Genomic DNA, 57,671 nt, shown 5'->3' with positions numbered 1-57,671 from the left:
AGCCAAGCTTTAGCAGTCCCGCTTTATTGGCTTGTTAGCTGAATAGCCTACTGTAACCACAAAACTACCAGCAACAAACAATGTTAAATACGTTTGTACGGAAAGTGCAACAACATCCACCACTACCCGACAAACTTGAATTTGAGCCGTTGGCACTTTGCTAGTTTGAATAACGAATTTAGCAAAGGCGAAAACTCTTTGGCAAAAAATGCTGAGCAATCTATGGCTGCTAAACTAGCCAAACTCAAGAACGGCAGCAAGTGCAAAATTGGCGTTTTACACCAAGGCCACCACAAATAATTTTTACTCGAATAGTGGTGGCAAAGCTAACGCCCCAATAAAGGGCTGATAATGCTTGGCTATACTTGTAGAGCGAAGCGGAACCGAGCCAAGCTTTAACAGTCCCGTTTTATTAGCTTGTTAGTTGCCTGTACTCGAGGTTAAGTACAAATAACCAATGTACACAGCAGCTATTACATACCCTAAACAAAGTATGCTGTTTATACCCCAAATACTATACCAAAACTTGCCATTGAAATAAGTCTTTTCACGTAACTTAGAGTTAATTAAAGCAATAGATGACGGTATTAAAAGTAGAGCAGAAAAACCAAATGCTGGAGCTACTATAAACATTAACGCCAACCCCACAGCACTTGCTGATGAAGCACTACTATCTGGAGTAATCGGAGATAAAAGTACATACAAAGATATGACTGCAAAAACTGCCGAAATTAAACCTAAAAATTGAATTGTACGCATATCTTCCTTGGTAACTAACGCTCGCTTAACGGGCAAATAATAGTTTAGCTAAAATTAGGAGCGAAGCGACGAGAGCTAAGCTTTATTTGTCCCGTTGAAGCGCTTGTTAGCTTGAGAAACTCATAGTGTGAACACTAGCACAAGGAACAACATCATTAGATAAACATTGCGATAGAACAGGTTTTATCTCTTCAAAACGAGGAGTTTTTACGTCACTTTTACTCCTCATACATCGACCATAATAATAACCTTCTACTAAGTCTATGTTTTCATCATTATTAGCTAAAACCTCTACTTCTTTTACTGTCTCCCAAGTTAAAAAACGACCAGGGTCTATCATGTTTTTTATAAAGCCAGTTTTAACATCTCCATACGTTAATCGCACTGCATTAGCGTGTCGGAAACAATATTCACTATGCTCTTTATTGTCTGAAAATTGTGCCTTTGTTAGTCCTGTATATTGCGTATTTGTATTCTCCTCTTTGGGAGTTGAAACACAACCAACGATAGACAATACAACAACACTTAAAACCACTTTTCTCACAAAACCTCCTTAAAAAGCTAACGCCCCAATAAGGGGCTGATAAATGCTTGGCTATACTTGTGAAGCGAAGCGGAACCGAGCCAAGCTTTAGCAGTCCCGCTTTATTGGCTTGTTATATGCCAATTTACACATAGACACCAATTAGGACAATACTGCATATTATAACGAAAAAACCAGTGCAAATAATGCGTCCTTCGTACTCCTCAGCCTGTCGACCTCTTGGATAATTACCTAATGTTACTATTAATAAGAATATGCGACCGACCCAATAAATAAGAAACTCGCATAGTGCTTCCAAGAGGATAAAGCGGATAAACCTGAGAATGGGTTTAAGTAATCCGTCAGCTATTTCTTCCACTAAAGCTTCCTTGGCATATAACGCCCTGTTAAGGGGCTGATAAATGTTTGGCTAAAATTGTGAAGCGAAGCGGAACCGAGCCAAACTTTAGCAGTCCCACTTGAACAGCTTGTTATGCCCTTTTTCTGGTAACTAAAGACCATATTAGAAAAGCCATTACGCCAAAAAAGAGTAACACTCCTATTAATTTAGTTTTACCGATAAATTCGTTCTTCGTATAGATTGAATTACCTTCCAATGATAATTGGATAACTTCTGACTTTAGATCTGTGCTAATGAAATAAATAAAAGAGACCTTTTTACCCATTAATTTATTAGGCTCAGTATCACAGTCTGTCCAGTAAACAAACTCTTTCATTACATAGAACTTAGTTTGACTACCTACGATAATAAAATAAGGATCTGCGTACTTACCAACTGGGCAATTCAACTGTTCAATAGTTTTTGCGAAAACAGTTTTTGTTTCGCCTTTAATAGGGTTACTGTACATCACTTTGAGCGAGAGCGCCCCCAATAAAACTATAATTACAACCTTAAAAACAGCAACCAGTCTTTTCATATTCTTATGGGCATAACGCCCGCTTAACGGGCTAATAATTAGCTTAGCTAAAATTTAGGAGCGCAGCGACGAGAGCTAAGCTTTATTTGTCCCGTTGAAGCGCTTGTTATATGCAGCTTACTTTACGTTAAACACTACACCATTTTGAAGGCACCGTTAATTGAGCACCCTACTTTGAACTTTTGAGCTACTCACCAAAACTAGCCAAAATTAATAGCTTTGCCACCTTTTATTTCTGCTGAAATGCAAAACCACCAGTAAGAAATAAACTATCTGAAAATACAAAAAACGGCAAAGCTTATTAGTATTACGCCAAGCCCAGAATAGCGAAAAACAAAAATAAACCATGTCTTACGCTAAGATTATTTTAATTGGCATATAACGCCCGCTTAACGGGCAAATAATTAGCTTAGCTAAAATTAGGAGCGCAGCGACGGGAGCTAAGCTTTATTTGTCCCGTTGAAGCGCTTGTTATGTTTGAAACTAACTTGAGAGCTTAATTATTTTAATCGCAAATTTGTCGAGAGCTTTATTAGGGGCAAAAGACAAAACAACCCCCAAAACAAAAAATAAAGCACTAAAAATGACTGCAATAAGCTTGTCACTAAAATCTTTGGTTGGTACTCCATTAATTTCAATTATTGCATTTGGATCTAATGCAGCTTGTATAAAGAAAAAAACTAAAATACTTCCAATAATAATTAACGTGCCACCAGCTAACCGGCTTAACCCAACCACGATATCTACTTTTTTCTTTAACTCTTGATTCATATTCAATTCAAACATAACGCCCTGTTAAGGGGCTGATAAAGGTTTGGCTAAAATGTGTAGCGAAGCGAAACCGAGCCAAACTTTAGCAGTCCCGCTTGAACAACTTGTTATATTTACTGGACTAGAGTAGTTTTATTTTGTTTCCAACAATAAACTTATATTTGTCTCTTGCGTTAACTAGGTAAAAGCAATATGTATCCAAATTCGGCTTACCATCAGACTTTAAACGTCTAGGCTGAGATAATGTGCTCATTATTGGGCAACCATTTAATGTTGAACCATTGCCTAGTTTGAATTTATTTCCATTAATTGAACGAGCAACGAGAGTTGTGGTTTTACCTTCAAGAATTGCTTCTAAAATAAACTCAATATCCATACTTACTCGTAAATATAACGCCCCAATAAGGGGCTGATAATGCTTGGCTATACTTGTGGAGCGAAGCGGAACCGAGCCAAGCTTTAGAAGTCCCGCTTAATTGGCTTGTTAGGTGTTTTACCACGACTCTTTTAGAATTTGAAGCATAACTAACTGAGTTAACTTGTTAAATTTGTTGTTTTTATTAGTATGGCAAAATTTAATTACTAATTGTTGGCCAGAACTGCTTATTTTGTCCCAGTTTGCCGGAAACACACTAATTAATTGATATGAGCCATTAACTTTATTATCTATGCAGTATTTTATCAGCGTAATAAAGGCGTTAACCCACTCATCAGTAAATTCGTGACCTTGAATGAATTTGAAATCTAAAGCAAAAACTTCATCTTCAATTGCATCTTCATCACCACTAAATAGCGCGTCTAAAATTTTTTGAAAGTTATCTTCATCCGAGACATTGAGTAGGCCAATTAGTTCAACTTTAGTTTGATATTCACGCTCATCCATGAGAAACACCTAACGCCCTGTTAAGGGGCTGATAATGTTTGGCTAAAATGTGTAGCGAAGCGAAACCGAGCCAAACTTTAGCAGTCCCACTTGAACAGCTTGTTAAATGGCTTCTAGAACCATGATTCCCACTTTTCAGATCCAGTTGGGTGAACACTAATTCCGTTATTTAAACCTGTAATAAAAATTTCTTGATGATCTTCACTCAGACCTGACTCGGCATAATTTAGGATTTGAACATTCCCTATAAGTTTGAATGGATGCTTTTGATACATTTGATAAGCCTGTAATGGCTCCGACATACCTTTTGACCATATTTTGTAAAAGAAGACATCCTGTTTAGAGCCATCCTCTAAGGTCACTAACCCATCTTGGCTATAAGACCATGCTTCAACATCGTTACTCAACTCAGTTAATTTCTTTTCTGCTTTTGCAATTGCTAACTCTTGCGTGTCAGCTTCAAATTCAAGACTCTTTCTTTCACCTTTGTTCTCTGTAATTACAAACGGAACAAGCAATTCGTTAGCCTCTATAGAAGCACCAATAGCTGCACTATGAGCCATTATAAAACCTAGTAATTGGCCTACTAACTCGTGGTTCAAATTATTACTCCTGCCATTTAACGCCCTGTTAAGGGGCTGATAAATGTTTGGCTAAAATGTGTAGCGAAGCGAAACCGAGCCAAACTTTAGCAGTCCCACTTGAACAGCTTGTTATATGCCATTTACTACTCTGCTTTTGTACCACCGATACCTAGTTCTGATACCTGTGATTTATCAATTATTCTTAGAAAAACCATTGTGTATGCAGCTAAGTAACATGAACTAAAATACCCGAATATAGTAAATATAATCAATGCAACTAATAACGTCAGAAGTTGACTAATATCATTAACAGTTTGGTTTACGTCAATTCCTAAGAGTGCACAAAATGGATAAATTAGCAGCATACCTAAAAAGCAACCCATGACTGAAACAGTTAATACAATTAACTTAGGATATTTTAATTTACGACTTTCCATGTGCATACCATAGGCATATAACGCCCTGTTAAGGGGCTGATAAATGTTTGGCTATAATTGTGAGCGAAGCGAAACCGAGCCAAACTTTAACAGTCCCACTTAAACAGCTTGTTATATTGCACTATTTACTAGACGTTCAGCAATAAAGTCTGTGCCGCCAAAAGATTTATTTAACCAATTAGTATGATTATATAAATGCTTACCTGATTTAGAAACCAAATGCACACCTTGAACGATAACAGCATGAAACCCCGTACTATCTACTGCTAAGTGTGAACTATCTAATTCTGGTAATTCATCGCAAACAAATACAATATAAGCTCCAACCTCTTTAAAAATCCAGAGCGCAGCCGTTTGATTCCTAATTAATTTACGAGCGTTTGCAATTTGAGTTTTAATATCTAAGTTTGAATCAAAGTTTAAGGTTGCTAAAACATACCTAGCTAAGCCTGACTTTTTATAAAGGCATAAACTCAAATCATTATTGATAGGCATTGATTCAGAGTAAATTTCAGGATGAAATGATCTTTCAATGTTTTGTATGATATTCACTCAACCTCCCTGTGCAATATAACGCCCCAATAAGCGGCGGATAATAGTTGGCTATAATTGTGAACGAAGTGAACGCAGCCAACTGTTATGCGTCCGACTTGATTAGCTTGTTAGCTTACTATTTGACTAAAAACCGTCACTTTCCCATGTTTTGTTTTTAAAGCCATACTCTAAATGAAATTTATATAAGCCTATTAGAAAAAACAGCACATAACTACCAGGAATAAGAATGCCGTAAATAACTAATAGACGTTCTGCAAGCACTGATAAACCAACATCTTTGTATGCTTGCCAAAAACTAACACAGCAGCCCAAAGTTACAACCACAGTAATATAAACTGTGAAATATAAGCTTAAACGGTTTGCAAAAGATACATATTCTCTATATTTGCTCATAGACTCTAGAGTAAGCTAACGCCCGCTTAACGGGCAAATAATTAGCTTAGCTAAAATTAGGAGCGCAGCGACGAGAGCTAAGCTTTATTTGTCCCGTTGAAGCGCTTGTTATATGCAGCTTACTTGACGTTAAACACTACACCATTTTGAAGGCACCGTTAATTGAGCACCCTACTTTGAACTTTTGAGCTACCCAACAAAACTAGCCAAAATTAATAGCTTTGCCACCCTTTATTTCTGCTGAAACATAAAACTACCAGCAAATAACAAACTATCTGAAAATACAAAAAACGGCAAAGCTTATTAGTACTGCACCAAAACCAGAATAGCGAGAAACAAAAATAAACTATGTCTTACGCTAAGATTATTTTAATTGGCATATAACGCCCTGTTAAGAGGCTGATAAATGTTTGGCTAAACTTGTGAAGCGAAGCGAAACCGAGCCAAACTTTAGCAGTCCCACTTGAACAGCTTGTTATGTGTTTACAACAAAATACGCTAAATAAGTTACCACAACTAAACCTAAAACAAATATCGGTGAACCATACCAAGGTATTGAATCAGTTTTATCCAGTTGAAACACTTTTGAGGCCAAATACTTAATCAAAGGTAAAACAATAAAAATCGTTACTACTAGAACCTCCGCCCCAAACGGCTCACTTATAATATTTATAAGCCAAATTCCAAAGAGCAGAAGTAACAACCCTATTAGCCAAAATTTCCTTAGTAATTCGATTAGTCGACTCATCTAATACACATAACGCCCCAATAAGGGGCTGATAAATGCTTGGCTATACTTGTGGAGCGAAGCGAAACCGAGCCAAGCTTTAGCAGTCCCACTTTATTGGCTTGTTAGGCATTTTTATTCAAAATGTACTTGTAAAAAAAGCCTAAAGTCAAAGTTAGAGGAATCATTACAGGTAATATAAACATCCCCCAGTATATTAGATAAAAAGACACAGCTCCAGCAGCCGCAGATGGAAATAATAGTTCAGGTAAAAAGAAAATCAGTGGTGCAACGAAAGATAAAATCAAAGTTAACAGTGGTAGATAAGAAGTAAATCTTCCTCGTAACTTTACTTTATTGGTGCTTGTTAATATCAAGTCGATTAAAGAAACAAAAATTGATGGTATAAAAATACAATACAAACAAATTGCAACAAGTATTTCTCGCTCATTATCGCCTAAGAAAACTAAACTAGTAAGATAAGTGGCGAATAAAAGCACTAAGTTCGCTAATAAAATCTTTCCTTGATTTGAATTTTTCATATGATGCCTAACGCCCGCTTAATGGGCAAATAATTAGCTTAGCTAAAATTTAGGAGCGCAGCGACGGGAGCTAAGCTTTATTTGTCCCGTTGAAGCACTTGTTAACTGATAGCTTAATGTAACCATAAAACTAATAGCAACAACCAAAGTTAAATGCGTTTACCTGACGTGGAATAACACCTCGCCACGGTAACACCTAAACGCTGATTTGAGCCTTTTACACAATATTAGTTTGAATAACCAAACCAGCAAAGGCGAAAACACATAAGCAATAACTGCCCAAATTATCGGTTGACACCAAAACAATAAAAACAATTTAACTTGAATTAGTGGTGACAGTTAACGCCCTGTTAAGGGGCTGATAAATGTTTGGCTATACTTGTGGAGCGAAGCGGAACCGAGCCAAACTTTAGCAGTCCCACTTGAACAGCTTGTTAGCTGTTTATGCACACTCACAGTCGTAAACATACTGTAATTGCCCGTTTACCATGATACCCAATGAGAACGTATCGAACATATTCCTTGCCGTATCAATGGGTATATCTAAGTAATTATCTATACCTTGGTAGCTGAAAGCTATTACTACTTTTCCCATTAACCCTAAACTTGTAACTGACTCAGTTCCGACTATAGTTGCACTATCACCATTGACGCCATCCCAGCCGTGAATATTAGGGTTGAAAAGTAATTCTTTTGAACCACAACTTTCACACTGTAAATAGAACGGTGGATAAAAAGACGTTACTTCCTTTTTAAAAAAGAAGCCTTTCTTCTCAATTTGAATATTACCTAAGATGCTATGGTTTTGACCACCGCAAGTACACACAACGCTCTTGCATATAGAGAACTCCCCATTTATTAATGCCTCGTCAACTTCAAGTTGAAAACCGTCGAAGCAACTTGGTGGTTGAGACCTTAATACTTCCAATGTACTCACAAACTCTCCTAAACAGCTAACGCCTGCTTAATGGGCAAATAATAGCTTAGCTAAAATTAGGAGCGCAGCGACGAGAGCTAAGCTTTATTTGTCCCGTTGAAGCACTTGTTATATGCAGCTTACTTTACGTTAAACACTGCACCATTTTGAAGGCACCGTTAATTGAGCACCCCACTTTGAACTTTTGAGCTACCCACCCAAACTAGCCAAAATTAATAGCTTTGCCACCTTTTATTTCTGCTGAAATACAAAACCACCAACAAGAAATAAACTATCTAAAAAGACAGAAAACGGCAAAGCTTATTAGTATTGCGCCAAGCCCCGAATAGCGAAAAAAAACAAACCATGTCTTACGCTAAAATGATTTTAATTGGCATATAACGCTCCAATAAGCGGACAATAAAAGCTTGGCTATAATTGTGAGCGCAGCGAAACAAGCCAAGCTTTATTGTTCCGCCTTGATTGCTTTGTTATAAGCACGTCAACTCGTTGAAGTCATTAGCTACTTTATCAAGCTCACCAGTTTCGTGCGACCAAATATAAATAGAATCTGTATAGCTATTACTTTGTTTAAGTAAGACAAGTTGATCACCGCATCCGTTACCAGCTATGGCAAGTGCGTTGTCAGGAAAGTTACCGAAATCTTCACATGATTTAGTTTCAGCGATAATGTGATTACAAGTACAAGCAATGCGCTTTCTATCCGACTTATCGAAAATAGGATATTGTTCCCAAACATCACCAGCAACTTCAATTTCACCGCCATTACTTTTTATCATCGAAGTTTTGTAATTTTGAGGAAGGAGTGCTTCCAATTCAGCCTCAACCTGAAGTATGAATTTTTCATCTAGGTTGAATGTCACAATTAACTCCTTTAGTGCTTATAACAGCTTATTAGATGTCATAATGACGTGTTTCCACACCACTTAATAACGCCAATAAGTAACATAATTTACTAGCACTTTAACGATATTTCTCTTAGCAATCAATAAACTAATTTTTAAACCATGACGTCTTTGCACCTAAAATACGTCAAACTGACACCTTTCGTATTAAAACACGTCAAAACACCGAATCTGTATAAAAAATCAGTATCAAATCGAGGCTATTAACTTTTATTTCTGAGCAACTGCTTGCTAAAGTTCGAGCAGTTGTTAAAGTGCAGTCAATTTCTAAACCACGTCCCTATTCATGAAAGCTAAATTTCCTATCGCGAAGCAACATATTATCGTACCTATAATCGTTTTTATTACGGCGCTACTCGCTTTCGTGTTTGATCATCAGCTCAGCGATTTGCTGGTTTATAACCGTCAAGCAATCGCAGAAAGTCAATTTTGGCGCTTATTTACCGGCCATTTTTTCCATACTAATGACATGCACTTTTTACTTAATAGCGCAGCACTAGTATTGTTGTGGGCACTGCACGGGCACCACTATTCAGTGAAAAACCAAGTGTTTCTGTATGTTTTTGCTGCACTAACCACGAGTGTTGGTATTTGGTTTAGTTCGCCAGAATTAAACCAATATGTCGGTTTATCGGGCATTTTACACGGTGTATTTGTCTGGGGCGCGCTACAAGACATCAAAAGTGGTGACAAACTCGGCTGGTTACTCGTCATTGGCGCCTTTGCTAAGGTAATTTATGAACAAGTTTACGGAGCAAGCAGTGACATCGTTAACCTGATAGACGCAAGCGTTGCGGTTGACGCTCATTTATGGGGGGCAATTGCGGGTCTATTGGTTGCGTTAGCGGGCCAGCGGATAAAAAGCCAAGCTCAATAACAAAAAAACGGCCAGCAATTGCTGGCCGTTTTTATCAACTTAAACTTAATGCAGAATGTTATAAAGTTTCTTCAAACAGTTTATAAATTCTGCGGTATTCGTTTAACCAAGAACTTGGTTGCACAAAACCGTGCGGCTCTACTGGGTAAATTGCCGTTTCAAAGTCTTGCTTTTCAAGTTCGATTAAGCGCTGAACTAAACGCACCGTGTCTTGAAAAAACACGTTATCGTCAATCATAGGCGCATTTATGAGCAGCGGCTTGTTCAACCCTTCAGCAAAATAAATCGGTGAACTGCGCTCGTACGCTATGGCGTCATCTTCAGGTGTATTCAAAATATTTGAGGTATAACCGTGATTGTAATACGCCCAATCTGATACTAAACGCAGCGCCGAGCCAGACTGAAACACCTCTGGTTCTTTAAACAATGCCATCAAGGTTAGAAAGCCACCGTATGAACCGCCATAAGTGCCAATGCGCTTGGCGTCAACGTTGGCGTTTTCCACTAACCAGTTAACGCCGTCGAGCATATCTTGTACTTCAGGTTCACCCATATGACGATAAATTGCGGTGCGCCAATCTCGGCCATAGCCTTTTGATGCCCGATAATCCATATCAATCACCACATAACCCTGCTGAACAAGCATGCTGTGGAACATATATTCGCGGAAGTAACCAGACCAGCCTAAGTGTGAATTTTGTAAATAACCGGCACCATGGCTAAACATTACCGCGCGATTCTTTTTATCACTGGCATCAAAGTTTTTCGGTAAATAGACTTTTGAATAAATCGGCTCGCTTTGATGGCTCGATGGAATCGCAACAACATTTGGCGCCGACCACGGCATTGCTAAAAACTCATCCGAAACCGTGTAAGTAACTCGTGTTGATGGTTCAGTACTTTGCAAGTTTTTGACGTAAAGCTCAGGCGGCATAGTCACCGTTGAATGTTCAACCAGCAGTTTACTTTCGTCTGGACTAAGCTGGTAATCGTTCATACCGCCTAAATCCGTCAATGCGGTTAACTCGCCATTTTCAGTGTTTACTTGATAAATCTCGTAAATGCCCGGATGTTTTTTATTGGCTTTAAAAACCACTTTACTGTCGTCACGGGTCAGGGTTAAATCGCTTACTTCAAACTTACCTTGAGTTAGCTGCTGAGCTTTGCCATTTAATGGCTTTTGATAAAGCTGCGAATAGCCAGACTCTTCTGACAAGTAGTACAGACGCTCACTGCCATTAAACCAGCCAAATTCATTGAAAGTGTAGTTAATCCAAGCATCGTCGTGTAAGCGATGTTGATTGACCAATGTCTTTTGCTCAAAATCAATAGTTGTTAACCAGCGATCTTTGTTGTCCCATGCTTCTAATAACAAGGCAACTTGCTTACCGTTGTTGTGCCACTGAATCGGCGTCCAAGTTTGCATCACATGAATGTTACGCGCTTGTTTTTCCGACTGATAACGCTCCCCTTTGCGGGCGTGGTTTTCTTTTCGTACCTCAGCTAACACGTCTTGATCAAACCCCGGCAGTGATTCATAGCTAAGTTCAGTTTTGCTGCCATCATGCAAATCAACAAGATAGAGTTTTTCTGAATACTTGCGGTTGTCGGCCACTCGGCGACGTACTTTTACAGGGTCGATATCACCAGAACTCGTGACATAGTTCGGCATAATGTCGGTTTTAGCACGCAATGGCGTATCTTTCGTGACGCTAACAACAATTTTGTCGCCTGCAGGAGATAAGCTCGCATGAACGATTTTCACATCGTCACCAAAATAAAAATGATGGTTAGCAATCGTAGTATTTTCGGCTTTTAGCGCTTGATTGCGCTCATATCTCAATTCTTTATTGCGCTGCTGTAGCGCAACGTAATCAATTAATTGGTGCTGCTCTTTCGCTAAGTAAGACTTGGGTTTACTGACGCCTTTCGGCTCACCTGACGCTTTTAAACTGGCAATTTCAGTGACCAAATTAGATGCTAAATCGTGACGATAAAAGGTATTGCCAATACGATAGGCAACTGCCGTAGTTTTTGAATTAGTGGTTAAAAACTGTGGGTTACTCTCGTTGGCCGAACTTTTAGTTAATTGAGTGATTTGACCTGACGACAAGTCTTTCACAAAAATATTGCCATCAAACGCGTATACTTCTTTGCTGCCATCTTGGCTTAATTGGGCAAAACGGTCTGATACACGATGCAACTCCGCTAGTGTCACTGCTTGCGCTGCTGGATTTTTAGCATCACCATTTGAAAGCGTTTGACGATACAAATCTCTTAGCGGGTTGCCCTCGCGTTTTTGCTTATAATAAATGGTATTACTGTCGTCGCCCCAGTACCAAGACTCTGGTGCGCGGCCAAACCAATCGGGATCAGCCATAATTTTTTCTAGAGTGATAACCTTATCACCATTGCTAATGTTAGCTGCAGGCTTAGCGCTCACCTCTTTGGCAAAAACCTGAACGTTGGCGTTATTAACGCGACTAGTTCCAGACCCATTATTAGCGTCATTATTTATGCTTGCGCAAGATGCTAGCGAAAAGCTTACCGCAGCGGCAATTAATTGTATTTTCATGATTATTCTACTTATTAAAAATTCACTTTTACCGGCTAGATTGTAAAACAAGCTCAAGCAAAAAACTAAACTTATGCGACCAAGACAAGCAAACAACCGATTAGTCGCAGTCGAATTAATTAACTGATATAATCGCGCGCCACGCTTTGACTAGCAGTTACGGCATTGCTTAAGCGGGTCAACTAAACGAATACTTATTGTTAGCTAATAAGCTAAAGAGCGAATAAATCTATGATTCCACAACCTGATGTCAGTCTGTTCGAATACCCCAAATATTGGGCAGAGTGTTATGGCACTGCGCCATTTTTACCTATGTCGCGTCAGGAAATGGACGAGCTTGGTTGGGACAGCTGCGATATTATTTTAGTGACAGGCGATGCCTATGTTGATCATCCTAGCTTTGGTATGGCGGTAATTGGCCGCATGCTTGAAGCACAAGGCTTTCGGGTTGGCATTATCGCCCAGCCAGATTGGCAATCGAAAGATGCCTTTATGCAGCTTGGCAAACCCAATCTTTATTTCGGCGTTACTGCTGGCAATATGGACTCGATGATCAATCGCTATACCGCCGAGCGCCGCATTCGTCACGACGATGCCTACACGCCAAACAACGAAGGCGGCAAGCGTCCAGATCGTGCGGTATTGGTGTATTCACAGCGCTGTAAAGAAGCCTATAAAGACGTGCCGGTAGTGATTGGTGGCATAGAAGCGAGTTTGCGCCGAATTGCCCATTACGACTATTGGTCAGACAAAGTGCGTCGTTCAATCTTGTTCGATGCCAAAGCAGATATTCTGATATACGGTAACGCTGAAAGACCACTGATTGAAGTCAGCCATCGCATTGCTCGCGGTGAAGCAGTAAATACCATTACCGATGTTCGCGGCACCGCATTTTTAAGTAAAACCGCGCTCCCCGGTTGGCACGGTATCGACTCGCGCAGCATTGATAAGCCGGGCAAAATTGATCCAATTCCAAGCCCGTATCAAGATACCAGCGCCGCGACTTGTGACAACGCCGACACTTTTGATAAAAGCGATGGGGAAAACAACTCTAAAAGCACGAATGAGGCTGAGAGTGAGAGTGAAAAGTTAACCGATGTCACTAAATCACCTCAGGTGGTTAATATTGTTGACTTTAAAGCCAGTGAGCGAACTAGCTCATTACAACATAGCTCTCATCAAAACAAATCGTGGCAAGACAAGAAAAAGCCGTGGCTAACCACTTATATTAACTTGCCGACTTTTGAGCAAGTAAAAGACAATAAAGTGTTATACGCCCACGCCTCGCGCATTTTTCATCAAGAGGTTAATCCGGGCTCGGCTAAGCCACTAGTGCAGCGCCACGGTGATCGCGTTATTTGGCTCAATCCGCCAGCCTATCCGCTCAGCACAGAAGAAATGGACGGCGTGTTTGGTTTACCGTACCAACGCGTGCCACACCCTGCCTATGGCGATGCAAAAATACCCGCCTACGACATGATTAAAACCTCAATCAATATCATGCGAGGCTGTTTTGGTGGTTGTAGTTTTTGTTCGATTACCGAGCACGAAGGCCGCATTATTCAAAGTCGCTCACAAGAGTCAATCCTCGACGAAATTGAAGACATCAAAGAAAAAGTACCAGGCTTTACCGGCGTTATTTCAGACCTTGGCGGCCCTACTGCCAACATGTATATGCAGCGCTGCAAAAGCCCTAAGGCCGAAGCAACCTGTCGCAAGCCGTCGTGCGTTTGGCCAACTATTTGTGGCCACTTAAACACAGACCACACCCCCACCATTGAACTATATCGCAAAGCACGAAATATCAAAGGCATCAAAAAAGTACTGATCGCCTCTGGGGTTCGTTATGATTTGGCGATTGAAGATCCCGACTACATCAAAGAGCTCGCTAGCCATCACGTTGGCGGCTACCTGAAAATAGCGCCTGAGCACACCGAAGAAGGCCCGCTTAACAAAATGATGAAGCCGGGTATGGGCAGCTACTATCAGTTTAAGCAGCTGTTTGACAAATACTCAAAGCAAGCCGGTAAAAAGCAGTTTTTGATCCCGTATTTTATCTCGGCGCATCCAGGCACTACCGATATGGATATGGTCAATCTGGCGCTTTGGCTTAAAGAAAACGATTTTAAGCTCGACCAAGTGCAAAACTTTTACCCGTCGCCATTGGCGAACGCGACGACACTTTATCACACTAAGCTTGATTCGCTGCGCAATGTTAGAAAAAACAGTGACACTGTGCCGGTGCCTAAAGGCGGCCGCCAACGTCGCTTGCACAAAGCGATTTTGCGCTACCACGATCCTGCCAACTGGCCAATTATTCGTGAAGCCTTGGCAAAAATGGGCTTAGCTCATAAGCTTATCGGCAGCAAGCCCGGCTGTTTAGTGCCTGCTGAAAGCAAAGGCGAGAAAAACCAACAGCAACGCTTTCACGGTAAAAAAGGTCAAGGTAAAAACAACGCCCAAGGTTATAAAACCTCACCGGGACAAAAGCGCCCCCATGCAAACAGAGGCAACAGTGGCAAAAACCCAAGTAGAACTAAAAGTAATAAAGGGTTAACCCGTTTTAGCGACAATCAATTTTCTGATCAAAATAACAACCGTAACCAAAACAAAAAACGAACAAAAAAAAGAAGTAATAATGTCTGAAATTAAGCTGTCAAAACAAGCAACCGACGCCATGGTTGCCAAATTACAACAGTATTTTGGAAGCGAGCTCGACCAAGATCTCGGTCAATTCGACGCCGAATTTTTACTGGACTTTATTGCTAAAGAACTCGGTGGCTATTACTACAACCAAGGGCTAACCGACGCGAGAAAAATTTTAGAACACAGACTTACTGACATTGACGACGATATTTACGCCATCGAAAAGCCAGTGTAAGTAACAGAATTAATTCATTAAAAAGTTAAATAACAGAACTAAAGTTTTATCGCTTTAGTTCACAGTTGGCGCATTAATTTCAAGGAAAAAGCGCGGAGCGTATGACTATACGTGAGCACTTTTGACACCGAAATTACAAGCCAACACAGAAATAAAGGATAAAAAAGTAGTGTTAGCAGCAAATAACATCACCCAACAATTCGGCGCTAAGCCATTATTTGAGAACATCTCGCAGAAGTTTGGCGGCGGCAACCGCTACGGTTTAATCGGTGCCAACGGTTGTGGTAAATCAACCTTTATGAAAATTCTCGGCAGCGACTTAGAGCCAAGCTCAGGCAATGTTAGCCTAGATACGGGCGAGCGCATTGGTAAATTGCGCCAAGATCAGTTCGCCTTTGAAGAGTACTCTGTGGTTGATACCGTGATCATGGGCCACACCGAATTATGGGCGATTAAAGAAGAGCGCGACCGCATTTACGCCTTGCCGGAAATGAGTGAAGAAGACGGCATGCGCGTTGGTGACTTAGAGTCAATGTACGCCGAAATGGATGGCTACAGCGCCGAAAGCCGTGCTGGTGAATTACTAATGGGTGTCGGTATTCCGGTTGAACAGCACTACGGTTTAATGAGCGAAGTAGCGCCGGGCTGGAAACTTCGTGTTTTGTTGGCGCAAGCACTGTTTTCAGATCCTGATATTTTATTGCTCGACGAACCCACCAACAACTTGGACATTCACACTATTCAATGGCTTGAAGAAACGCTGAATGAGCGCGATTCAACCATGATCATTATTTCCCATGACCGTCACTTTTTAAACAGTGTTTGTACCCACATGGCAGATTTGGACTACGGCGAACTGCGCGTTTATCCAGGCAACTACGACGAATACATGCTCGCTGCTACCCAAGCACGCGCCCGTTTAATGGCAGACAACGCCAAGAAAAAAGCGCAAATTGCCGAGTTACAATCATTTGTTGCCCGCTTCTCAGCCAACGCCTCAAAAGCGAAACAAGCGACCTCGCGCGCCAAGCAAATTGACAAAATTCAACTTGAAGAAGTGAAAGCGTCAAGCCGTGTTAACCCGTTTATTCGTTTTAACCAAGAAAAACAGCTGTTCCGCAACGCGCTTGTGTTAGAAAACCTAAACAAGAGCTTTGACGACAACCACGTGCTAAAAGATATGTCGTTAATTGCTGAAGTCGGCGAAAAAATCGCGGTTATCGGTGAAAATGGTATCGGTAAAACCACCTTTTTGCGCACGCTAATGAACGAAGCTGGCTACGAGCCAAGCTCAGGTGAATTCCAATGGTCGGAAAACGTCAACATTGGTTACTACGCCCAAGATCACGCCCATGAATTTGAACAAGACATGACCTTGTTCGATTGGATGAGTCAATGGCGCCAAGAAGGCGACGATGAGCAAGTAGTACGCGGCTTTTTAGGACGTTTGTTGTTCTCCGCCGACGACATCAAAAAGTCAGTGAAAGTACTTTCTGGTGGTGAACAAGGTCGCATGCTCTTTGGCAAAATCATGATGCAAAAGCCAAATATTTTGATTATGGATGAACCCACCAACCACATGGATATGGAGTCTATTGAGTCGTTAAACATGGCGCTCGATTTATACGAAGGCACCATTATTTTTGTCAGTCACGATCGCGAGTTTGTTTCGAGTATCGCGACCCGTGTGATCGAATTAAAAGAAGACGGTTACGTTGATTTTGCTGGCGGCTATGAAGAGTACTTGTCTTCTCAGAGCTAAGTGCATGTAAAAATTAAAAGCTTCACAAAGCTGATAACATAAGGGTATAGCCAAAGACATCGCTAACGCTAGCCTCGATGCTCTTTTTCAACTCGTCATCGTTAAAAGCCGCTCATCTGGAGCGGCTTTTTGTTTTATTGATGATAACGGTTAAGCACAAGTATCATATTACCTTCTACCTTCATATAGGTAGATCTGCACAAATACTGACACCGCTATTGTCAAAAAATATTTGAAAGACTATCAGTTTTTACCCTGTTTATAACAACCCCATAATGAGATTACACTTGCTGCACGTTTGACTTACTCACTTATCAATTTAATGACGACAATTCGTTTTAACAATCTTTTGCTAATCGGTGCATATACAGCCTTGAGCTTTACATCAAAGCTGGCATTGGCAAGTAATCAACAAGAGCCAATACTGAGTAGCTCAACAGTCATTAGCGCGAGTGATCTCAATTGGGGCCATTTAAACCCATTGCGCGGTAATAAAAGCCCTGCCGCGGCTAACCTCTGGGGCGATCGCACTAAAAATAAGGCAACGGGTATGCTAGTGAAATTCAAACCGGGCTTTTCGTCTCCGGCTCATATTCACAATATTACTTATCGAGGCGTGGTCATCAAAGGGTTATTGCACAACGACGATCCAAATGCTGAAAAACTCTGGCTACCAACGGGATCCTATTGGACACAACCAGCGGGTGAAAGCCATATCACCGCAGCAAATGGCCAACAAAACTTGATTTACCTTGAAATTGACCACGGCCCGTATCTGGTCAAACCGAGCTCACAGCAATACGATAACGGCGAACGGCCAGTTAATCTGCACGCCGATAACCTTGTATGGTTGCCGTTTAAGAGTACACCGTCGCCATTTACTGATGTTGAAATCAGCCACCTTTGGGGTAAACACCAAAAAGGAGAGCCAAGAGCGAGTTTGCTGAAATTGCCCAAAGGCTTTAAAGGCACTATTAGCGCTACTACTGGTGAGTTTAAAGCGGTCGTTATTGACGGACAACTGAGCTATCAATCAGCGCATCGAAAACAGCCGTTAAACCTATCAGAAGGCAGTTATTTTGGCTCTGATGGTCAATTTGGCCACAACATCAAGACTGAGCAAGCGGTGACGCTTTACCTTCGCACGACTGATCAGTTTGAGCTTGAGTCACTTTAGCGCTTATCTTACCGCTTCATTTGGTAAGAGATTTATCAAGGCTCAGCGCAACACTGAGCCTGACCATATCAATAGGCAGTTAGCTAAACTATCTCGCTACCTCCTAGCGATAAATTGATAACATTTGGTGGCGCACCACTGTTTTCCAATTTTTCGGATCAGCGCGTTTAATATCACTTAAATAAATTTCGTGGTGTTTACCAGTGCGAAACGCTCTGCTATCAATAAAGTGACGCACTTTTTCTATTGTCGGCCCTTGTTGGTCAAAAGGCCCTACGTGCATTATCTGAGCACAACGCCCCTCTGCCAGCGTTTCTAAACGCATTTTAGCCAATGCTGGTAGCGACTTTTTAATTTGCACTTCAGCCATTGCGGCGTCGATGATGTCATTGCCGACAAAATCTGGCTGCATAATCATTAACGTCCACTGCCACTGAGATTTATCACCCGTTTCAAAAACAGATAAATCATCTGCCCACCACAAACCTTCAAGCGGCATCACCACGTAGTTCTTATCAAACTGCTTTTTATATATCGCTTTGGTCGCATGAGAAACAGCAAACAGTGCTTCAATAGCTTGTGCGTAATCGCTTGAGGTTTCAGGATCGCCAATGCCATCTACCATTAAATATTTAAACGCTGGTACCTCTACTTCCACCACTTCCTGTGCCGATGGCTTGTATAAGTGCTTAAATTCTTTTTTAAGGTCAATTTTTTCCACTCGTCTTTCCTCAAACAAGGATAATATGCACCCAGAACTTATGCTTATGGGCGACCAAATTTCATACCGATTAAAACACTGAGCTAAATCATTGAGCCTAGTATCGACAGCGATTGTTACAGATTTTTGTCTCTACTAAGTCACTTTGATGAAATTTCAAGCAAATTAAGCTTTTAGCAATAACTGGGTTAAGATAGAGTAAACAACATGTTTCACCAGCCCAAACTCCTATGACTCCGGCAATTAATCTCGCAAAAAAGCAAAAAATAGCCTTTACCACTCATCAATATCAACACGACACTAACGCTAGTTCATACGGGATGGAAGCGGTTGAAAAACTCGGCCTTGAACAAGGTATTGTTTTTAAAACGTTGGTCGTAGAACTTGATACCAAGCAGCTTGTTGTTGCCGTGATTCCTGTCGCTGAAAAACTCAGTATGAAGTTAATCGCCAAAGCGGCAAAAGCGAAAAAAGCAGCAATGGCGCCTGCACCAATAGTTGAACGCTCAACAGGATATTTGTTAGGCGGTGTCAGCCCTTTGGGTCAAAAAAAACGCTTACTAACTTTTATCGATAATTCAGCGCAATCATTGCCAAAAATGTATATCAGTGCAGGCCGCCGCGGCCTCGAAATTGCGCTTGCCCCTAACGATTTAAAACAGCTAACAAACGCAACCTTTAGCGAGCTAACCAGTTAGCAAACAAACTAAAGATAAGTAAGGAGATAAAGTTGAGTAAAAATACCTTGGGTTACACCATTGTCGAAGGTGCTAATAAGATCGTTTAAAGGCTATGTCACTGGTGACATTACCCACGGTCTAGCTTTATTGCTGGTGGTGCTTGTTTACCGGGGTTTTCCATTCGCCAATGTCTTTCAAATTCTATTGATAGCTTATCCCTTTCTTCTATACATTTAGCAAATAGCTTTGTTGACTTTGGTTTTTTACATTGAGGGCTTTTATGTGCTCGATAGTATTTTAGCCAGTCGTTTTGTCTACCATCATAATACCTTGCCTTCATTTCTATGGGTTGGTTTGAAAGCTCTCTTTTATAGTATTTTTTGGGTTTTAATAATTTTTTAGTTTTGTTTGATGTTGTTTTTTTATTTACTTGTTTTTCAACACTTTTACTTACAGGCTCTTTGTTTTTATTCTTTATACAAGCGTTATATATTTTAAAAACATGTTTTTCCCAGTTTCTGGTAGCTTCGCTAGATGATTGTCTACTTAATGCTTGAGCACTTTTTAAATCATTCCATTCATCTTGGCATTTGGATTTCCCAAATGTTTGATTTGAAACAATTAAAAATATAAATAATGTGATTAACTTCTTCATTTTGATGTCCTTATTTACGAGTACTAAATCAGTTTCAACTAAGGAGCATTATGAAACATCAACTTTTAACTCGTTATTTTCAAATAAAAAAATTACCACCAGAAGTTCGTTATTATCAGTTAAAGCCTTGGGAACGCGATGTTGAGAACTACCTGTTAAAACAATCTTCTGAGGTTACTCGGCTTTTTCTTTTAAGTTCGAATTAATGTCACAAGTTTGCTTAATTTCGGATGTGATAATTTCGGTAAGTTGTGTAATTTTCACGTCCTTATTTAATGTGATCATGTTTGTATTGCGGGGGTAGATTAACCCAAAACATAAGGCTTGCGGCTTATCATGTTTTGAATTTAATGTAATTTTAATTGGTACTAGATAGGTGCTTTTTTTAATTCTTACTTGTAAGTCTTTTATAAATAAAGCAAGAAATTGGTACGACCGAGTGGACTCGAACCACCGACCCCTACCATGTCAAGGTAGTGCTCTAACCAGCTGAGCTACGGTCGTACAAAATTTTGAACTGTTGGTTCGTAAACTTTTGAATTAAGCTTGGCGACTCAACGGGGCGCTATGTTAGCGGCCTGATTCACTCTATGCAAGCACTTTTATCATAAAATTTAACATTACGAGTTCGTTTGCTGAGTTAATAAACAAGTCGCGCTTTTTTACAACAGCTTTCTCAATTTTTCATCGTTATTTGTGGTGAACTCGTATTATTTAACCATTACATGAGTTGTTTACTTGGCGGTAGATAGATAGCCCCATTGTGATTAAGTTTTACAATTAACCACTTGATCTGTATTTTCAATTCGCTCTAAAGTAGCAGTATAAGTAACAATAACGATAATTTTTATGACCTTAGCCCCAATTTTAGCTGGCCCTATTCTAAGGCGCACAACCGCAGATGAGCTCGTTATCTGGTGGGTTAGCCCCACGCCTTGGCAAGGTCAATTTAGTTGTTATCACAATGGTGACGCCTTAATCGAGCTTAATCTCAATAAAGCAAATGTTGAAATACTCCGTTCGAACAACACTGAACTCACTGATAATGAACAAGCGGTTGAACCACTACAAGCGGACATTCACCACTACCGTGTTGGCAAAAATGCGGTTATTCACTTATTGCATTTAAGCAATCATCGGCTGCCACTCAATACCTTAATTGAATACGATTTAACGCTAGCACCAAGTAATCAAGAGGGTTCATCTGCTCAAACGCTCGGTTTAAAGTCGATAATTGCTTCTATTTGTTACCCTGAATTTGAACGACCTAATTTTGTCATCAAACAGCAGGTTAATAACTTGCTGCACGGCTCATGTCGAAATCCTCATCATTACAGCGATGACACCCTGCTCGCCGGGGAAGAGAAACTAAAACAACATTTAATTGATTGTGATAATCGACCATCATTAACCATGATGAGCGGTGATCAAATTTATGCTGATCACGTCGCTGGCTCGACACTTAACGCAATTCATCAAGTGATTGAATTGCTCGGGTTGTACGATGAAAATTTTGATGGCGCCAGTATCAGTGACAGTCGCACCTTGCACCAAGAACAGCCCCATTACTATCAGCGCGAGCTGCTGCTGCCGCTGACAGAGTTAAATGCGAGCTGGTGGCGCCGGAAAAAGTCTGCCATTTTCACCTCAGTTTATGCCCACAATCATTTGGTGTCGTTTGCCGAGATGATGGCGATGTACTTGTTAGTTTGGTCGCCAACCTTATGGTCGGCAATTAAACCGCAAGACATAGCAGTCCCCAATGAGTTCACCGAGGTTTATCGCAAGGAAAAAGCAAATATTGAGGCATTTGTTAAAGGCTTAGACAAGGTTCAGCGTTTGTTGGCTCATACCCCAACTTATATGATTTTTGACGATCACGATGTCACTGACGACTGGAATTTAACTGCGGGTTGGGAACAAGCAGCATATCAGCAGCCGTTCGCTAATCGCATTATTGGCAATGCCCTCTTTGCCTATTGGTTATGTCAGGGTTGGGGCAATGATCCGAAGAAATTTGGCGGAGATTTTGCTCACCAAGCTCAAGCTTATAACGATTCGCCAACCACTGAAAACCAACAAGCATTTATTAACTACTTGTATAAGTTTCAAGATTGGGACTTTATTGTTGATACATCGCCGGCAATTGTGGTGCTCGACAGTCGAACACAGCGTTGGCGCTCTGAAAGCAGTTTGAACAAACCGTCTGGATTGATGGATTGGGAGGCTCTGTGTCAATTGCAACAGCATTTGTTGAACAAAGACGCGGTAGTATTGGTTTCGCCAGCGCCAATGTTTGGCGTTAAGTTAATTGAAGCAATTCAAAAGCTCGCCACTATCGCTGGGCAACCATTAGCGGTTGATGCAGAAAACTGGATGGCACACCCAGGAGCGGCAAATACTTTATTAAATATTTTTCGGCATCCCAAAACACCGCAGCACTTCATTATTTTATCGGGTGATGTCCACTACTCTTTTGCCTACGATATTGAAATTAGATTTCGTCAAACGTCACCTAAAATTTGGCAAATTACGTCAAGTGGCGTCAAAAACCAGTTTCCAATGCCCTTTATTGGCTATTTAGATAAGCTCAATCGTTTGCTCTATGGCGTGTATTCACCACTTAATTTATTTACTAAACGTCGCAGTATGAAAATAAGAAGTCGTGAAACCAATCACAATAATCATCGCCGTTTAGTAGAAAAAAGTGGTTTGGGATACATCGAAATAGACCAAAGCGGTGCACCAAAATTGATTAGTGAACTGCATATAAATAGCGAAGATACTGTATTTATTGCTAGCAAAGGTGATGAGTAAACTCATCACCTCATATTATCTCATATACAAGACACTACTATACCGTCGCTTTGCGCTGTTCGAATAACTGGCGTTTCTCAATAGCAAGCTGGTCAACTTGCTCAGCAAACTCTGGCTCAAACTTGAGATAAAAATAAAGCTCAGCAATCAAGAATAGTGGCCCAATCAGTAGTTGGTTAATATCGTCAACAAAGGCAGGTTTCGCTTTCTCATAACCATGGCCAATAAATTGAAAAATCCAACCAACAACAAATACAGCTATCGCCAAAAGCACATCGTAAGGCAGTGCTAAAGCGAGTTTCGCCGTATAAAAAATAGGTGCAAAACACAATACAGCAACAATTGCCAAACGAAGATGTAACAGCAAATAGTAAAGCACGACGCCAACAGCAAGGCCGTCTAATACTGTAATCCCAATGTCATTAGTGACATTGAGTTGCCAAGGTAATTGGCCAATCAATACCATGACCGCCCAAATAATCATTGGAATACCAATCACATGGGTCTTCACATTATTGCTATTTAAATGAACACTTTTATAGGTTGATAGCTGCTCTAAAATTGATTTCATTGTTTGCTTACTGCCTTTTATTATTGTCATTATTGCCAGTCGATAACAGATATAGTCATTCCTTGGTTAGCACTAATTTATCTAGCCCTTTCTTGTCTGACCAGTCACTATTGGTTTCAACTTTAGAAAGATTATTTTGCAAAATCAAGTTGCGCGTAAGACTTGTTAGTTCCAATTGGCCAGCGTATGAACCAGCAAGGTATTTCTTAAATTTACGACAACAAACATTACTGGGCTTCATCGCGGCATTGGTTTAGAATCGCTAGCAAATGTATTTTCTCGTTTGTGTTGGCGTTAGTTACTTCGCTATTAGTTTGGCCAACAACAGCATTTAGACACAAGTATTCCAATATGACTCAAGATTCAAAAGCCTTAAACGTAAACCCAGAAGAAATTGCTAAGTTTGAGCAAGTCGCTCACCAATGGTGGGATTTATCAGGTGATTTTAAACCGCTGCATCAAATTAACCCATTGCGACGCCAGTTTATTTTACAACACTGCCCGGAGTTATTTAGCAAGCAAGTGATAGATGTTGGCTGTGGTGGCGGTATCTTAGCCGAAAGCTTAGCCAAACTCGGCGCAGAAGTGACCGGTATCGACATGGGTGAAGAACCATTGAATGTTGCGAAATTACACGGGTTAGAAACAGGTGTTAAGGTCAATTATCAGAAGATAACTGCAGAGCAGCAAGCACAAGCTTACTCAGAGCACTACGATGTTGTCACTTGTATGGAAATGCTCGAACACGTGCCAGAGCCAGAATCTATCATTCAAGCCTGTGCTGATATGGTAAAACCCGGCGGTTATGTGTTTTTCTCTACTTTAAACAAAACGCTAAAATCATATTTGTTTGCGATTGTTGCCGCTGAGCGTTTGTTGAAGCTAGTGCCAAATGGCACCCATGATCACGACAAATTTATTCGACCTTCAACACTTATCCGTTGGGCCGAGTCTGCCGGTCTAAAATGTATAGATGCTAGTGGTATCCACTACAATCCAATAACAGAAAACCACAAACTGGCACCGGGGCTAGACGTAAATTACATTCTCGCGTTTCAAAAAAACTAATCAACAGACATAATAAAGGCAGTAATATGCTCACTCGCCCACAAGCCGTGCTATTTGATCTCGACGGCACATTGCTCGACACCGCCGACGATTTAGGTGCGGCATTAAATTTTGTTTTGGCAAAATACGATATGCCAGCAGTTGCTCACGAAATCTTTCGCCCTATTGCATCAGACGGCGCCAAAGGTTTATTAGAGCTTGGTTTTGGTGAACAGCTCAAACAATACGATTACGATCAACTTCGAGTTGAGTTTCTCGAATACTATCAAGCGAATATTGCCGAGCATACTCGCTTGTATCCGGGTGTTGCTGAACTCATTAGCTATTTAGAGCAGCAATCGATGCCTTGGGGGATTGTTACTAATAAACCTGAAGGGTTAACACTCGAGCTTTTACCTGCGTTCAATGAGCTGGCCAATTGCCAAGTCATTGTTGGTGGTGATTCACTTGCCAAGCGCAAACCAGATCCCCTGCCCATTACCCATGCTTGTCAACAAATTGATGCCGATTGCGCCCACACTTGGTACATTGGTGATGCGCCGCGAGATATAGAAGCCGGTAATGCCGCAAACACCACCAGTATTGTGGCTGGTTGGGGTTACATTAGCAATTTAGCTGATTGCAACGCTTGGCAAGCAGCAGCGATAACTCAGTCTGCTGACGCGCTATTAGCGCTAATTAAACAGCATAGATAATTCGCTTAATTTTGCTGTTTTTTATTTGAGCAGATCGCTCAAATAAAAAACAGCTTCGAGATACAAACAGTAAGTTATTGATCTTTAAGAAAGAGTTATTTTTTAGACTGATTTTATATAATTTCTTAAAAAGATCGTCAAAATAATTATAATGCTGAAAATTTTTCTTAAAAAATGATTGCCTTTGGCAAACTACCAACTTAAAAAGCACCACTAGGTTAGTTGTTACTAACACAACAAATTTGGCACAAAATTGCAAAAATATTTCTCGTCTTTTTGCTCTTGCATTCACCTGCCAACCTCATTATCTTGTGATTATATTCAACATAAGCCCCAAGATATTGTGTATAGTTTGCTCAACACGGCCAAACCGTGAGCAGCGTTAATACCAGCGGCTAGTGAGCAGTTTTTCGTCACTGTCGTTATCTCGAGGTCAATTGTTTAATTGTGCTAACAACTACTATCAAAAAATAGCGAGTATTACAGGACACTCATGAATAACAACCTCTTCGTAACAAAACGTAACGGCGAAAAAGAACCCATTGATTTAGAGAAAATCCACCGCGTAATTACTTGGGCTGCAGAAGGCTTAGATGACGTTTCGGTTTCTCAGGTAGAATTAAAATCCCACATCCAGTTTTACGATGGCATAAAAACCGAAGATATTCATGAGACGATTATCAAAGCGGCGGCTGATCTTATTTCTGAGCAGTCACCTGATTATCAGTTTCTCGCTGCCCGATTAGCGATTTTCCACTTGCGTAAAAAGGCTTACGGACAATTTGAACCGCCTAAACTTTACGACCACGTTGTTAGCATGGTTGAAGCCGGCAAGTACGACCAACATTTATTGGCCGACTACAGTCAAGCAGAATTTGAACAAATGGAAGCGTTTATCGATCACAAGCGCGACCTAAACTTCAGCTACGCTGCAGTAAAACAGCTCGAAGGTAAATACTTAGTACAAAACCGCGTTACTGGCGAAATTTACGAAAGTGCGCAGTTTTTATATGTCCTTGTTGCCGCTTGCTTATTTGCTAAATACCCGCAAGAAACTCGTTTGAGCTACATTGAAGGTTTTTACAACGCAACGTCGAGCTTCAAAATTTCATTGCCAACACCAATTATGTCTGGTGTTCGTACACCAACTCGCCAGTTCTCATCATGTGTATTGATTGAATGTGCTGACAGCCTTGATTCAATTAATGCGACTTCAAGTGCGATTGTTAAATACGTCTCTCAACGCGCAGGTATCGGTATTAATGCCGGTCGAATTCGCGCTTTAGGCAGCACCATTAGAAACGGTGAAGCCTTCCACACTGGCTGTATTCCATTTTACAAGCATTTTCAAACGGCGGTTAAAAGCTGTTCGCAAGGTGGCGTTCGCGGTGGTGCAGCAACCTTGTTCTACCCACTTTGGCACCTAGAAGTAGAAAGCTTATTAGTATTGAAGAACAACCGCGGCGTTGAAGAAAACCGCGTACGTCATCTAGACTACGGCGTACAGTTTAACAAGTTAATGTACCAACGCTTGATCAAGGGCGAGTCAATCACCCTATTTAGCCCAAGCGATGTTCCTGGTTTATACGATGCCTTCTTTGCTGACCAAGAAAAGTTCGAAGAGCTTTACGTTAAATACGAAGCTGACGAAAGTATTCGCAAAAAACGCATTAAAGCTATTGAACTATTCACGCTATTTGCTCAAGAGCGCGCAAGCACTGGTCGTATTTACCTACAAAACGTTGACCACTGTAATACTCACAGCCCGTTCAACCCTGAGGTTGCGCCAATTCGTCAAAGTAACTTGTGTTTGGAAATTGCCTTACCGACTAAGCCAATGGAAGACGTTAACGATCCAAGCGGCGAAATTGCACTCTGTACACTATCGGCGTTTAACTTAGGTGCTATCGACAGCTTAGACGAACTAGAAGGCCTAGCTGATTTAGCGGTTCGTGCGCTTGATAGCTTATTAGATTATCAAGACTACCCTGTACCAGCTGCGCATAGTGCCACAATGGGACGCCGTACTTTGGGTATTGGTGTTATCAACTACGCATACTACTTGGCTAAAAATGGTGTCTTTTACTCAAACGGCAGTGCCAACAACCTAACTCATAGAACATTTGAAGCAATTCAATACTACTTGTTAAAAGCGTCAAATGGTCTGGCTAAAGAGCTTGGTGCTTGTCCGCTGTTTAACGAAACCAAACTCGCGCAAGGCGTTTTACCTATCGACACCTACAAAAAAGAAGTCGATGGCATTACTAATGAACCATTGCACTTAGACTGGGAAGGCTTGCGTGCAGATATTAAAGAATACGGTGTGCGCAACTCAACCGTGTCGGCGTTAATGCCGTCAGAAACCTCATCGCAAATTTCAAATGCCACCAATGGCATTGAACCACCGCGCGGTTTAATCAGTATAAAAGCCAGTAAAGATGGTATTTTAAAGCAAGTAGTGCCTGAGTATAAAGAGCTCAAAGACAGCTATGAATTACTTTGGAATATTCCAAGTAACGACGGCTATTTAGAGCTTGTTGGTATTATGCAGAAATTTATCGACCAAACTATTTCAGCGAATACTAACTACGACCCGAGCAAGTTTGAAGGTGGTAAAGTCCCAGTTAAACAAATTCTCAAAGATTTGTTAACCGCATACAAGCTTGGCGTAAAAACCCTTTACTATCACAACACGCGCGATGGAGCATCTGACAATCAAGACGACAGTGATGATTGTGCAGGCGGCGCATGTAAAATCTAGACGCTGTTTTTTACTAAAAATAGCTGACTAAACAATTGAAAACCGCAGTTTTATTCACTGCGGTTTTCAACGATAAAGACAAAGAAATACAATCAACTATAACAATACTGCTAACAATATTGTTGCCGTCGAAACAATATTGAGTGGAGAGGTTAATGACATACACCACCTTTAATCAGACACCGAATAATGCCCTACTCGAGCCGATGTTTTTGGGTAACAGTGTTAATGTTGCGCGCTACGATCAACAAAAATTCAATGCTTTTGAAAAACTTATTGAAAAACAGTTGTCGTTTTTTTGGCGCCCTGAAGAAATTGACGTGTCGAAAGACCGGGCCGACTGGCAAGGTTTAACCGCTTCTGAAAAGCATATTTTTATCTCAAACCTCAAATATCAGACCTTGCTTGATAGTATGGCCGCCCGTTCAGTTAACGCGGTATTATTGCCATTGGTATCGATTCCAGAACTAGAAACTTGGATCGAGACTTGGGCCTTTAGCGAAACTATTCACTCGCGTTCTTATACGCATATTTTGCGCAACTTATTCACCGAGCCTGGTGAAGTGTTCGACGATATTGTTGTTAACCCAGCGATTTTAAAACGCGCATCAAGCATCGCAGAGTACTTTGATAAAGTCATTATCACGACCCAGCTTTTGCAATCACAAGGCGAAGGTGTCTACGACGTTGAAGGTGAGTCTTTAGAAGTAAGCGAGCGCAAATTAAAAGAGCGTTTGTACTTAGCCATTTGCTCAGTCAACGCATTAGAGGCTATTCGCTTTTACGTTAGTTTTGCCTGCTCGTTTGCTTTCGCTGAGCGAGAGCTACTAGAAGGCAACGCCAAAATCATCAAGTTAATTGCCCGTGACGAAGCCTTGCATTTGACTGGCACTCAACACATTCTCAACAACTGGTTGTCGGGCAAAGACGACCCTGAAATGAAAGAAATTGCCGAGCAATTTAAAGATCAAGGCAAGCAAATCTTTTTAGACGTTGTTGAACAAGAAAAAGAATGGGCGCAATACCTGTTTAAAGACGGTTCAATGATTGGCCTTAATGCCGAAATTTTAAACCAGTACATTGAGTACATCAGTAATCAGCGTATGCAAGCAATTGGTTTTGAGCCACCATTTGCGATTAAGAGTAACCCGCTACCTTGGATGAATGCTTACCTCGTCAGTGACAATGTTCAAGTAGCACCGCAAGAAAGTGAAATTTCAAGCTACTTGGTTGGTCAGGTTGATTCAGCGGTATCTGCCGACGACTTTGACGATTTCGACCTTTAATCACAATCACTGGGCTGCTAGCTATGCGCTAGCTGGCAGCCACCATCTCAATTAAGCTTCAATCGCGTGACTAAAAAAATTCAGGTCAATGAACAAGAAATCATTTACCTTGAACACCACAATAATCTGCTTGAATGTATTGAGCAGGCCAATATTGAAATTGAATATCACTGTCGCGATGGTTTTTGCGGTGCTTGTCGGGTGCGGCTCGACAGTGGCCAAATAGCTTACCCACAAGGTGAACCACTAGCTTTTGTCGGTGAAGGGGAAATATTGCCTTGTTGTTGTATTCCGATGAGTGATGTCAAGTTAACTATTGACTAGATTCATCAATAGCTTAGGATAATAATTAAACTAATTGGTATTTTGTCCGATAAAACTACATACCGCTAGCTAACACTCTGTCTAGAATCAATCCTCCGTCTAGCCCAGTAGTAAGTAGCGCGGGTTTCAATGTTAATGAGTAACATACGTGAAAAAAGATTTAACACAAGAAAACCAAGCGCTGAAAAAGGAACTCTCGCGATTGCACGCGACATTAAACAATGTCGGCTCCTATATTTTTACTAAAGACATCAATGGCTGCTATACCTATGGCAACCAATTTGTACTCAACTTTTTTCAAGTGTCGATGGCAGACTTTATTGGCAAAGATGATAGTCACTTTTTCTCTATTGACGAATTTAGCGAACTTAAACAAAACGATGAACAAGTACTCAAATACGGGAAAACGGTTGAAAGAGAAGAAAAAAATACCATTGCTCGTACTGGAGAAGTGCGCTACTACTGGATTGTCAAGCAACCCATCTACGATGAACATGGCGATATCATTGGCTTGTCGGGTATTTCTACCGACATTACTGAACGCAAAATACTCGCCCGCCAGCTCGAACAAAAACAAAAGCTTTTAGACACTGTCCTCGACAATGTTGATGCCTATATTTACATGAAGGACAGGCAACATCGCTTTTTGTATGTCAACAAGAAAACAACCGAACTATTTCAACGCCACATTAATGAAATTATTGGTCGCACAGCCAATGAATTACAAGAGTTTGAAAACGATTTTGATCACATGGATGATAAGGTTATTCAAAGCGGTCAACAAATTACCGGCGAAGAAGAGTTTGTTGATGAACAAGGCAAAGCACATTACTACTGGTCCAACAAAGTGCCGTTGTTTGACAACAACCAAGAGGTTGAGTCTTATATCGGATTTTCCCACGAAATTACTGAACTGATTGAGCTCAAAAAAGAACTCGAACACAAAGCAACCGTTGACGATTTAACTAAGTTAGCCAATCGTCGTCACTTGTTTGAGCAGGCAGGTAAAGCCTTTAAGCAAAGTCAGCGCTCAAATTATCCGTTATCGACCCTAATTCTCGATTTAGACTACTTCAAAGCCATTAACGACAATTACGGTCATCACACCGGTGACTTAGTCTTAATTCGAGTTGCACAATGCATCAAAAACACTATACGCGCCCACGATATTGCCGGCCGTATAGGCGGAGAAGAGTTTTGCATTATTTTACCCGATACTAGCAGTGAAGATGCCAAATTACTGGCAGAGCGGATTCGAGATCAAATAGCTAAGCTGTCTATTTCCCTACCTCATATGGACCCACAAACCCATCAATTAAAAGATGATCAGACTGAAGTACCGAGTATTTGTTTAACGACGAGTATTGGTATCGCGCAGAATAAATCAGGCGACAAATCAATTAGCCAGTTGCTGCACCGCGCCGATGAAGCCCTCTATCAAGCGAAAGCCAAAGGACGTAACCAAGTCTGCGGTCAATAATGAGATATTAGCGCCAGCTCACTAAAGCACAGTACAACTAGTTATTGGTTGCCACATTACACTGTGAGCTGATCTTTATTAAGATGCTGCAACTTGCTCGTGGTCATGAACATTTGACCAAGCATTGATAACCGCTTTAACTAAGGTCGCCAAAGGAATGGCAAAGAATACCCCCCAAAAGCCCCACATACCACCAAAAACGATAACTGCAATGATGATAATCACCGGATGAAGGTTAACAGCTTCTGAAAACAATAACGGTACTAGCAAGTTACCATCTAGCGCCTGAATAATGGCGTAGGCTAGCATTACATAGCCAAACTCAGCACCAACGCCAAATTGGAATAGTGCCACCAAAACCACAGGTAAGGTCACGATCGTCGCGCCAACATATGGCACTAGTACCGACAAGCCTACTAACACGCCAAGTAGCACAGCGTATTGTAAGCCAAGCAAAGCAAAAGTAACGGTAGTGACAAAACCGATGATCACTATTTCAATCACCTTGCCACGAATGTAATTCATGATTTGTTGGTTCATTTCATTAGCTACTTGTGATGCCAATCTGCGCTCTTTCGGTAAAAACTTTTTCAAGCCATCAATAAGCTCTGCTTTGTCTTTTAAAAAGAAAAACATCATCAACGGCACTAAAATCAAATAAACCAACAATGCCACTATATTTAACAAAGAGCCGAGCGACGCCTTAAGCACAATTTCGCCCCATTCCAAAGTTTTATCTTTCACTAAGGCAATGATGTTTTCAATTTGACTGGCACTAACGAGTTCGGGGTATTTTTCAGGCAAAGTCATTAAATAGTCTTGCCCTTGCGTCAACATATGGGGAGCTTCTTGCGCTAAATTGGTGCCCTGCTGCCATATTGTTGGCATTAAACCCAAAGTAGCGACCATGGCAACACCTATGAACAAAGAGACCACAATACTGGTCGATAAACTTCGTGACAAACCAGTATCAGTCAGTTTATTGACCGGTAAATCCAACAAAAATGCCAAACCAAGCGCAACAAATACAGGCATTAATAACGCGCTAAAGAAATAAATCAGTAAAAAAGCTAACAGTAAAATCACCGCCAGCGTTACTGCATGCGGATCTGAGAACTTTTCTTTGTACCAATTACTAAAAAAATTAACCATGGTAAAACGTTATCCTTTGGCTATTGCTAACTCGATGACATTGTTGGCTAGCTCGCGTTGGCTAAACTGATAACCTTGGCGAAGCAGCAAGGCGGGAATATCTTTTTTCGAACCTTTATCGAGAATTTGCATCAAACAGCTATCTCCCGATTGCATTTTTTTTAAAATAACGCGCAACTTAACCAAAGGCAACGGGCATTTATCGCCAGTCGCGTCATACTGATACAACATTATTAACCTTAAACATGCGTTAATTTAAATACAGGTCTTTTGTTTGATTATCTTATTTGCGACAATCGATTACAATCATTACCCAGAGCTAATTTTATAAAAATAACAAGATTTATGACGGAACTATCAGCACAACCAGACTTAAAAGAAATCAACGCGCTGAAAAAGAAGCTCAACTGGGGCGAAGTTTCCGCCATTTATCACATGGCTTCTACCTCTATTGGCGACCTCGACGGTATTCTCACCCATGGTTTCGATAGTGCTTATAAACAAATTCTCAACAAAAATACGTGGAACCTCGAGCTGCTCGGGGGTCACAAAAGTCTCGATGGCACCATTAGCGTCACCACTAAGCCAAAAATATTTTTGCGTCATAGCTTTGATGAAATGGGCTACGAGCTGCACTGTTACCCATGTGTTAACGGCCAACCGCTTTATGAAACACTGCTCAAGCACCCACTGTGTCCGTTTATCGACTGGTATCCTGAATCGAGACAAATGCTGTTTCGCATTACTAATTTTTCGTCGTTTTTAATCTACACCTGTAACAGTGGTGACCAAGCCGATAAAGCCTTGGTGCGTTATGCATATTTTCGAGTTGAAGCCTTGATCAACACACTCGCTCAGTCATTTGATATTGTCGATACCGACGGGTTGACCATTGCTGAATTTTATCACGCATTGGAAAAACGCCAAATAAAATCCCAAACATCGGGTCTAGATTAGTACGCCAAATGATTCAAATAAATGAGATCGCCTATTTTGCCTAAATTTAAACCTCTGCTATTAAGTTCCCTGTTAAGCGCCGCGCTTTTTTCGGTATCTTCTGTCGGCGCAGAATCAAACCGCAACCAACTTCCTGAGATTGGCTCAGCCGGTGGCAGTATTTTATCGATTGACAAAGAGCGACAAATCGGTGACATCGCGATGCGCCAATTGCGCGCAAGTCAACCACTACTAAACGATCCAGTATTAACCGAATATATAAACCACTTGGGCAATCGCCTGGTCAAGAACGCTAACGACGTCAATTACTCGTTCAAGTTCTTTTTGATCAACAACCCGGAGATTAACGCGTTTGCTTTTTTTGGTGGTCACGTTGGTGTCCACACTGGCCTCATTACCCAAGCAGATACCGAAAGTGAGTTAGCATCAGTGCTGGCCCACGAAGTCTCTCACGTTACTCAGCGTCACTTGGCGCGACGACTAGAATCACAGCGCCGCACACAACCTTTAACCACTGCCGGTTTGATTTCAGGGGTGTTGCTGACCTTAGTTAACCCTGGCGTCGGCTTTGCTGCCTTGAGTACCAGTTTAGCGGCCGGCCAACAGGCCAGTATCAATTATACTCGTGGTAATGAAAAAGAAGCCGATCGAGTTGGTATCGCCCTGCTGGCCAATAGTGGCTTTAATCCACACGCCAGTGCAGAGTTTTTTGGCAAGCTTGCTGAAAAATATCGCTATCGCACCAAGCCACCAGCAATGCTGCTCACTCACCCATTACCAGAATCTCGCATCAGTGATGCCAGGGGTCGAGCACAAGCCTACCCTTATATTCATTTAGCGCCATCACTTGATTTTGAGTTGAGCAAAGCGAGAATTGCTGCTCGTTATCAAGGTGAAGTAGAACAAAACATTGCCTACTATCAAGATGTTATTGAGCGAAACAAATATGCTATTAGAGCGGCAGCACAATATGGCTTAGCACTCTCCTACTTTAGAGACCGTCAATTTAACAAAGCGCAAAAACTACTTGAATCCTTGTATCAGTCAGATCAATTGAACTTGTTTTATGTCGATGCATTGTCAGATGCTTACATTCAGACCAAACGCTTTGACAAAGCCCTAGCGATGCTCGACAAGCTCAACAAGTTAATGCCCAACAACCAAGTGGTTGCGTTAAACTACGCCAATGTATTGCAAGAAAACAAGCAGTACGAGCAAGCTTCGCAATTGCTCAATGACTTCCTGCTAGTCAAACCTAACCACTTCGTCGCTTATGATTTATTAACCACGGTTTATCGCAAGCAAGAAGAAACCGCGCTAATGCATGCGACTAAAGCAGAGGTCTTGGCGCTGCTGGGCGGATACAGTCAAGCCGTTGATGAACTGCAAACCGCCTATAATTACGCGGATAAACAACCGATTGTTCGCAAACGGATAAAAGCCAGAATTTTACAGTTACAAGCGCAAGAACAAAAAATCAAACGTTTGTAGTTTCCCCGCAATCACAAGATAAAGGTCATTAAGATGTTAACTATTTATCACAACCCTCGTTGTTCAAAAAGCCGTCAAACACTCGCGTTGATCGAGCAAGCCAACACCGACGTAACTATTGTTGAGTATTTAAAAACGCCATTGGAACAGGCTCAGATCGAAGCATTACTAGCACAGCTGGGCCTTGAGCCCATTGAGATGATGCGAACTAAAGAAGACGAATTTAAAGCGCAAAACCTCAAAGGTGCAGACAACCAAACTTTGATTCAAGCAATGGTCAATACCCCTAAATTAATCGAGCGCCCGATTGTCACTAATGGTGAAACTGCGATTATCGGCCGTCCACCTGAAAATGTTTCAGCGCTGTTAGGATAAAAAATAGAACATGAGCAAACAATCATTCGCCACCAGTACGTATAAAAAGCTCGCTCTTACCGGCTATTTTGGCCTGTTGTTTTTTATGCCGCTGTGGCTCATCGTGTTAACAGACTCACCAAGTCTGTCACCAACACTTTCGTTAGTCATGTTTACCTTACCACTGTTATTCCCATTAAAAGGGTTACTGACCGGTAACCCCTATACCTATGCTTGGTCTAACTTTGTCGTCATGATTTACTTTTTGCACAGTTTAACCGCATTATGGGTGTCAGCTGATGAACGCCTATGGGCACTGGTTGAACTATTTTTCGCCACCATGATGTTTATTGGTGGTACTTACTATGCGAAATACAGAGGGCAAGAGTTAGGTCTAAGTATCAGGGAAAAGAAAAAGGATAAGTAGTATGAGACAAATCAACAAATGGCTTGTGCCAACATTAAGTGCTCTTTGGTTAGCTGGCTGTGGCGGCGGAGGCAGTGATACTAGTTTGGCGCCTAGCCCTACGCCACCGCCAGCTCCTGCGCCCGCACCTACGCCGTCGCCAACCTCCAGTGCTAATCAAATTGTTAGCATGGACACTAACGTCAACACTGGCCAAGCCGTTGATTTGTTCTTATTGGCGTCTGGCAATATCAGTGATATTCAGTGGCGGCAAACCTCGGGGCCTAGCGCTAACTTTTTAGCGCGTCAAAGCAAAGCGATAGCCTTCACAGCAAGCGACGCAGGTAGCTATAGTTTTGAAGTCAGTTATCGCCAAGATGGTAATGCTCGCACCGCCACTCATACCATTGACGTTGTTGCTGGTGATGTTGCCATTAATGGTCGACTCGGCCACGCCGTGGTTGAAGGCAATAAGGTTTCATTGCGAGCGGGTTTAGCAGACAACAACCAGCAAGCCAATATTCGTTGGCGTCAAGTCCAAGGCCCTGGCGTCAGCTTTACCGACAACAACACTGATGGCGATTTCGCGGTATTTTTTAATGCGCCGCAAGTTAATCAAGACACGCTATTAGTATTTGAAGTCAGTTTAGCCAATGGCAATGCCAGTGATACGGTCTCTGTATTGGTGGAAGATGCGCCAGCAATTGTCAATAATGCCTATTTTGATGAACCCGTTGCCAAAGTTGTTCCTTACAATGCCAATTCACCTCATGCCAATAACCTAGCGGCATGTGTTTACTCGAACCAACTTAATAACGCTTGTCAATTGAGCCGATTACCGTTAATCGCGCAAGAAACCTTAACGCCGAGCGTTGACGATATTATGAACCGAGTATTGGTGTCTCATCAGTGGATGGGGGATCGATTTAGAGAGTTCTTAACCAACGAAGACCCCAATAACGATTTTAAAAATTTACTTAGAGCAACCACTGCCGTTGTTATTTCTTACGACGTTAGACCCTCGTTTTACTGGGCGGCTACCGGCGCTATTTATTTAGATCCTAATGATTTTTGGTTAACCCCAGACGAGCGCGATACGATAAATGAGGCGCCAGATTTTAGAGCGAACTTCAGTAACGACTTACAATTTTCAATGCCGTTTCGCTATGTCTTGAACAACGACTTCGCCAGCCGCTTTGTCAGTCGTACCAGTCGCGTTAGCCGCGTTGCCAACGATCGTCTCTATAGCCTAGCATCGTTAATGTACCACGAGCTCGCCCATGCCAATGACTTTTTCCCAAGTAGTCGGTGGAGCCAGCTCAATCGCAATGACAGTGTCTTAACTGCAGCTCAGCCCAATAATACTCAATCGAACTTACTTGAAAGTCGCCTGCCTTTATTTAATCAAGAAATGCGTGGTTTGGCGCAAGTGAGCTTTGCTGGTGAAACCGCAAACGCGACTCAACGGGCATACCAACCTGCTGACATAGTGACGTTTTACACCACAGATCGCGCCAACGAATACTACAGCTACTCGACCATTCGCGAAGATTTTGCCGTTCTGTTTGAAGAGCTAATGATGCAATCTCGATATCAAGCAATGCGAGATACAACTATTACTAATCGCCCTCAAGGTGACAACGTTAGTGCGCTAGATTTTATTATCACATGGGGCCAACGAGGCAGAGTTGCAGACCCTGCGGTACAACCGAGAGTGCAGTTTGTTGCCGACCGAGTTTTGCCTGAACTCGACACCCGGGGTTTAATTAATAATTTAGCGACACCGCGCTTACTTGATGCCGGCGATAACTGGATAGAAAGTTTGATTATTGGACCAAATCCAAACGTTGCCAGTAAGCCTGAGGCAAATGAAGCACTAAGACCAGTGACTGAACTTAGGTATTATCATCGAGAGTTACCTAATCAATAATAATAAAGCAAAAAGCCAATCGAAAGATTGGCTTTTATGTTTATGGATGAACGGTCAGGTTTTACGTTCCCGACGAAACCTAAGTACCAACGTCCATGTTGCCAATAACGTGGTGCCAAGGATGGCAAAGAGCGTATATGTTTATGGATCAACGGTTAGGTTTTACGTTCCCGACGAAACCTAAGTACCAACGTCCATGTTGGCAATAACGCGTTGCAAGGACGGCAAAGAGCGTATATGTTCATGGATGGCGAAGAGCGCATTAAAGCGTTACTCACTCTGTCACAAAACACCTTTAATAAAAGGAATCGTAATTTTGCGCTGTTCCTGAATAGAGGCCTTATCGAGAATATCTAATGTTTTAATCAAGCTATTCATATCACGCGTAAAGTGATTGAGTAAAAAGCGGCAAACGTCATCAGTAATAATCAAACCGCGATGTTTGGCGCGCAATTTAATTATCACTTGCTTATCTTCATCGGTAAGTGCTTTTAAGCTAGCGCTTTCGCCCCAGCGCAACCGCGATTGCAAATCGGCAAGGCTAAAGACTAAATTGGGCGCATTAATGGCACCGGTCATCACTAACTTTTTATTGTGTTCAAACATTCGATTGAATAAATCAAATAGTGCTCGCTGCCACTGCAAGCTTTCTTTCTCGGGTAATTGGTTGATGATTGGAATATCGTCGAGACACACTAGGTCTATGGCCTCTAAGCCGTCGAGTACTTCAATCGAAAGCTGACCAATTTCAGAAAAAGATAGGCAAACCGAGCTCAAACCAAGCTCAGTTGCTTGCGCGCAGCACGCGTGCAGTAAGTGTGATTTGCCTGCGCCTCGCGGCCCAGATAAATAAAAGCCCTGACTGGCATCTGTGGCTAAAATAAACTGCTTGAGTTGGCTCACCACTTGTTGATTTTGGCGTGACTGAAAACTGTCAAAGGTTTCATCGTCAGGCAATTGAACCGCAAGCGCTAGTTGGCTTCGCTCAATCATTGATCGCTCCAGATAAACACAGGCACTTGCTCTGGTCGGTAAGGTGCAAGTGGATCAATATATTGTCGCAACTGCTGGTTAAGCTTGAGTGCCGCAAGCAGTGCTTCCTTTGAACCAATAATATCCACTTCAAAACGCCTTTGCTGACCAACAGCACTGACCAAGGTCACCGACTGTACTGACGATAGCGATTGCAAAAACGCTGTAATATTGATGTATTGCTTTAGATCGCTGACATTAGCAACATCGAGCAATACTTTTTGCTCGGCATTAGTTGTTGCCGCATAGTGTTGATAAATGTCATCAATAATATCGTTGAGTACTTCAGTTAATAACTGTTTTTTATCGTTGCCCCGATAAGACTGGCTAAAGCGTTGCTGCTGACCAATAAAACTCCAATCCATTTGCCATTCTTGCTCACAAACAACACAACGTCGATTATCAACCACGAGTGAATCAGTGTTTACTGCGCCTAAAACTTGATTGGCATTTGGTTGCAAGCTCGTTTTATCAGCCTCTAGATCCGTTGCTGGCTCAGCTACTTGTGCAGGTATAGGTTCTGGAGCAATATAATCTGACACCCGAATAACAACCGTTGCCTCTGGTCGGTAACGGGCAGAAAATGCCATAATAGGCTCGGCAAAGCGCGCCCATAAATCGAGATAGTCGACCTCGGTCGCGTCGGTTAAATCCATCAAGGGCAACAACACAGGTAAGCCGCGCTGAGTGGAAAACTGTTTAATTTGATCAAGCATGGCTATACTGCTGGCATCAGTGGCGGTAGAATCAGCTAATACTTGGCGTTCACCGTTTTCTTGCGCCACCAACCAAACCAGTACTTGTGGTCGTAAGTTTCCCCAAATCGCTAGATCAGCTTGTTTGAATAAACTATTGATTTTGTTGGCATCAAAATCAGCAATAAGAAAACTTTGCTGTTGCTCGGTCTGGTAGCGAAAACGAACTAGATAGCTTCTAGGCTTACGCAGTGCTTGGGCCATTAAAGGCTGTTTAACAACATCGAGCTGCCCCCCGACCTTGACCAAAACTTCGGCCATTGCTTTTTTAAGCGCTGTATCGCTTTTCTGACCAGTAGCCAGTACTTTAGCTTGATAGAGATCAGTGACTTCGACGGCACTGGCAGTAGGTATTAACATTGCGTTAAGCACTAAATTCCAAGCTAGGCTTGAAACTAGACTAAAAACCAATGCCAAAGAAACACTAACAGCAGATAAAAACAACCTAAATTTCATCACCTTCGCCTAAATTGATACGCAATATTTAATCGTTTGTGAGAGCAAAATGATATACAGATCATGGATCTTATCACACTAGTTATCGCCTTGGATAAGTTTAATTAGCCAATTTTTATTTATCGAAAAATAATTAATAAATCCGGTGTTTTATTGGGCTAAGCGCTGATAGAATAAGCGCCGATTTCCATCTGCCAACAATTGAGGTTCTCGTGAGCGAGCAAAAACAATCATTAAGCTACAAAGACGCTGGTGTTGATATCGACGCTGGTAATGCGTTAGTTGAAAATATTAAGGGTGCGGTAAAGCGCACAACACGCCCAGAAGTTATGGGTGGCTTAGGCGGGTTTGGCTCAGTTTGTCAATTGCCAACAGGCTATAAAGAGCCGGTATTGGTTGCGGGAACCGATGGTGTCGGTACTAAATTGCGCTTAGCAATCGACTTAAACAAACACGACACCGTAGGCATAGACTTAGTTGCTATGTGCGTTAACGATTTAATTGTGCAAGGTGCTGAGCCGCTATTTTTCCTCGATTACTACGCAACGGCAAAATTAGACGTCGACGTTGCTTCAAATGTTGTTTCAGGGATTGCTGAAGGTTGTGTTCAATCTGGCTGTGCTTTAGTCGGCGGTGAAACAGCCGAAATGCCAGGTATGTATCACCAAGGTGATTACGATATTGCTGGTTTTTGTGTCGGTGTTGCTGAAAAATCTCGCTTACTTGACGGCAGTAAAGTAGCTGCTGGCGATCAACTGATTGCACTGGCCGCAAGTGGCCCTCACTCGAACGGCTTTTCACTGATTCGCAAAGTGTTAGAAGTAAACGACACCGACACTGCCGAGTTACTCAATGGTAAACCGCTGGCTGAACATTTATTAGCACCAACTAAAATTTACGTAAAATCAGTGCTAGCGCTATTGAAAGAAGTTGATGTCCACGCATTGTCTCACATTACTGGCGGCGGTTTTTGGGAGAATATTCCGCGCGTATTACCAAGTGACGCTCAAGCGGTAATTAACGAAAGCAGCTGGCAATGGCCAGAAATTTTCAACTGGTTACAAGAGCAGGGCAACATTACACGCCATGAAATGTACCGCACCTTTAACTGTGGTGTTGGTATGATCATCGCCGTTCCTGCAGAGCAAGTTGAAACCAGCTTAAACATTTTAAACCAGCACGGTGAAAATGCTTGGCACATTGGTGAAATCAAGCAGCAAGGCGATCAAGAAGAACAAGTTATCATTAAATAATTGAAATAAGCGATTAAGAAAAATGATAACTTCTCAAACAGAAAACGTACAAAGCCTGTCAAAAAAACGCGTAGTGGTATTAATTTCTGGTAGTGGTAGTAATTTGCAAGCGTTGATCGACGCTTGCAATTGCCCTAGCTACCCAATTGAAATTGTTGCGGTGATCTCCAATAAAGCCGATGCTTACGGCTTAACACGCGCTCAGCAGGCTGGCATTGCTCAGGCTTGTCTATCTCATCGAGATTTTGACAGCCGCGAAGCTTACGATAGTGCATTAGCTGAGCAAATTGATCAGCATCAGCCTGATCTAGTTGTGCTAGCGGGCTTTATGCGTATTTTAACACCGACATTTGTCCAACATTATTTGGGAAAAATGTTGAACATTCACCCGTCTTTGTTGCCTAAGTACCAAGGTTTGCATACTCATCAGAGAGCGATTGACGCCGCTGATAAAGAGCATGGGGTCAGTGTTCACTTTGTTACCGAAGAGTTAGATGGTGGTCCAGTCATTTTACAAGCTAAGGTACCAGTTTTCCCTGAAGACGATGAACAGGTGTTAGCGGGTCGTGTCCACGAGCAAGAACACCGTATTTACCCTCTAGTGGTAAAGTGGTTTGGTCAAAATAGACTGAAAATGGTTGCTGGTAACGCAGAGCTTGATGGTGCAATTTTGCCAACGGGCGGGTATGCCAACGACGACACTTAATAACTATCATAAGCCATCATCAACGATCTCAGTGAGTGCTCAACCACATTAACTGAGATCACTTAAATTACTGTCTTCATAACGAGGTATATAAATGAATTTTAAGCTTGCTCTACTTTCTCGTTCAACGATAGTCACTTCACTATTACTACTGCCAAACTTATTATTGCCATCGGCTGCATCAGCACTATCTGTAAGTAACGAACTCGCCAATGAGCAAGTATCAAGTTCGGTAAAAGAGATTCACCAGTTAATCCCTGCTTTTGAGGCAAAATACAAAATATCTCGTGGCAAAAAAGATTTAGGCACGGGTCAGCGCAAACTAAAATATCTCGACAATCACAGTGCTGAATTTAGCTATGACACCGATATGAAATGGTTTATTTTATCGGACAAACGCCAAGAGCTCAGTAAAGTAAAACTTGAACAACAACGGGTAATACCACTCGAATACAGTTTTCAGCGCTCAGGGACAGGACCAAACAAGTACTATCACTGGTTATTTGCCCAAGATCAGGGCGTGGTCAAAAACCAACTGAAAAATGAACAACTAACACTCGATTACAGCCAAGCAATTCAAGATCCGTTGAGTTATCACCTACAACAACGGGTCAATTTGTTAACTCAGCCAACATCAACTGAATTTAGCTATACAACGTTTTCTGGCAAGGGCAATATTAAAGAGCGCAGTTATCAATTCGATCTTGAAGAAACTATTACCTTACCCTACGGTGAAATAAAAGCCGTCCGTTACAAACGCGAAGTTAAACGCAAGCGCAAAGTCACCTACGTTTGGTTTGCCCCCGAGCTCGACTACATGTTAGTGAAAATTCAGCAAATTAAAAATAAAGACGAAGAGTTCAAAGCTGAACTGATTGAATTTACTCAATAGCGACTTACTCACAAACAAGGTAGGGTTCGTGATAAGTGCTCACGACCTGCCCCGAAGCTAACTGCTCGCCCTGGCAAAACAATTGCCACTGCCCTGGCATCATTTTGTGCCAATTTTCATCATCGGTTAATGGTTGTGTGGCTATTACGGTAACGATGTCATTGGGTGTCGTTTCCTGTTGAAAATCAACACTCATTTCAGCATCAATCAAGCTCGCCTGTCCAAAGGGCGCTCTGCGCGTTAACCAATGTAAGTTATTGGCACAATATGCGAAAAGTTGATCGCCATTAGTTAAAATTAAATTAAAAACACCGAGCTTATTAATCTTTTCACATAGCTCAGCGACAAATTCAAAAACACGCTCTGTTTTAGCTGGTTCATTGCCATATTTGACGTGTAATTGGTCGAGCAACCAACAAAAAGCGTGTTCACTGTCGGTGTCACCAACCGGCAAATGATACTTAACTGGCAATGCTTGTTTAAAATCTTTGAGCTGGCCATTGTGAGCATATGTCCAGTGACGACCCCAAATTTGTCGCGTAAACGGATGGGTGTTTTCTAAACTCACCGCGCCAGAATTGGCTTGCCGAATATGGCACAAAACAGATTGGCTCTTAATCGGATATTCAGTAACAAGTTTAGCAATGGGTGACTGCGCACTTGGCAGCGGGTCTTTAAAACTGCGATAGCCTTTACCTTCATAAAAGGTCACGCCCCAACCATCTTTATGTGGGCCAGTATTGCCGCCTCGTTGCATCAATCCCGAAAAACTAAAGCAAATATCAGTTGGTACGTTAGCGCTCATCGCCAAGAGTTCACACATAGTGAATTCAATCCTCTATAAAACCGTGTGTGTTGTTGCGATTATCTTAACATTCCATAGATAAATAAAATTCATCTGATGAAAAAAATATTTGAAATTATCGCAATTAACGATTACTCTTAAATCATGTGGTCTGACCTCTTATGTGTTAAGGAGTATTTGTGGATACTTTAATTTGGATAATTAGTGCACTAGCCCTCAGTGGCTATATGGCTTATTCTCGAGCCTCTCTTTCTACCTATACAGCGTTATTTGCTGTACTTATGCTTATTGGCAGCTTTTACAATGTTGTCTCTATCTTTGGTTGGTTAGTGTTTGCCGCGTTAGCGGTACCATTAAACATGACCAGTTTTCGTCAACAGTACATCAGTAAGCCATTACTTGATTTGTTCCGCGGTATCATGCCGCAAATGTCTCGCACTGAACAAGAAGCGCTTGATGCCGGCACGACTTGGTTCGAGTCAGACTTATTCCGCGGTAACCCTGATTGGAAAAAACTACACAACTTTCCTCAACCTCGTTTAAGCGCTGAAGAGCAAGCGTTTTTAGATGGTCCAGTTGAAGAAGTTTGTCGCATGGTTGACGACTGGCACACAACTCATGATCGCGCCGATATGTCACCAGAAGTTTGGCAATACTTAAAAGACAACAAGTTCTTTGCCATGATCATCAAAAAGCAATATGGCGGTCTTGAGTTTTGTGCCTACGCGCAATCACGTGTTCTACAAAAACTTACCGGTGCTAGCAGCGTACTAGCAAGCACCGTCGGCGTGCCTAATTCATTGGGCCCAGGTGAATTGTTGCAGCACTATGGTACTAAAGAGCAGCAAGATCACTACCTACCGCGTTTAGCACGTGGTGAAGAAATCCCTTGTTTCGCATTAACTAGCCCTGAAGCGGGTTCAGATGCCGGTGCTATTCCAGATTTTGGTGTCGTGTGTCGCGGTGAGTTTAACGGTGAAGAAGTATTAGGTATGCGCCTAACATGGGACAAGCGTTACATTACCTTAGCACCAGTTGCGACAGTGTTAGGCTTGGCGTTTAAACTACAAGATCCAGATGGTTTATTAGGTGATACTGTCGATTTAGGTATTACTTGTGCGTTAATCCCAACTGACTTAGACGGTGTTATTACCGGTCGTCGTCACTTCCCATTGAACGTTCCGTTCCAAAACGGTCCTACTCAAGGTAAAGACGTTTTCGTACCACTAGACTTCATTATTGGTGGTCCTAAAATGGCGGGTCAAGGCTGGCGTATGCTGGTTGAGTGTTTGTCAGTAGGCCGTGCTATTACCTTGCCTTCTAACAGTGCTGGTGGCATTAAGTCTGTCGCTTTGGCAACCGGTGCTTATAGTCGAATTCGCCGTCAATTCAAATTACCTATCGGTAAAATGGAAGGTGTTGAAGAAGCACTGGCTCGTTTAGGTGGTAACGCTTACTTAATGGACGCGGTGACTACCATGTCTACAGGTGCAATCGACTTAGGTGAAAAACCATCTGTAGTGTCTGCAATTGCTAAATATCACCTTACTGAGAAAATGCGCTCATCAATTATCGATGCCATGGACGTTCACGGTGGCAAAGGTATTTGTATGGGGCCAAATAACTACTTAGCTCGCGGTTACCAAGGTGCACCTGTGGCAATTACCGTAGAAGGTGCCAACATCTTAACCCGCAACATGATTATTTACGGTCAAGGTGCTATTCGTTGTCATCCTTATGTACTAGCCGAGCTTCAAGCGGCGGGTAATGAAGACAGACGCCAAGGCTTAAAAGACTTTGATCACGCGTTATTTGGTCACATTGGCTTCTCTATTAGCAACATTTGTCGCAGCTTGTGGTTCTCTTTAACTGGCGCTCGCTTCTTGGCTGCACCATACAAAGATCAAAGCCGCCGTTACTATCAATTAATGACCCGCTTTAGCTCTAACCTTGCAATGCTGTCAGATATCGCCATGCTAACGCTTGGTGGCGACTTGAAACGTCGTGAACGCATCTCAGCCCGCTTAGGTGATGTACTAAGTTACCTATACTTAGCTTCTGCAACGTTGAAGCGCTTCGACGATGAAGGTCGTCAACGCGACGATGTCGCACTAATGCAATGGGCGGTAGAAGATAGTCTATACAAAGCTCAACAAGCGATTGACGAACTCATTAGTAACTTCCCGAACAAAGCCGTTGCAGTTGCCTTGCGCTTAGTGATTTTCCCATTCGGCACTTGGTTAACTAAGCCGTCTGATCGCACAGAGCACAAAGTTGCGCGTATTTTACAAACGCCTAGTGAAAGCCGTAACCGTATTGGTCAAGGTCAATACTTAACTCGTGAGTCTGGCAACATCTTAGGCCAACTTGAGCAAACCTTAGACGATATTTTGGCTTGTGAACCAATTTTTGACAAAGTTTGTCAAGCGACTGGTGAAAAACTGCCGTTCTTCCGTCTCGACTTAGTCGCAGAAAAAGGTTTAGCTGCCAACGCAATTACTGCACAAGAAGCTGAATTGCTTAGCAAAACTGAAGTAGCTCGCAAAGCCGTCATCGACGTTGACGATTTCGACCCAATCGAGCTTGCTGCTGACAAGTCATTACTCATGACAGAAACTAAGAAAAACGCCGCTTAGTTCGTCCTAGAAATCACAAAAGCCCTGTTATTACAGGGCTTTTTTATTTGCTGAAAAAACTGTTACTATTGAATTATTCGAACATAATTTTACTACTAGCATGTCAGCAAATAAAGATCAGCAAGCGCAACCCAAGCGACGGAGCAAAGGAGAACGCACTCGAGAAAGTATTCTAAACGCAGCAATTATTGTGCTAGCGCAAAACGGTATAAAAGGAACAACCCACCGAGCCGTAGCGCAACAAGCGCAGTTGCAACTATCACTGACAACCTATTATTTCAAAGATATTCAAGAGCTTATTCAACAAGCTTTTATTCTCAATTCAAACGCTATCATGGCAACGGCGATGACGGCATGGCAACAGACTTTTGATGCACTTAGCGAGATTTCGTTAGACCAGTCAGTAAACGCTGAAACAAGACTTGAGATCGCTACGCAGTTGACCTCAATGGCACGCGCGTACATCGACAATAAATTACGCCATGAGCCGACTTCTCTGGCGGTAGAACAGCTACTATTCACTGAAGTACACAGAGCGCCAGAATTAGCCGATTTAGCCGACAAGCATTGGTTAGCACTAAGGGAGCCTTTTGTCCGTATGTGTCAACATTTAGCTCCTGCTGACGCAGAAACACATGCTGAAATTATGTTGACCTTATTTACCCAAATAGAATATCGTCACCTCGCGGTCGCCGTCGATGATATCGACTGGTTGCCAATTGAAGCCATGATAAAAAAAGTGATGAGCTGGTTACTCAACATCTAGTCTGTGGCAGAATTTTGATTTATATTGGAAGCAATTAAAAACTTATTGTTCACAATTGATTTAGCTCAACAAAGGATTTATGTAGTGTTAGCGTTAAATGTAAAAGATATTTTTTTATCGGCACTGGCGAAAATCCAGCCTAAAAAAGTCGCCGCGTTAACACTATTGAGCATTTCAACAAGCGTCTATGCCGCAGAACAAGGTTTTATTTCAGCGGTTTCACCAGACTTTCCAACTGGTTTACACAGTAAATACCTCAAATACCTATCAAACGAACTCTCGATGCCAGTAGAGATAAAACTAATGCCGTTTGCTCGAAAAATTAAAGCTATACAGGCGGGAGAATTAGATTTAGTTTTTGGTATTCAAGACTTTAATACCCCGACAAGCGATACCCTGATATACATCCACCCGCCTTATTACAGTGATGCCTCAGCGCTTTTTGTCAGAGCAGAAAACAAAACATCGGTCAACAAGTACCAAGACTTAACTTCTCTATTAATTGGCGTTAGTGAGCGCGCTCAGTATTTTGACTTGTTTGACAACGACAATAGCTTAGCGAAGATCCAGCTACTTTCTTTGAGCCAAAAGATTAAGCTATTAAATAGCAAACGAATAGATGCTTTTTTTCACAATGCAGAGAGTACCGAACTGACCTTAAAGAAAATGCAGCTAGGCGAACAAATCGTCCAAGCTAATTTTCAACCAGTACAGAAACGCCACTACTATATCGCTATCAGTAAATCGTCATTTTTAGCACAACGAACCGAACAACTAGAAAATATCATTAAGAAAAGTATCGATAATGGCGAATTCAAAAGAATTAGAAATCAACACTATCAAGTTATTGCGACAACTGAATAGTATCTTATTAACATTATAAGATATCTTTGATTTTGAAAGAGTTTTTAAGAATAGAGAATTTAGTTTTAGATATTGCCTAAAAGTAGGTGGCGGAGTGGACGGGACTCGAACCCGCGACCCCCGGCGTGACAGGCCGGTATTCTAACCAACTGAACTACCACTCCGCAGTATACTTTTTGCAATTTTTTGACACACATTTGAGATATATTAGCTTGTTATTAGTGGCGGAGTGGACGGGACTCGAACCCGCGACCCCCGGCGTGACAGGCCGGTATTCTAACCAACTGAACTACCACTCCGCAGTAATAAACAAACTAATAAAACATACTTTTAAGTGGCGGAGTGGACGGGACTCGAACCCGCGACCCCCGGCGTGACAGGCCGGTATTCTAACCAACTGAACTACCACTCCGCAGATAAAAATATGTTTGTTGCACAACGTGGCGGAGTGGACGGGACTCGAACCCGCGACCCCCGGCGTGACAGGCCGGTATTCTAACCAACTGAACTACCACTCCGCAGTAATGCAATATAAGACCTTAAGTGGCGGAGTGGACGGGACTCGAACCCGCGACCCCCGGCGTGACAGGCCGGTATTCTAACCAACTGAACTACCACTCCGCAGATAAAATCTTAATTCAACAGTGTCTCGTTGAATGCGGCGGGAATAATACGGTTATGATTGCAGACAGTCAACCACTTTTTTAATAAAAATTTTCATTTGGCCGTTTGCTAGCCAAAACGGGTAAATATCGGACAGCAAACGAGATTTTAGCCCTTATTTTTACGTTTTCGGTAAATCAACAAGGCGACAGTACCAATCAATAACAGTGCTATATTACTCCCGATAATAATGTACAAACTCTGCTTTTGCGCTTGCTCAGCGGCCATCGCCTGTTGCAGTTTAAGCTCTTCAAGCAAGGCTTTGTCTTTTTCCGCTTGCTCAGCAAGTAATTTAGCGACATCAACCGCGGGTGATGCACCGTCACTATTGCCTGTTAGGTTTTCATTAAGCACTACTGCTTGGTGTTCAACATTAAAAACAAATTCAGGCAATACTAGTCGAAAGTCGCGCCCGTGAATGGTTTTACCAAAAACATTGGTCATCAGTCGATGAACACCAGACTCAGTGTAACCAAAATCGATCGTTCGAGTGACGCCACTGCCCTCACCTTCACTTATCGAAAACGGATCCATTTGTTTATCAGGAAATTGTATTTTTCCTTGGAAAATTAAACTGTCGGGGTCAACAAAGCTTGCGTCAATATCAAAAGTGACTTTGTGATAGCCTTTTTCATCATTGGTGGTGTTAACACTGACCGTGACTGGCGCTTTTTGTATCACCACTTTTTCTTGTTTCAATTCACGAGTTGCCATTGGCAGCTTTATCGAATAGACAGGTTGCCACTCCCCCGGAGCAAAACTGAGCTCAAACTCACCGGTGAACAAGCCATCACTGGCGTATTCATCAAGACCGCGACCATCGTCTCTAAAACTGGCAAGCTTGACTGGCTCGGCACCGAAATTGTCATACTCAGTATTGTTAGTACTGACAAAATCAATATCGAGGTGAACAACGTTTCTAAATGCCGGCTGGTCGATGGCTAGATCGCCGTTGGATAAACGCCCAGTAATTTTCAGCGTTTCACCCGCTAATAACACTTTTGGCAAGGGCTCCACGGTTAGGTTAACTTGAGAAACAACCATTAACTCACTGTTTGGCAAAATTTGCCCAACCGCCTGCCAAGGGCCTGGCATCGGCTTTTTAATTTTGATCATGTCAAAACTGCGATCGTCAAACCATTCGACCCGCTCTTTCGGGAAATCGTGAATGCGCAGCTTACTGCCGTCAGGACGAATCAAAATCACTGGCGGTGCGCCATCAACGCGATAGAATAATAAGGTAATTTCCTCGACTTGTGCGTCGATGCGAAATCGGTTGTCAAAATACGGAATTTGATTGGCGCGCTCATTTTCATTGAGAAACTTTACTGCGGCTATTTCTTGCTCTGCCTGTACTAATGGGTTAAGGCCAATCAATGTGCCTATCGCCCCACAACAAATGAGCTTTTTTATCGTCGTTGTTATCAAAGCACCTATCCTACACTTGTTAGAGTTATTTTAGTCTTAGCGACATCTTTATTGCCAAATAGGTGTGGCTCCTTTATCGGCGATAATTGCCAACCTATCTTGATGTGCTTGCTCTTCATCGGCAGATGCTCTAACAACCTTTAGCGCTGGGCGGTCGTTAGTTAACCTTCTAATCGCATTGGCGTCTTGACCATCACCACTTTGATCGCCACTCGATAGGTTAAGCGCTTCTTGGCGCCGCGTCATCTCAATGTAAACAAAAGCCAGTAACTGAGCATCAATTAATGCGCCGTGATAAGTCCGGTCGATTAACTTGTCTACCCGATAGTGTTTAGCGAGATAATCTAAGGTTTTCGGCGAACCAAATTCATCCTTCGACACCTTCAAGGTATCGGTAACTGTACAAATATCGCCAGTATTAGGTAAACCTCGGTTGGCCAATTGAAACTCGTGATCCATAAAGCCGACGTCGAACTTAGCGTTGTGAATCACTAATTCCGCGCCGCGGATAAACTCGATAAACTCATTGGCAACATCGCCAAACAGAGGTTTGTCAGCAAGAAACTCATTGGTTAAGCCGTGAACATCAATAACTTCTTGCTCCATTTGAAACAACGGATTGATGTAAGCGTGGTAAGTGCGACCTGTCAATTGTCGATTGACCAATTCAACACAGCCTATTTCAACAATTCGATGGCCTTCTTTTGGGTTGATACCTGTGGTTTCAGTATCGAGTACAACCAAGCGCTCTACCTGCTGTTGATTGTTCTGAGTATTTGATGTCATGAGATTATTTGCCGTCAAAGCGTTGTTCCAATTATTGACAAGTATCAACATTATACTGAAATATCACGTCGGCTCTAGCGGCTACCAATGAAAACCAGTAAAACAATCAGAAAATCGATCGCATGTTAACCTTGGCTCAGTTACCATACCGACAATTCTCGATTAACGATATTAAACGGTCACTATGACGCAAAAACACATTGAAATATACACAGATGGTTCTTGTTTAGGAAACCCAGGGCCCGGCGGCTATGGCGCAGTGTTAAAATACAAAGAGCACAGCAAGGAATTGTCGAAAGGTTATCAGCTCACCACCAATAATCGCATGGAAATGCTAGCGACAATTGTCGCTCTTGAGTCACTCAAAGAACCTTGCCAAGTCACGCTAACTACAGATAGCCAATATGTGCGCCAAGGTATTACCCAATGGATTGCCAAATGGAAAAAAAATCAATGGAAAACCGCGAGCAAGCAGCCGGTTAAAAACGTTGATTTATGGCAACAACTCGACCATCAAAGCCAACGCCACAATATTAGCTGGCATTGGGTTAAAGGCCACTCTGGTCATCCAGAAAATGAGCGTTGCGACCAACTTGCAAGAACTGCGGCTGAAGGCAAAAATTTAGCCGTTGATGAAGGCTATCAGAGCTAACCTATCGAGTTAGCATTACCTATTTACTAACTAAAAGTAACGCCGTTAGTGGTTATTTTGCCTTTACTTAGTTTTTGTGGGCTTTTCTAGCGGTGTTGGAAACTCTTGTAAATTGATAGAAAAACGTTGATTGCGATAAGCCAAGCCAATTAATAAAACAATGATGCCAATTTCTGCTACTAACCACTCAGTTGATTGTAATTGCCAATAAAAATAACCAACCAGATTGACACTCAAGTCAAATAACAAGGCACCAATAAGTAACAACCGCGTATAAGGCCAACATTTTTTTACCCACGCGGGGCCATTGGGTTTGCGCAAGCAAATCAACAACACGACAAACAAACCAATCGCACCAGCAAGTAAACTCAAATAAAACAAAGACGTTTGCGGGTAGGCAAGCTGTAAAATACTGACCCGATCGCGCATATTTGTCACAGACATTAACCACACTAAATAACCACGCAGTACAAAAGCAAGCATGGCATAAAGCACTAGCGACAACTTCAAACAATCGAACTTGTCAAAATCTCTCGGCCCGTAATTGGCGTAAAGTGGGTTTGCCATTTAGTCGTTATCCGAGTCTTTTGGTTGATGTTGTTGATCAGCTTTGTTCGTTTTGTCATTTTCATTGAGGTGAACTTTAGCTCTTGCTTCTTGCTCACACCAATCGGGAAAGCGCTGCTTACGCTCAATATTGAGAAAGTGTTGCCCGGTAGTAATAGCGCGAACCGCTTTTGATTTAAATTCGCGAATGTATAAGGTGTAAACAACAAACACGCTGGCGAGCACAAACAACGCAGGGTGATAAAACCAGCAGAGTACCGCCAGTGAAAAGTAATAAGCGCGCAAACCGTAATTATAAGCATGAGCCGCTTGGTCTTGAACGATTGCCATTTGCTTGGCGTAGTCGTGTAGATTTTTATTGAGGCCAGATTCATCAATTGGCGCAGCGCCAATCATGACGTTTAAAAAACCGTATTGACGCATTGACCAAGTAAAATTAAAAAATGCCAAAACAAAAATAAACGCTAGCAAACTCAATTTTAGTTGAATAGCAACGTGATGTGGCGGTTCTGCCATCGGAATTGATGCAATGATTTCTTCGAGTTTTTCAACTTGTGCAAACAAAGTCAAAATACCGGCAATAACCAGCAAACTACTGGAGGCGAAAAAAGCAATATTTCGTTCTAAATTAGCCAATAAAGCCGCTTCGCCAACCCGAATATCACGGGTGATAATTTCGTACATCCAGTGAATTCGATGTTGATGCAACGAACGTGCGATACAGTCGGTGGTTTTAGCTTTTTTGCGGGCAAAGTAGGTGTAACCTATCCAACAGAACAAAAACAATAGTAAAACAATAATATCGAGGACTGAAAACGGCATTTTTAAAAGCGAAATCACGAAAAAAATCTATTATGCAAAATTTTTCTATAAAACACACCTGTATGCTCAATCAAAATCCAACAATTTGAAAACCTTAATTAACCATTGAGGTTATTGAATGACTCGTGATATAAAAGATTAAACAATACTCGGCATGGATTGTCTCTGCGCTAATACAATTTTTCGTATTATTAGCAGCAAAGATTTGAATGGCAAAAATAGCTCTTTTATTCCAATTTATTGGCTTTATCGCCGTTAATGCTCTGTTGCCAATTTCGGTAGCGTTCGCCAACGACAAAGAATTATTGCTGCTAACTGATGATGGTCCGCCGCACATGATTGCAGCGAACGAGTCAGGTATTGATCTCGACATTACTAAGCAAGTGCTGCAAAGCTTGGGTTATCGTGTAAACGTTGAGTTCTCTCCTTTGCAGCGCAACCTTGCGCGGGTCACCATGAAACAAGCAGATTTGTTTGTCCCAACCTTTTACCAACCAGACACCGATAAACTGTTTTTGTCTGAGCCAATTATTAGTTATCGTCCAACAATTTTTAGTTTAAAAAGTCGCGATTTCGATTTTGAGCAACTAGCTGACATCAAAAACTTGACCATTTACACCTTTCAAGGCGCTACTGGTTATTTTGGCGAACAGTTTAGCCAAATGAGTGAGCAAAATAATTATCGAGAGTTTCACGATATGTCAAAGCTGCCAGAGCTTCTACTCAAACAACGGGTCGATTTGATTGTGCTTGATTACTACATTTTTTATTATTTTCTCAATCAACTGCCGATAACCAAAAAGATTGCTAACCAAGCCCATAAAATTGATGAGCATACGCTCATACCTCCGGTTACCGCCCATGTTGGCTTTAACAATCCAGCATTGAGGAATAACTTTAATCGAGTGCTCGCTCAATACCTCGCTGCAGGTAAAGATAAAAAGGTTATCGAGAAATACATTGGTATTACCCCCAGTCACTAATGACTGGACTTATTAATCACCACGGTTGACGAAATCTTATCGTGAATGGCTTGACGATTGGCATCCCAAAAAATCTGGATAAAGCCCAATAAGCCAGTCGCTATGCCAGCACCATATCCGCCATAGCGACCAAAGCTGTCCCAAAGAGACAACGGTGAGCCATCGAGTTGTAGCACTCGAATCTTAAACAAACGTTTACCTGGGGTTTGTCCGTGCCAAAGTGCAGTAAACACAGTAAAGTAAAGCGCCGCCCAACCAAAGCCCAGGCCTAAGTCATTAATAATGCCTTTAACCCAAGCAATAATTGAATAAACCGGTTTGTTCTCTTCTTTATTGGCAGCACTGGTTGGTTCAGTAGGATTAGCTGGACTAGTCTCAGTTTTATTCACATTATCTTTTTTAGCTGGGACAGCATTGCTAACAAAGCCGTTATCACGGCGATTAGTATCTTTCGAGGGCAATTGCGCGCCATTAATTTCGACATTGAGTAATTGACTGTGGTAATGATTCATTAACTGCTTTCTCAACGCACTTTGCTCACCATCCGCGAGTTCAAGTCCATCAACCATCAAATCAATAAACTCAACCGCGACGTCAGAGCGTGTTTTTTCTGTGCTTAGTTTAGTAACTAAAGGTGCTAAGTTGCTGTACCAACAAGTCGTATCGGAGCATTGCTCATTACTAATCAGCTTGCCGTAATGGGCCGATAACACCGCAAGTTCAACACTGGTATCAAGGTCTATCGCTTGTTCATTTATCGATATGAGCGAGTCCTTTTTATCTGGTTCACTAGCCGTTGAGCTAACGCCAAACTTATCAAATACCCATGGTAATATCGTCGATAGTGCGACAAATAGCATCACAGCAGCAACAAAATTTAGCAGTGTTTTTAAGCCCCTACTGACTCTATTACCTTTGGCGTTGTATTTTCGACTGGCGAGCTTAAACAGAGTTATCGCCAAGACTAGCGCGAGTAACTCGCCGGGTGCATCGCTTAAAATTGCGATCAAAAAAACATCAATCGTTAACGCACAAGCGCGGCGCCATGGTGATGCCAATGACAAGCCGAAAAGAGATTTATCAATTTCAAAGGCGAACGGCGTCAGTATTTTTTGATTTTCCTGATCAACCCTTGATGGCTGCTCAAGCACTTTGCTATCTGACTCAGGTATTTGTTTATTATTATCAGTAACGAGCTCTGACTCGGCACCTATCGCACTACTTTTATTCAACAGTTATCCCTTAAGTGTTCTACAATTGTGGTCAAACGGCGCTATTGCCAACTAGCTTTGACAATCAAACTAGTATTCTTTCATTCCATTTTGCTATATAAGATATAATAATATCACTTCTTTTTCCGTTATAACTCGCTAATCTTATTGAGTTAATAATAAATAAGCCACAGGATTTTGTTATGTCTAACGTTTTTCAAGATAACTCAACCGCTATCGGCCGCACGCCAATGGTTAAACTTAACCGCGTAACCGGCGGTAACGTGTACGCGAAAGTAGAAGCGCGCAACCCAAGCTTCAGCGTAAAATGTCGTATCGGTGCGAGTATGATTTGGGACGCTGAAGAGCGTGGTCTGCTTACAGAAGGTAAAGAAATCGTCGAGCCAACCAGTGGTAACACAGGTATTGCGTTAGCGTTTGTTGCTGCTGCCCGCGGTTATGGCATTACCTTAACTATGCCAAACACCATGAGTTTAGAGCGTCGTAAGCTGTTAAGTGCATTAGGTGCTAAGCTTGAACTTACCGACGGCGCTAAAGGTATGAAAGGTGCGATTGATAAAGCACAAGAGATTAAAGATTCAGATCCTGAAAAATACGTGTTATTAGGTCAATTTGACAACCCAGCTAACCCGCGTATTCACGAAGAAACAACTGGCCCAGAGATTTGGAACGATATGGATGGCAACATCGATATTTACGTTGCAGGTGTCGGTACTGGCGGTACTATCACAGGTGTTAGCCGTTACCTTAAAAACACACAAGGTAAAGCAATTACCACAGTAGCGGTAGAACCAGCAGACTCGCCGGTAATCAGCCAAAAACTTTCTGGTCAAGAATTAAAGCCGGGCCCTCACAAAATTCAAGGTATCGGTGCTGGCTTTATTCCTGGCAACTTAGACGTTGATCTTATTGATGCTGTTGAACACGTGACCAATGAAGAAGCGATGGAAATGGCACACCGCCTAATGAAAGAAGAAGGTATCTTAGCAGGTATTTCTTCTGGTGCTGCGGTTGTCGCTGCCAAGCGTTTAGCTGAGAAGCCAGAGAATGCAGACAAAAACGTTGTTGTTATTCTGCCTAGCTCTGCCGAGCGTTACTTAACAAGCCCACTATTTGGCGATAGCTTCAGCGACAAAGAACTCGTTCAATAGTTTCAGCTATTGCAAACACGATCAGTAAAGGCGCTAATTTATTTAGCGCCTTTTTTATTGTATTGAACGCTCTGCCCTTGGCAAGCGAGATAATTGTTGTAAGATTAAAACCAAATTTTAATTTTACATTTTTTTATGAAAGCACTGATTAAATTATTTTCCCTTTCACTTATTGTTTTATTGTTCGGTTGTCAAAAAGACGGAGAAATACCGCAAGGTGATGACCCTGAAAAAGTTGCCGTTGCCTTCTTTGAAGCACTTTACAACGAAAAAGATGTCAATAAAGCCGCTAAGGTCTGTAGCCCACAACTTGCTCGTATTGTCCTTCACTATCGCTCTCCTGAAGCGGTCGGCCGCCACTTATTTAATATGTCATACGACAGTGTAGTCGTCACCCCAGATGACAGCGGTGTTAAGGTACGCGAACAGTTTAAAGACGAGGCTAAAATCACCTTGTATTTTGAAGGTAAATATCAAGACAGTATTGTCAAAGATGTAAAACGGATTTACATGGTACAAAAAGGCGGTGACTGGTTGATCGAAAAGATTCTCAAAGACCCTTTTTAAACTGTGAAATTAATAGTTGCTATGTTCTGCAAGAGCCTTAAACTTCGAACATATGCGCTCCTTGACATCCTGTCACCGCGCTATTGCTGACAAGGGTGTCAGTACTTAGGTTTTGTCTGGAACAAAAAACCTGACCGTTCATCCTTGAACATAAAAAATCCACCGCATGGGTGGATTTTTTATTTTACTAAGCTTGTCTTTGGCTAAGCTGAGTTAACGTTATTTTTTCTCAGCAGCTTTTGCTTTCGCCTTTTCCCAACCTAAATCAGCATTTGGAATATAAGTCGATGTGTCTTTCAACCAAATGTTTTGTACGCTTTGGTTGTAGTTAAGGTAGAGCTTGCCATCAATTACACTGAATGCTTCAGGATCAGAGTCGATAATACGACCTTGCGCTAAACCATAAGCACAGTAACCGCCGTATTGTGGTGCATATTTTACTGGGTCAGCGTCAAATTTTGCTTTGTTTTCAGCTGAAGCAAAGTGCCAAACAGATTCGTTGTAAATTGAACTAAATTGGTCACTACCTTTAACCGCTTTGTCATCGGTATGGTACGCAACCACGTCGTAACCACCAATAGCAGCGCCATCAAGTGTTAATACAGGTGTTGAAGGTACAGTTGCACAAGCTGTTAAAAACAGTGCAAATAACACTGGGATAAGTTGAGCATATTTACGCATAAGTTTTCCTATAAATTGTAAGTTCCTATTGCTAGACCTTAAAAACAACAAAACTTATTCAACATTTTCAGTTACTTTTATTAGGTAAGTAAAAAAATAGTTATAACAAGTTTTGAAAGTAGCCTTTGTTTCACAAGGTCATTTGGTGTAATCGCTTAACGCTTTATTGCCACTATGACACTAAACCATAGCTCAACATCTGTTCTACCGCATAAACTCAATGTCGTAAAGTTATTTGCCGTGATCGTTGCACTATTGTCTTTGTTTGGCCTTACCCAGTTAACCACCAGCAGCCATTACCACGCTTATTTTGATGACAATGACGCACTAGTCAAAAACGCAAAATATTTTGAACAAACCTATCAAGTTACCGATAACTTGTTGATATTAATTAGCAATA

At 41.9% G+C, this 57,671-nt stretch carries 59 protein-coding genes and 6 tRNA genes (1 of these 65 cut by a window edge); 31 read left to right on the top strand and 34 right to left on the bottom strand.

The features are described from left to right. Nucleotides 1-165 precede the first annotated feature (165 nt). Nucleotides 166-300: a hypothetical protein gene (locus J7384_RS19575; RefSeq protein WP_280636358.1), complete on the top strand. Its 135-nt coding sequence runs from the start codon at nt 166-168 to the stop codon at nt 298-300. A 120-nt stretch (nt 301-420) separates the two neighbouring features. On the opposite strand, the gene J7384_RS10840 is transcribed toward J7384_RS19575, so the two are convergent. The 13 genes from J7384_RS10840 to J7384_RS10780 form a co-directional block, all read right to left on the bottom strand. After that, entirely contained in the window at nt 421-759 is a 339-nt protein-coding gene (locus tag J7384_RS10840) for a hypothetical protein (protein WP_209113884.1), read from the bottom strand. 106 nt (nt 760-865) lie between these two features. Then, complete coding sequence (locus J7384_RS10835) at nt 866-1,303, bottom strand: hypothetical protein (RefSeq protein ID WP_209113882.1); 438 nt, start codon at nt 1,301-1,303, stop codon at nt 866-868. Between the two features lie 470 nt (nt 1,304-1,773). Further along, nucleotides 1,774-2,220 carry a hypothetical protein gene (locus tag J7384_RS10830; RefSeq protein WP_209113880.1) on the bottom strand — a complete coding sequence of 149 codons (447 nt, stop codon included), beginning with the start codon at nt 2,218-2,220 and terminating at the stop codon, nt 1,774-1,776. Nucleotides 2,221-2,703: 483 nt separating this feature from the next. Beyond that, nucleotides 2,704-2,991, bottom strand: a complete 288-nt coding sequence (locus tag J7384_RS10825) for a hypothetical protein (protein WP_209113878.1) — start codon at nt 2,989-2,991, stop codon at nt 2,704-2,706. 121 nt (nt 2,992-3,112) lie between these two features. Further along, nucleotides 3,113-3,367: a hypothetical protein gene (locus tag J7384_RS10820; protein ID WP_209113876.1), complete on the bottom strand. Its 255-nt coding sequence runs from the start codon at nt 3,365-3,367 to the stop codon at nt 3,113-3,115. A 117-nt stretch (nt 3,368-3,484) separates the two neighbouring features. Further along, a complete protein-coding gene (locus J7384_RS10815; RefSeq protein ID WP_209113874.1) occupies nt 3,485-3,874 on the bottom strand; it encodes a hypothetical protein in 390 nt (129 codons plus the stop codon). Nucleotides 3,875-3,987: 113 nt separating this feature from the next. After that, on the bottom strand, nt 3,988-4,476 hold the full coding sequence (locus J7384_RS10810) for a hypothetical protein (protein ID WP_209113872.1): 489 nt from the start codon (nt 4,474-4,476) through the stop codon (nt 3,988-3,990). Between the two features lie 125 nt (nt 4,477-4,601). Further along, nucleotides 4,602-4,895 carry a hypothetical protein gene (locus J7384_RS10805; RefSeq protein WP_209113870.1) on the bottom strand — a complete coding sequence of 98 codons (294 nt, stop codon included), beginning with the start codon at nt 4,893-4,895 and terminating at the stop codon, nt 4,602-4,604. A 111-nt stretch (nt 4,896-5,006) separates the two neighbouring features. After that, nucleotides 5,007-5,447: a hypothetical protein gene (locus tag J7384_RS10800; protein ID WP_209113868.1), complete on the bottom strand. Its 441-nt coding sequence runs from the start codon at nt 5,445-5,447 to the stop codon at nt 5,007-5,009. Nucleotides 5,448-5,573: 126 nt separating this feature from the next. After that, nucleotides 5,574-5,843, bottom strand: a complete 270-nt coding sequence (locus J7384_RS10795; RefSeq protein WP_209113866.1) for a hypothetical protein — start codon at nt 5,841-5,843, stop codon at nt 5,574-5,576. Nucleotides 5,844-6,695: 852 nt separating this feature from the next. After that, complete coding sequence (locus J7384_RS10790; protein ID WP_209113864.1) at nt 6,696-7,112, bottom strand: hypothetical protein; 417 nt, start codon at nt 7,110-7,112, stop codon at nt 6,696-6,698. A gap of 442 nt (nt 7,113-7,554) precedes the next feature. After that, the gene (locus J7384_RS10785) at nt 7,555-8,049 is read right to left on the bottom strand and encodes a hypothetical protein (RefSeq protein ID WP_209113862.1); all 495 of its coding nucleotides are present in this window, start codon (nt 8,047-8,049) and stop codon (nt 7,555-7,557) included. 470 nt (nt 8,050-8,519) lie between these two features. Beyond that, nucleotides 8,520-8,912 carry an SMI1/KNR4 family protein gene (locus tag J7384_RS10780; RefSeq protein WP_209113860.1) on the bottom strand — a complete coding sequence of 131 codons (393 nt, stop codon included), beginning with the start codon at nt 8,910-8,912 and terminating at the stop codon, nt 8,520-8,522. A 328-nt stretch (nt 8,913-9,240) separates the two neighbouring features. On the opposite strand from J7384_RS10780, the gene rrtA reads away from it, so the two are divergent. Further along, nucleotides 9,241-9,831: a rhombosortase gene (gene rrtA / locus J7384_RS10775; protein ID WP_209113858.1), complete on the top strand. Its 591-nt coding sequence runs from the start codon at nt 9,241-9,243 to the stop codon at nt 9,829-9,831. 58 nt (nt 9,832-9,889) lie between these two features. Here rrtA and J7384_RS10770 read toward each other — a convergent pair whose 3' ends face one another. Then, nucleotides 9,890-12,406, bottom strand: coding sequence for a prolyl oligopeptidase family serine peptidase (locus tag J7384_RS10770; protein WP_209113856.1), 2,517 nt, complete (start codon nt 12,404-12,406; stop codon nt 9,890-9,892). Between the two features lie 231 nt (nt 12,407-12,637). Between J7384_RS10770 and J7384_RS10765 the strand changes: the two genes are divergently transcribed. The 4 genes from J7384_RS10765 to J7384_RS10750 all read left to right on the top strand — a co-directional run bounded on the left by J7384_RS10765 (nt 12,638) and on the right by J7384_RS10750 (nt 18,226). Then, nucleotides 12,638-15,052, top strand: coding sequence for a YgiQ family radical SAM protein (locus J7384_RS10765; protein ID WP_209113854.1), 2,415 nt, complete (start codon nt 12,638-12,640; stop codon nt 15,050-15,052). Continuing rightward, nucleotides 15,045-15,287 (top strand): DUF2164 domain-containing protein, encoded by a 243-nt coding sequence (locus tag J7384_RS10760; RefSeq protein WP_209113852.1) that lies wholly within the window; start codon nt 15,045-15,047, stop codon nt 15,285-15,287. The genes J7384_RS10765 and J7384_RS10760 overlap by 8 nt, the downstream gene beginning before the upstream one ends. Nucleotides 15,288-15,456: 169 nt before the next feature. Next, nucleotides 15,457-17,049: an ABC-F family ATPase gene (locus J7384_RS10755; RefSeq protein WP_209113923.1), complete on the top strand. Its 1,593-nt coding sequence runs from the start codon at nt 15,457-15,459 to the stop codon at nt 17,047-17,049. A 373-nt stretch (nt 17,050-17,422) separates the two neighbouring features. Further along, nucleotides 17,423-18,226 (top strand): DUF4437 domain-containing protein, encoded by an 804-nt coding sequence (locus J7384_RS10750; protein WP_209113850.1) that lies wholly within the window; start codon nt 17,423-17,425, stop codon nt 18,224-18,226. Between the two features lie 103 nt (nt 18,227-18,329). Here the strand turns inward: J7384_RS10750 and J7384_RS10745 are convergent, their stop codons facing one another. After that, complete coding sequence (locus J7384_RS10745; protein WP_209113848.1) at nt 18,330-18,947, bottom strand: GyrI-like domain-containing protein; 618 nt, start codon at nt 18,945-18,947, stop codon at nt 18,330-18,332. 230 nt (nt 18,948-19,177) lie between these two features. Between J7384_RS10745 and ybaK the strand changes: the two genes are divergently transcribed. Continuing rightward, the gene (gene ybaK, locus J7384_RS10740; protein ID WP_209113846.1) at nt 19,178-19,645 is read left to right on the top strand and encodes a Cys-tRNA(Pro) deacylase; all 468 of its coding nucleotides are present in this window, start codon (nt 19,178-19,180) and stop codon (nt 19,643-19,645) included. 109 nt (nt 19,646-19,754) lie between these two features. Here the strand turns inward: ybaK and J7384_RS10735 are convergent, their stop codons facing one another. After that, the gene (locus J7384_RS10735) at nt 19,755-20,282 is read right to left on the bottom strand and encodes a hypothetical protein (protein WP_209113844.1); all 528 of its coding nucleotides are present in this window, start codon (nt 20,280-20,282) and stop codon (nt 19,755-19,757) included. Between the two features lie 50 nt (nt 20,283-20,332). Between J7384_RS10735 and J7384_RS10730 the strand changes: the two genes are divergently transcribed. Next, complete coding sequence (locus tag J7384_RS10730; protein WP_209113842.1) at nt 20,333-20,488, top strand: hypothetical protein; 156 nt, start codon at nt 20,333-20,335, stop codon at nt 20,486-20,488. A gap of 221 nt (nt 20,489-20,709) precedes the next feature. Here J7384_RS10730 and J7384_RS10725 read toward each other — a convergent pair. Next, nucleotides 20,710-20,786, bottom strand: a tRNA-Val gene (locus J7384_RS10725). Nucleotides 20,787-21,131: 345 nt separating this feature from the next. Here J7384_RS10725 and J7384_RS10720 point away from each other — a divergent pair. After that, complete coding sequence (locus J7384_RS10720; RefSeq protein WP_209113841.1) at nt 21,132-23,099, top strand: alkaline phosphatase D family protein; 1,968 nt, start codon at nt 21,132-21,134, stop codon at nt 23,097-23,099. A 37-nt stretch (nt 23,100-23,136) separates the two neighbouring features. Here the strand turns inward: J7384_RS10720 and J7384_RS10715 are convergent, their stop codons facing one another. Continuing rightward, nucleotides 23,137-23,670 carry an Mpo1-like protein gene (locus tag J7384_RS10715; RefSeq protein ID WP_209113839.1) on the bottom strand — a complete coding sequence of 178 codons (534 nt, stop codon included), beginning with the start codon at nt 23,668-23,670 and terminating at the stop codon, nt 23,137-23,139. Nucleotides 23,671-24,021: 351 nt separating this feature from the next. On the opposite strand from J7384_RS10715, the gene ubiG reads away from it, so the two are divergent. From ubiG to J7384_RS10685, 6 genes are all read left to right on the top strand, one after another. Next, nucleotides 24,022-24,738 carry a bifunctional 2-polyprenyl-6-hydroxyphenol methylase/3-demethylubiquinol 3-O-methyltransferase UbiG gene (gene ubiG, locus J7384_RS10710; protein ID WP_209113837.1) on the top strand — a complete coding sequence of 239 codons (717 nt, stop codon included), beginning with the start codon at nt 24,022-24,024 and terminating at the stop codon, nt 24,736-24,738. 26 nt (nt 24,739-24,764) lie between these two features. Continuing rightward, a complete protein-coding gene (locus J7384_RS10705) occupies nt 24,765-25,433 on the top strand; it encodes an HAD-IA family hydrolase (protein WP_209113835.1) in 669 nt (222 codons plus the stop codon). 493 nt (nt 25,434-25,926) lie between these two features. Next, nucleotides 25,927-28,194, top strand: coding sequence for a class 1a ribonucleoside-diphosphate reductase subunit alpha (gene nrdA, locus J7384_RS10700; RefSeq protein WP_209113833.1), 2,268 nt, complete (start codon nt 25,927-25,929; stop codon nt 28,192-28,194). Between the two features lie 155 nt (nt 28,195-28,349). Next, nucleotides 28,350-29,480, top strand: a complete 1,131-nt coding sequence (gene nrdB / locus J7384_RS10695; protein WP_209113831.1) for a class Ia ribonucleoside-diphosphate reductase subunit beta — start codon at nt 28,350-28,352, stop codon at nt 29,478-29,480. Nucleotides 29,481-29,546: 66 nt separating this feature from the next. Next, on the top strand, nt 29,547-29,804 hold the full coding sequence (gene yfaE / locus J7384_RS10690) for a class I ribonucleotide reductase maintenance protein YfaE (protein ID WP_348523864.1): 258 nt from the start codon (nt 29,547-29,549) through the stop codon (nt 29,802-29,804). A gap of 148 nt (nt 29,805-29,952) precedes the next feature. Further along, on the top strand, nt 29,953-31,284 hold the full coding sequence (locus tag J7384_RS10685; protein ID WP_209113829.1) for a diguanylate cyclase: 1,332 nt from the start codon (nt 29,953-29,955) through the stop codon (nt 31,282-31,284). Between the two features lie 78 nt (nt 31,285-31,362). Here J7384_RS10685 and J7384_RS10680 read toward each other — a convergent pair whose 3' ends face one another. Beyond that, entirely contained in the window at nt 31,363-32,436 is a 1,074-nt protein-coding gene (locus J7384_RS10680; RefSeq protein WP_209113827.1) for an AI-2E family transporter, read from the bottom strand. Nucleotides 32,437-32,445: 9 nt separating this feature from the next. Then, nucleotides 32,446-32,667 (bottom strand): sulfurtransferase TusA family protein, encoded by a 222-nt coding sequence (locus tag J7384_RS10675; RefSeq protein ID WP_209113825.1) that lies wholly within the window; start codon nt 32,665-32,667, stop codon nt 32,446-32,448. Nucleotides 32,668-32,781: 114 nt separating this feature from the next. Here J7384_RS10675 and J7384_RS10670 point away from each other — a divergent pair, with 114 nt between their 5' ends. From J7384_RS10670 to J7384_RS10650, 5 genes are read left to right on the top strand one after another with little or no spacing between them, the layout of a single operon-like run. Further along, nucleotides 32,782-33,393 carry a hypothetical protein gene (locus J7384_RS10670; protein WP_209113824.1) on the top strand — a complete coding sequence of 204 codons (612 nt, stop codon included), beginning with the start codon at nt 32,782-32,784 and terminating at the stop codon, nt 33,391-33,393. Between the two features lie 21 nt (nt 33,394-33,414). Then, nucleotides 33,415-34,884 carry a M48 family metalloprotease gene (locus J7384_RS10665; RefSeq protein WP_209113822.1) on the top strand — a complete coding sequence of 490 codons (1,470 nt, stop codon included), beginning with the start codon at nt 33,415-33,417 and terminating at the stop codon, nt 34,882-34,884. 33 nt (nt 34,885-34,917) lie between these two features. Further along, nucleotides 34,918-35,259 carry an arsenate reductase (glutaredoxin) gene (gene arsC, locus J7384_RS10660; RefSeq protein WP_209113820.1) on the top strand — a complete coding sequence of 114 codons (342 nt, stop codon included), beginning with the start codon at nt 34,918-34,920 and terminating at the stop codon, nt 35,257-35,259. Nucleotides 35,260-35,269: 10 nt separating this feature from the next. Beyond that, entirely contained in the window at nt 35,270-35,665 is a 396-nt protein-coding gene (locus J7384_RS10655; RefSeq protein ID WP_209113819.1) for a DUF2069 domain-containing protein, read from the top strand. Between the two features lies 1 nt (nt 35,666). Beyond that, nucleotides 35,667-37,574: a hypothetical protein gene (locus J7384_RS10650; protein WP_209113818.1), complete on the top strand. Its 1,908-nt coding sequence runs from the start codon at nt 35,667-35,669 to the stop codon at nt 37,572-37,574. 282 nt (nt 37,575-37,856) lie between these two features. Here J7384_RS10650 and hda read toward each other — a convergent pair whose 3' ends face one another. Both hda and J7384_RS10640 read right to left on the bottom strand, forming a co-directional pair. Then, nucleotides 37,857-38,567, bottom strand: a complete 711-nt coding sequence (gene hda / locus J7384_RS10645; protein ID WP_209113817.1) for a DnaA regulatory inactivator Hda — start codon at nt 38,565-38,567, stop codon at nt 37,857-37,859. Beyond that, nucleotides 38,564-39,817: a DUF2066 domain-containing protein gene (locus tag J7384_RS10640; protein WP_209113816.1), complete on the bottom strand. Its 1,254-nt coding sequence runs from the start codon at nt 39,815-39,817 to the stop codon at nt 38,564-38,566. Before J7384_RS10640 ends, hda begins: the two co-directional genes overlap by 4 nt. Nucleotides 39,818-40,029: 212 nt before the next feature. Between J7384_RS10640 and purM the strand changes: the two genes are divergently transcribed. The 3 genes from purM (at nt 40,030) to J7384_RS10625 (ending at nt 42,668) form a co-directional block, all read left to right on the top strand. Then, complete coding sequence (gene purM, locus J7384_RS10635; protein ID WP_209113815.1) at nt 40,030-41,070, top strand: phosphoribosylformylglycinamidine cyclo-ligase; 1,041 nt, start codon at nt 40,030-40,032, stop codon at nt 41,068-41,070. Nucleotides 41,071-41,125: 55 nt separating this feature from the next. Continuing rightward, nucleotides 41,126-41,776 (top strand): phosphoribosylglycinamide formyltransferase, encoded by a 651-nt coding sequence (purN, locus tag J7384_RS10630; protein ID WP_209113919.1) that lies wholly within the window; start codon nt 41,126-41,128, stop codon nt 41,774-41,776. Between the two features lie 94 nt (nt 41,777-41,870). Further along, nucleotides 41,871-42,668 carry a DUF3108 domain-containing protein gene (locus tag J7384_RS10625; protein WP_209113814.1) on the top strand — a complete coding sequence of 266 codons (798 nt, stop codon included), beginning with the start codon at nt 41,871-41,873 and terminating at the stop codon, nt 42,666-42,668. A 4-nt stretch (nt 42,669-42,672) separates the two neighbouring features. Here the strand turns inward: J7384_RS10625 and J7384_RS10620 are convergent, their stop codons facing one another. Then, on the bottom strand, nt 42,673-43,491 hold the full coding sequence (locus J7384_RS10620; protein WP_209113812.1) for a class II glutamine amidotransferase: 819 nt from the start codon (nt 43,489-43,491) through the stop codon (nt 42,673-42,675). A 161-nt stretch (nt 43,492-43,652) separates the two neighbouring features. Between J7384_RS10620 and fadE the strand changes: the two genes are divergently transcribed. From fadE to J7384_RS10605, 3 genes are all read left to right on the top strand, one after another. After that, entirely contained in the window at nt 43,653-46,109 is a 2,457-nt protein-coding gene (gene fadE / locus J7384_RS10615) for an acyl-CoA dehydrogenase FadE (protein WP_209113810.1), read from the top strand. A gap of 100 nt (nt 46,110-46,209) precedes the next feature. After that, nucleotides 46,210-46,875, top strand: coding sequence for a TetR family transcriptional regulator (locus J7384_RS10610; RefSeq protein ID WP_209113808.1), 666 nt, complete (start codon nt 46,210-46,212; stop codon nt 46,873-46,875). A gap of 84 nt (nt 46,876-46,959) precedes the next feature. After that, the gene (locus J7384_RS10605; protein ID WP_209113806.1) at nt 46,960-47,739 is read left to right on the top strand and encodes a transporter substrate-binding domain-containing protein; all 780 of its coding nucleotides are present in this window, start codon (nt 46,960-46,962) and stop codon (nt 47,737-47,739) included. Nucleotides 47,740-47,826: 87 nt separating this feature from the next. Here the strand turns inward: J7384_RS10605 and J7384_RS10600 are convergent. From J7384_RS10600 to dnaQ, 7 genes are all read right to left on the bottom strand, one after another. Continuing rightward, nucleotides 47,827-47,903, bottom strand: a tRNA-Asp gene (locus J7384_RS10600). Nucleotides 47,904-47,961: 58 nt separating this feature from the next. After that, nucleotides 47,962-48,038, bottom strand: a tRNA-Asp gene (locus tag J7384_RS10595). Between the two features lie 36 nt (nt 48,039-48,074). Beyond that, nucleotides 48,075-48,151, bottom strand: a tRNA-Asp gene (locus J7384_RS10590). A gap of 29 nt (nt 48,152-48,180) precedes the next feature. Further along, nucleotides 48,181-48,257 (bottom strand) — tRNA-Asp (locus J7384_RS10585). Nucleotides 48,258-48,283: 26 nt separating this feature from the next. Further along, nucleotides 48,284-48,360, bottom strand: a tRNA-Asp gene (locus J7384_RS10580). 150 nt (nt 48,361-48,510) lie between these two features. Continuing rightward, the gene (locus J7384_RS10575) at nt 48,511-49,830 is read right to left on the bottom strand and encodes a TIGR03503 family protein (protein ID WP_209113804.1); all 1,320 of its coding nucleotides are present in this window, start codon (nt 49,828-49,830) and stop codon (nt 48,511-48,513) included. Nucleotides 49,831-49,878: 48 nt separating this feature from the next. After that, nucleotides 49,879-50,616 carry a DNA polymerase III subunit epsilon gene (gene dnaQ / locus J7384_RS10570; RefSeq protein ID WP_209113803.1) on the bottom strand — a complete coding sequence of 246 codons (738 nt, stop codon included), beginning with the start codon at nt 50,614-50,616 and terminating at the stop codon, nt 49,879-49,881. A 184-nt stretch (nt 50,617-50,800) separates the two neighbouring features. On the opposite strand from dnaQ, the gene rnhA reads away from it, so the two are divergent. Beyond that, a complete protein-coding gene (rnhA, locus tag J7384_RS10565; RefSeq protein ID WP_209113801.1) occupies nt 50,801-51,268 on the top strand; it encodes a ribonuclease HI in 468 nt (155 codons plus the stop codon). A gap of 63 nt (nt 51,269-51,331) precedes the next feature. Here the strand turns inward: rnhA and J7384_RS10560 are convergent, their stop codons facing one another. Beyond that, nucleotides 51,332-51,835: a DUF2919 family protein gene (locus J7384_RS10560; protein ID WP_209113799.1), complete on the bottom strand. Its 504-nt coding sequence runs from the start codon at nt 51,833-51,835 to the stop codon at nt 51,332-51,334. Next, entirely contained in the window at nt 51,836-52,657 is an 822-nt protein-coding gene (locus tag J7384_RS10555) for a DUF599 domain-containing protein (protein ID WP_209113797.1), read from the bottom strand. 209 nt (nt 52,658-52,866) lie between these two features. Between J7384_RS10555 and J7384_RS10550 the strand changes: the two genes are divergently transcribed. Continuing rightward, nucleotides 52,867-53,640, top strand: a complete 774-nt coding sequence (locus J7384_RS10550; RefSeq protein WP_209113795.1) for a transporter substrate-binding domain-containing protein — start codon at nt 52,867-52,869, stop codon at nt 53,638-53,640. On the opposite strand, the gene J7384_RS10545 is transcribed toward J7384_RS10550, so the two are convergent. Further along, the gene (locus J7384_RS10545; RefSeq protein ID WP_209113793.1) at nt 53,637-54,872 is read right to left on the bottom strand and encodes an RDD family protein; all 1,236 of its coding nucleotides are present in this window, start codon (nt 54,870-54,872) and stop codon (nt 53,637-53,639) included. The genes J7384_RS10550 and J7384_RS10545 overlap by 4 nt on opposite strands. Nucleotides 54,873-55,054: 182 nt before the next feature. Here J7384_RS10545 and cysK point away from each other — a divergent pair, with 182 nt between their 5' ends. Together cysK and J7384_RS10535 are read left to right on the top strand one after the other, a co-directional pair. After that, entirely contained in the window at nt 55,055-56,023 is a 969-nt protein-coding gene (gene cysK / locus J7384_RS10540; protein ID WP_209113791.1) for a cysteine synthase A, read from the top strand. 135 nt (nt 56,024-56,158) lie between these two features. Beyond that, nucleotides 56,159-56,590 carry a hypothetical protein gene (locus J7384_RS10535; protein WP_209113789.1) on the top strand — a complete coding sequence of 144 codons (432 nt, stop codon included), beginning with the start codon at nt 56,159-56,161 and terminating at the stop codon, nt 56,588-56,590. Nucleotides 56,591-56,809: 219 nt separating this feature from the next. Here J7384_RS10535 and J7384_RS10530 read toward each other — a convergent pair whose 3' ends face one another. Further along, the gene (locus J7384_RS10530) at nt 56,810-57,271 is read right to left on the bottom strand and encodes a YHS domain-containing (seleno)protein (RefSeq protein WP_209113787.1); all 462 of its coding nucleotides are present in this window, start codon (nt 57,269-57,271) and stop codon (nt 56,810-56,812) included. A gap of 174 nt (nt 57,272-57,445) precedes the next feature. On the opposite strand from J7384_RS10530, the gene J7384_RS10525 reads away from it, so the two are divergent. Then, nucleotides 57,446-57,671, top strand: the start of a protein-coding gene (locus J7384_RS10525) for an MMPL family transporter (protein ID WP_209113785.1). 2,132 nt of this gene lie beyond the right edge of the window; the window shows 226 of its 2,358 coding nt (coding positions 1-226); the start codon lies at nt 57,446-57,448; its stop codon lies beyond the right edge, outside the window.

It is taken from the genome of Endozoicomonas sp. G2_1 (assembly GCF_017744155.1).
Lineage (GTDB): Bacteria > Pseudomonadota > Gammaproteobacteria > Enterobacterales > Alteromonadaceae > JAGHQT01.
This window is presented reverse-complemented; position numbering and strand designations above follow the sequence as displayed.

What these genes read in the sequence shown, in the direction of transcription:
- J7384_RS10840 (WP_209113884.1), bottom strand. Translation starts at nt 759, where the DNA reads ATGCGTACAATTCAATTTTTAGGTTTAATTTCGGCAGTTTTTGCAGTC.
- J7384_RS10830 (WP_209113880.1), bottom strand. Translation starts at nt 2,220, where the DNA reads ATGAAAAGACTGGTTGCTGTTTTTAAGGTTGTAATTATAGTTTTATTG.
- J7384_RS10825 (WP_209113878.1), bottom strand. Translation starts at nt 2,991, where the DNA reads ATGAATCAAGAGTTAAAGAAAAAAGTAGATATCGTGGTTGGGTTAAGC.
- J7384_RS10820 (WP_209113876.1), bottom strand. Translation starts at nt 3,367, where the DNA reads ATGGATATTGAGTTTATTTTAGAAGCAATTCTTGAAGGTAAAACCACA.
- J7384_RS10815 (WP_209113874.1), bottom strand. Translation starts at nt 3,874, where the DNA reads ATGGATGAGCGTGAATATCAAACTAAAGTTGAACTAATTGGCCTACTC.
- J7384_RS10805 (WP_209113870.1), bottom strand. Translation starts at nt 4,895, where the DNA reads ATGGAAAGTCGTAAATTAAAATATCCTAAGTTAATTGTATTAACTGTT.
- J7384_RS10795 (WP_209113866.1), bottom strand. Translation starts at nt 5,843, where the DNA reads ATGAGCAAATATAGAGAATATGTATCTTTTGCAAACCGTTTAAGCTTA.
- J7384_RS10790 (WP_209113864.1), bottom strand. Translation starts at nt 7,112, where the DNA reads ATGAAAAATTCAAATCAAGGAAAGATTTTATTAGCGAACTTAGTGCTT.
- rrtA (WP_209113858.1), top strand. Translation starts at nt 9,241, where the DNA reads ATGAAAGCTAAATTTCCTATCGCGAAGCAACATATTATCGTACCTATA.
- J7384_RS10770 (WP_209113856.1), bottom strand. Translation starts at nt 12,406, where the DNA reads ATGAAAATACAATTAATTGCCGCTGCGGTAAGCTTTTCGCTAGCATCT.
- J7384_RS10765 (WP_209113854.1), top strand. Translation starts at nt 12,638, where the DNA reads ATGATTCCACAACCTGATGTCAGTCTGTTCGAATACCCCAAATATTGG.
- J7384_RS10760 (WP_209113852.1), top strand. Translation starts at nt 15,045, where the DNA reads ATGTCTGAAATTAAGCTGTCAAAACAAGCAACCGACGCCATGGTTGCC.
- ybaK (WP_209113846.1), top strand. Translation starts at nt 19,178, where the DNA reads ATGACTCCGGCAATTAATCTCGCAAAAAAGCAAAAAATAGCCTTTACC.
- J7384_RS10735 (WP_209113844.1), bottom strand. Translation starts at nt 20,282, where the DNA reads ATGAAGAAGTTAATCACATTATTTATATTTTTAATTGTTTCAAATCAA.
- J7384_RS10730 (WP_209113842.1), top strand. Translation starts at nt 20,333, where the DNA reads ATGAAACATCAACTTTTAACTCGTTATTTTCAAATAAAAAAATTACCA.
- J7384_RS10720 (WP_209113841.1), top strand. Translation starts at nt 21,132, where the DNA reads ATGACCTTAGCCCCAATTTTAGCTGGCCCTATTCTAAGGCGCACAACC.
- J7384_RS10715 (WP_209113839.1), bottom strand. Translation starts at nt 23,670, where the DNA reads ATGAAATCAATTTTAGAGCAGCTATCAACCTATAAAAGTGTTCATTTA.
- ubiG (WP_209113837.1), top strand. Translation starts at nt 24,022, where the DNA reads ATGACTCAAGATTCAAAAGCCTTAAACGTAAACCCAGAAGAAATTGCT.
- J7384_RS10705 (WP_209113835.1), top strand. Translation starts at nt 24,765, where the DNA reads ATGCTCACTCGCCCACAAGCCGTGCTATTTGATCTCGACGGCACATTG.
- nrdA (WP_209113833.1), top strand. Translation starts at nt 25,927, where the DNA reads ATGAATAACAACCTCTTCGTAACAAAACGTAACGGCGAAAAAGAACCC.
- nrdB (WP_209113831.1), top strand. Translation starts at nt 28,350, where the DNA reads ATGACATACACCACCTTTAATCAGACACCGAATAATGCCCTACTCGAG.
- J7384_RS10680 (WP_209113827.1), bottom strand. Translation starts at nt 32,436, where the DNA reads ATGGTTAATTTTTTTAGTAATTGGTACAAAGAAAAGTTCTCAGATCCG.
- J7384_RS10675 (WP_209113825.1), bottom strand. Translation starts at nt 32,667, where the DNA reads ATGTTGTATCAGTATGACGCGACTGGCGATAAATGCCCGTTGCCTTTG.
- J7384_RS10670 (WP_209113824.1), top strand. Translation starts at nt 32,782, where the DNA reads ATGACGGAACTATCAGCACAACCAGACTTAAAAGAAATCAACGCGCTG.
- J7384_RS10665 (WP_209113822.1), top strand. Translation starts at nt 33,415, where the DNA reads ATGAGATCGCCTATTTTGCCTAAATTTAAACCTCTGCTATTAAGTTCC.
- arsC (WP_209113820.1), top strand. Translation starts at nt 34,918, where the DNA reads ATGTTAACTATTTATCACAACCCTCGTTGTTCAAAAAGCCGTCAAACA.
- J7384_RS10655 (WP_209113819.1), top strand. Translation starts at nt 35,270, where the DNA reads ATGAGCAAACAATCATTCGCCACCAGTACGTATAAAAAGCTCGCTCTT.
- J7384_RS10650 (WP_209113818.1), top strand. Translation starts at nt 35,667, where the DNA reads ATGAGACAAATCAACAAATGGCTTGTGCCAACATTAAGTGCTCTTTGG.
- hda (WP_209113817.1), bottom strand. Translation starts at nt 38,567, where the DNA reads ATGATTGAGCGAAGCCAACTAGCGCTTGCGGTTCAATTGCCTGACGAT.
- J7384_RS10640 (WP_209113816.1), bottom strand. Translation starts at nt 39,817, where the DNA reads ATGAAATTTAGGTTGTTTTTATCTGCTGTTAGTGTTTCTTTGGCATTG.
- J7384_RS10625 (WP_209113814.1), top strand. Translation starts at nt 41,871, where the DNA reads ATGAATTTTAAGCTTGCTCTACTTTCTCGTTCAACGATAGTCACTTCA.
- J7384_RS10620 (WP_209113812.1), bottom strand. Translation starts at nt 43,491, where the DNA reads ATGTGTGAACTCTTGGCGATGAGCGCTAACGTACCAACTGATATTTGC.
- J7384_RS10610 (WP_209113808.1), top strand. Translation starts at nt 46,210, where the DNA reads ATGTCAGCAAATAAAGATCAGCAAGCGCAACCCAAGCGACGGAGCAAA.
- dnaQ (WP_209113803.1), bottom strand. Translation starts at nt 50,616, where the DNA reads ATGACATCAAATACTCAGAACAATCAACAGCAGGTAGAGCGCTTGGTT.
- rnhA (WP_209113801.1), top strand. Translation starts at nt 50,801, where the DNA reads ATGACGCAAAAACACATTGAAATATACACAGATGGTTCTTGTTTAGGA.
- J7384_RS10560 (WP_209113799.1), bottom strand. Translation starts at nt 51,835, where the DNA reads ATGGCAAACCCACTTTACGCCAATTACGGGCCGAGAGATTTTGACAAG.
- J7384_RS10555 (WP_209113797.1), bottom strand. Translation starts at nt 52,657, where the DNA reads ATGCCGTTTTCAGTCCTCGATATTATTGTTTTACTATTGTTTTTGTTC.
- J7384_RS10550 (WP_209113795.1), top strand. Translation starts at nt 52,867, where the DNA reads ATGGCAAAAATAGCTCTTTTATTCCAATTTATTGGCTTTATCGCCGTT.
- cysK (WP_209113791.1), top strand. Translation starts at nt 55,055, where the DNA reads ATGTCTAACGTTTTTCAAGATAACTCAACCGCTATCGGCCGCACGCCA.
- J7384_RS10535 (WP_209113789.1), top strand. Translation starts at nt 56,159, where the DNA reads ATGAAAGCACTGATTAAATTATTTTCCCTTTCACTTATTGTTTTATTG.
- J7384_RS10530 (WP_209113787.1), bottom strand. Translation starts at nt 57,271, where the DNA reads ATGCGTAAATATGCTCAACTTATCCCAGTGTTATTTGCACTGTTTTTA.